This is a genomic window from Amycolatopsis sp. cg9 (assembly GCF_041346945.1).
Lineage (GTDB): Bacteria > Actinomycetota > Actinomycetes > Mycobacteriales > Pseudonocardiaceae > Amycolatopsis.
Map to the genome: position 1 here is coordinate 3917843 of NZ_CP166850.1, position 55698 is coordinate 3973540.

General features: G+C 71.5%; 51 protein-coding genes and 1 pseudogene (2 of these 52 only partly in view). 24 read left to right on the top strand and 28 right to left on the bottom strand.

Features of this window, described 5'->3' with window-relative positions; translation table 11 throughout:
• The 3 genes in view from AB5J73_RS18925 to AB5J73_RS18935 are tightly spaced (each overlapping or abutting the next) and all read right to left on the bottom strand, a layout consistent with a single transcriptional unit that may run on beyond the window.
• On the bottom strand, positions 1 to 202 hold the 5' end (the start) of the coding sequence (locus AB5J73_RS18925; RefSeq protein ID WP_370970991.1) for a dihydrofolate reductase family protein. Its footprint begins 398 nt before the window's first position; only the first 202 of its 600 coding nucleotides appear in the window; the start codon lies at positions 200 to 202; its stop codon lies off the left edge, out of view.
• Positions 199 to 654 carry an SRPBCC family protein gene (locus AB5J73_RS18930; RefSeq protein ID WP_370970992.1) on the bottom strand — a complete coding sequence of 152 codons (456 nt, stop codon included), beginning with the start codon at positions 652 to 654 and terminating at the stop codon, positions 199 to 201. Before AB5J73_RS18930 ends, AB5J73_RS18925 begins: the two co-directional genes overlap by 4 nt.
• Positions 651 to 986 carry an ArsR/SmtB family transcription factor gene (locus AB5J73_RS18935; protein WP_370970993.1) on the bottom strand — a complete coding sequence of 112 codons (336 nt, stop codon included), beginning with the start codon at positions 984 to 986 and terminating at the stop codon, positions 651 to 653. Before AB5J73_RS18935 ends, AB5J73_RS18930 begins: the two co-directional genes overlap by 4 nt.
• Positions 987 to 1129: 143 nt before the next feature.
• On the opposite strand from AB5J73_RS18935, the gene AB5J73_RS18940 reads away from it, so the two are divergent.
• Genes AB5J73_RS18940 through AB5J73_RS18950 form a run of 3 tightly spaced genes read left to right on the top strand, consistent with a single transcriptional unit; the run spans position 1130 to position 3617 of the window.
• On the top strand, positions 1130 to 2560 hold the full coding sequence (locus tag AB5J73_RS18940) for a serine hydrolase domain-containing protein (RefSeq protein ID WP_370970994.1): 1431 nt from the start codon (positions 1130 to 1132) through the stop codon (positions 2558 to 2560).
• Positions 2527 to 2949, top strand: a complete 423-nt coding sequence (locus tag AB5J73_RS18945) for a PGPGW domain-containing protein (protein ID WP_370970995.1) — start codon at positions 2527 to 2529, stop codon at positions 2947 to 2949. Before AB5J73_RS18940 ends, AB5J73_RS18945 begins: the two co-directional genes overlap by 34 nt.
• Positions 2950 to 2966: 17 nt before the next feature.
• Entirely contained in the window at positions 2967 to 3617 is a 651-nt protein-coding gene (locus tag AB5J73_RS18950; RefSeq protein ID WP_370970996.1) for a TetR family transcriptional regulator, read from the top strand.
• Here AB5J73_RS18950 and AB5J73_RS18955 read toward each other — a convergent pair.
• The 7 genes from AB5J73_RS18955 to AB5J73_RS18985 form a co-directional block, all read right to left on the bottom strand.
• Complete coding sequence (locus tag AB5J73_RS18955; RefSeq protein ID WP_370970997.1) at positions 3577 to 4239, bottom strand: epimerase; 663 nt, start codon at positions 4237 to 4239, stop codon at positions 3577 to 3579. The genes AB5J73_RS18950 and AB5J73_RS18955 overlap by 41 nt on opposite strands.
• 151 nt (positions 4240 to 4390) lie before the next feature.
• The gene (locus AB5J73_RS18960) at positions 4391 to 6775 is read right to left on the bottom strand and encodes a DNRLRE domain-containing protein (RefSeq protein ID WP_370970998.1); all 2385 of its coding nucleotides are present in this window, start codon (positions 6773 to 6775) and stop codon (positions 4391 to 4393) included.
• An 89-nt stretch (positions 6776 to 6864) separates the two neighbouring features.
• On the bottom strand, positions 6865 to 9366 hold the full coding sequence (locus tag AB5J73_RS18965) for a LamG-like jellyroll fold domain-containing protein (protein WP_370970999.1): 2502 nt from the start codon (positions 9364 to 9366) through the stop codon (positions 6865 to 6867).
• Positions 9367 to 9395: 29 nt separating this feature from the next.
• Entirely contained in the window at positions 9396 to 10370 is a 975-nt protein-coding gene (locus AB5J73_RS18970; RefSeq protein ID WP_370971000.1) for an ABC transporter permease, read from the bottom strand.
• Positions 10367 to 11329 (bottom strand): ABC transporter permease, encoded by a 963-nt coding sequence (locus tag AB5J73_RS18975; RefSeq protein ID WP_370971001.1) that lies wholly within the window; start codon positions 11327 to 11329, stop codon positions 10367 to 10369. The genes AB5J73_RS18970 and AB5J73_RS18975 overlap by 4 nt, the downstream gene beginning before the upstream one ends.
• On the bottom strand, positions 11322 to 12878 hold the full coding sequence (locus tag AB5J73_RS18980; RefSeq protein ID WP_370971002.1) for a sugar ABC transporter ATP-binding protein: 1557 nt from the start codon (positions 12876 to 12878) through the stop codon (positions 11322 to 11324). The genes AB5J73_RS18975 and AB5J73_RS18980 overlap by 8 nt, the downstream gene beginning before the upstream one ends.
• Positions 12878 to 13954, bottom strand: a complete 1077-nt coding sequence (locus AB5J73_RS18985) for an ABC transporter substrate-binding protein (RefSeq protein ID WP_370971003.1) — start codon at positions 13952 to 13954, stop codon at positions 12878 to 12880. The genes AB5J73_RS18980 and AB5J73_RS18985 overlap by 1 nt, the downstream gene beginning before the upstream one ends.
• Before the next feature lie 155 nt (positions 13955 to 14109).
• On the opposite strand from AB5J73_RS18985, the gene AB5J73_RS18990 reads away from it, so the two are divergent.
• Positions 14110 to 15111, top strand: a complete 1002-nt coding sequence (locus AB5J73_RS18990; RefSeq protein ID WP_370971004.1) for a LacI family DNA-binding transcriptional regulator — start codon at positions 14110 to 14112, stop codon at positions 15109 to 15111.
• A 175-nt stretch (positions 15112 to 15286) separates the two neighbouring features.
• Here the strand turns inward: AB5J73_RS18990 and AB5J73_RS18995 are convergent, their stop codons facing one another.
• Entirely contained in the window at positions 15287 to 16450 is a 1164-nt protein-coding gene (locus AB5J73_RS18995; RefSeq protein WP_370971005.1) for an AAA family ATPase, read from the bottom strand.
• 190 nt (positions 16451 to 16640) lie between these two features.
• Between AB5J73_RS18995 and AB5J73_RS19000 the strand changes: the two genes are divergently transcribed.
• The 7 genes from AB5J73_RS19000 to AB5J73_RS19030 all read left to right on the top strand — a co-directional run bounded on the left by AB5J73_RS19000 (position 16641) and on the right by AB5J73_RS19030 (position 25680).
• Positions 16641 to 18632 carry a CBM35 domain-containing protein gene (locus AB5J73_RS19000; RefSeq protein WP_370971006.1) on the top strand — a complete coding sequence of 664 codons (1992 nt, stop codon included), beginning with the start codon at positions 16641 to 16643 and terminating at the stop codon, positions 18630 to 18632.
• A 61-nt stretch (positions 18633 to 18693) separates the two neighbouring features.
• Positions 18694 to 19500, top strand: a complete 807-nt coding sequence (locus AB5J73_RS19005; RefSeq protein WP_370971007.1) for a carbohydrate ABC transporter permease — start codon at positions 18694 to 18696, stop codon at positions 19498 to 19500.
• 9 nt (positions 19501 to 19509) lie between these two features.
• Positions 19510 to 20388 carry a carbohydrate ABC transporter permease gene (locus AB5J73_RS19010; protein ID WP_370971008.1) on the top strand — a complete coding sequence of 293 codons (879 nt, stop codon included), beginning with the start codon at positions 19510 to 19512 and terminating at the stop codon, positions 20386 to 20388.
• On the top strand, positions 20385 to 22667 hold the full coding sequence (locus AB5J73_RS19015; protein WP_370971009.1) for a glycoside hydrolase N-terminal domain-containing protein: 2283 nt from the start codon (positions 20385 to 20387) through the stop codon (positions 22665 to 22667). The genes AB5J73_RS19010 and AB5J73_RS19015 overlap by 4 nt, the downstream gene beginning before the upstream one ends.
• Positions 22661 to 23623 carry an acetylxylan esterase gene (locus AB5J73_RS19020; RefSeq protein WP_370971010.1) on the top strand — a complete coding sequence of 321 codons (963 nt, stop codon included), beginning with the start codon at positions 22661 to 22663 and terminating at the stop codon, positions 23621 to 23623. Before AB5J73_RS19015 ends, AB5J73_RS19020 begins: the two co-directional genes overlap by 7 nt.
• A gap of 4 nt (positions 23624 to 23627) precedes the next feature.
• Positions 23628 to 24980, top strand: a complete 1353-nt coding sequence (locus AB5J73_RS19025; protein WP_370971011.1) for a sugar ABC transporter substrate-binding protein — start codon at positions 23628 to 23630, stop codon at positions 24978 to 24980.
• Between the two features lie 28 nt (positions 24981 to 25008).
• The gene (locus AB5J73_RS19030; RefSeq protein ID WP_370971012.1) at positions 25009 to 25680 is read left to right on the top strand and encodes a GntR family transcriptional regulator; all 672 of its coding nucleotides are present in this window, start codon (positions 25009 to 25011) and stop codon (positions 25678 to 25680) included.
• Positions 25681 to 25740: 60 nt separating this feature from the next.
• Here the strand turns inward: AB5J73_RS19030 and AB5J73_RS19035 are convergent, their stop codons facing one another.
• Positions 25741 to 26295 (bottom strand): snapalysin family zinc-dependent metalloprotease, encoded by a 555-nt coding sequence (locus AB5J73_RS19035; RefSeq protein ID WP_370971013.1) that lies wholly within the window; start codon positions 26293 to 26295, stop codon positions 25741 to 25743.
• Positions 26296 to 26470: 175 nt separating this feature from the next.
• Positions 26471 to 26962, bottom strand: coding sequence for a winged helix-turn-helix transcriptional regulator (locus AB5J73_RS19040; RefSeq protein WP_370971014.1), 492 nt, complete (start codon positions 26960 to 26962; stop codon positions 26471 to 26473).
• A 100-nt stretch (positions 26963 to 27062) separates the two neighbouring features.
• Here AB5J73_RS19040 and AB5J73_RS19045 point away from each other — a divergent pair, with 100 nt between their 5' ends.
• The 3 genes from AB5J73_RS19045 (at position 27063) to AB5J73_RS19055 (ending at position 29725) form a co-directional block, all read left to right on the top strand.
• Complete coding sequence (locus tag AB5J73_RS19045) at positions 27063 to 27767, top strand: SDR family oxidoreductase (protein WP_370971015.1); 705 nt, start codon at positions 27063 to 27065, stop codon at positions 27765 to 27767.
• A gap of 131 nt (positions 27768 to 27898) precedes the next feature.
• Entirely contained in the window at positions 27899 to 28462 is a 564-nt protein-coding gene (locus tag AB5J73_RS19050; protein WP_370973229.1) for a TetR/AcrR family transcriptional regulator, read from the top strand.
• 99 nt (positions 28463 to 28561) lie between these two features.
• Entirely contained in the window at positions 28562 to 29725 is a 1164-nt protein-coding gene (locus AB5J73_RS19055; protein WP_370973231.1) for a cytochrome P450, read from the top strand.
• A 6-nt stretch (positions 29726 to 29731) separates the two neighbouring features.
• Here the strand turns inward: AB5J73_RS19055 and AB5J73_RS19060 are convergent, their stop codons facing one another.
• Entirely contained in the window at positions 29732 to 30523 is a 792-nt protein-coding gene (locus AB5J73_RS19060) for a siderophore-interacting protein (RefSeq protein WP_370971016.1), read from the bottom strand.
• Entirely contained in the window at positions 30520 to 32793 is a 2274-nt protein-coding gene (locus AB5J73_RS19065) for an ATP-binding cassette domain-containing protein (protein WP_370971017.1), read from the bottom strand. The genes AB5J73_RS19060 and AB5J73_RS19065 overlap by 4 nt, the downstream gene beginning before the upstream one ends.
• Positions 32794 to 32869: 76 nt before the next feature.
• On the opposite strand from AB5J73_RS19065, the gene AB5J73_RS19070 reads away from it, so the two are divergent.
• On the top strand, positions 32870 to 33658 hold the full coding sequence (locus tag AB5J73_RS19070) for a TetR/AcrR family transcriptional regulator (RefSeq protein WP_370971018.1): 789 nt from the start codon (positions 32870 to 32872) through the stop codon (positions 33656 to 33658).
• Positions 33659 to 33720: 62 nt separating this feature from the next.
• Positions 33721 to 34278 (top strand): DinB family protein, encoded by a 558-nt coding sequence (locus AB5J73_RS19075; protein WP_370971019.1) that lies wholly within the window; start codon positions 33721 to 33723, stop codon positions 34276 to 34278.
• A gap of 222 nt (positions 34279 to 34500) precedes the next feature.
• On the opposite strand, the gene AB5J73_RS19080 is transcribed toward AB5J73_RS19075, so the two are convergent.
• The 9 genes and pseudogenes from AB5J73_RS19080 to AB5J73_RS19120 form a co-directional block, all read right to left on the bottom strand.
• Positions 34501 to 35685: a DUF222 domain-containing protein gene (locus AB5J73_RS19080; RefSeq protein WP_370971020.1), complete on the bottom strand. Its 1185-nt coding sequence runs from the start codon at positions 35683 to 35685 to the stop codon at positions 34501 to 34503.
• A 73-nt stretch (positions 35686 to 35758) separates the two neighbouring features.
• The gene (locus tag AB5J73_RS19085; RefSeq protein WP_370973232.1) at positions 35759 to 36514 is read right to left on the bottom strand and encodes a methyltransferase domain-containing protein; all 756 of its coding nucleotides are present in this window, start codon (positions 36512 to 36514) and stop codon (positions 35759 to 35761) included.
• Positions 36503 to 36706, bottom strand: a pseudogene (locus tag AB5J73_RS19090) (ferrous iron transport protein A); the annotation flags it as partial. The gene AB5J73_RS19085 and the pseudogene AB5J73_RS19090, both read right to left, overlap by 12 nt.
• The gene (locus AB5J73_RS19095; protein WP_370971021.1) at positions 36703 to 36933 is read right to left on the bottom strand and encodes a glutaredoxin domain-containing protein; all 231 of its coding nucleotides are present in this window, start codon (positions 36931 to 36933) and stop codon (positions 36703 to 36705) included. The gene AB5J73_RS19095 and the pseudogene AB5J73_RS19090, both read right to left, overlap by 4 nt.
• A complete protein-coding gene (locus AB5J73_RS19100) occupies positions 36930 to 39038 on the bottom strand; it encodes a phage holin family protein (RefSeq protein WP_370971022.1) in 2109 nt (702 codons plus the stop codon). The genes AB5J73_RS19095 and AB5J73_RS19100 overlap by 4 nt, the downstream gene beginning before the upstream one ends.
• A complete protein-coding gene (locus tag AB5J73_RS19105; protein ID WP_370971023.1) occupies positions 39035 to 39616 on the bottom strand; it encodes a DedA family protein in 582 nt (193 codons plus the stop codon). Before AB5J73_RS19105 ends, AB5J73_RS19100 begins: the two co-directional genes overlap by 4 nt.
• Positions 39613 to 40404, bottom strand: coding sequence for an MBL fold metallo-hydrolase (locus tag AB5J73_RS19110; RefSeq protein ID WP_370971024.1), 792 nt, complete (start codon positions 40402 to 40404; stop codon positions 39613 to 39615). The genes AB5J73_RS19105 and AB5J73_RS19110 overlap by 4 nt, the downstream gene beginning before the upstream one ends.
• A 76-nt stretch (positions 40405 to 40480) precedes the next feature.
• Positions 40481 to 40645, bottom strand: coding sequence for a hypothetical protein (locus AB5J73_RS19115; RefSeq protein WP_370971025.1), 165 nt, complete (start codon positions 40643 to 40645; stop codon positions 40481 to 40483).
• A gap of 1 nt (position 40646) precedes the next feature.
• On the bottom strand, positions 40647 to 42818 hold the full coding sequence (locus tag AB5J73_RS19120; RefSeq protein WP_370971026.1) for a germacradienol/geosmin synthase: 2172 nt from the start codon (positions 42816 to 42818) through the stop codon (positions 40647 to 40649).
• 166 nt (positions 42819 to 42984) lie between these two features.
• Here AB5J73_RS19120 and AB5J73_RS19125 point away from each other — a divergent pair, with 166 nt between their 5' ends.
• Together AB5J73_RS19125 and AB5J73_RS19130 are read left to right on the top strand one after the other, a co-directional pair.
• Positions 42985 to 43281 carry a GNAT family N-acetyltransferase gene (locus tag AB5J73_RS19125; RefSeq protein ID WP_370971027.1) on the top strand — a complete coding sequence of 99 codons (297 nt, stop codon included), beginning with the start codon at positions 42985 to 42987 and terminating at the stop codon, positions 43279 to 43281.
• Positions 43282 to 43487: 206 nt separating this feature from the next.
• Positions 43488 to 44504: a S1 family peptidase gene (locus AB5J73_RS19130; protein ID WP_370971028.1), complete on the top strand. Its 1017-nt coding sequence runs from the start codon at positions 43488 to 43490 to the stop codon at positions 44502 to 44504.
• 55 nt (positions 44505 to 44559) lie between these two features.
• Here AB5J73_RS19130 and AB5J73_RS19135 read toward each other — a convergent pair whose 3' ends face one another.
• A complete protein-coding gene (locus AB5J73_RS19135) occupies positions 44560 to 45189 on the bottom strand; it encodes a cyclopropane-fatty-acyl-phospholipid synthase family protein (RefSeq protein ID WP_370971029.1) in 630 nt (209 codons plus the stop codon).
• Between the two features lie 75 nt (positions 45190 to 45264).
• A complete protein-coding gene (locus tag AB5J73_RS19140; protein ID WP_370971030.1) occupies positions 45265 to 46833 on the bottom strand; it encodes a discoidin domain-containing protein in 1569 nt (522 codons plus the stop codon).
• A 173-nt stretch (positions 46834 to 47006) separates the two neighbouring features.
• Between AB5J73_RS19140 and AB5J73_RS19145 the strand changes: the two genes are divergently transcribed.
• The 4 genes from AB5J73_RS19145 to AB5J73_RS19160 all read left to right on the top strand — a co-directional run bounded on the left by AB5J73_RS19145 (position 47007) and on the right by AB5J73_RS19160 (position 51377).
• Positions 47007 to 47735, top strand: a complete 729-nt coding sequence (locus AB5J73_RS19145; protein WP_370971031.1) for an SDR family oxidoreductase — start codon at positions 47007 to 47009, stop codon at positions 47733 to 47735.
• 99 nt (positions 47736 to 47834) lie between these two features.
• Complete coding sequence (locus AB5J73_RS19150; protein ID WP_370971032.1) at positions 47835 to 49040, top strand: cytochrome P450; 1206 nt, start codon at positions 47835 to 47837, stop codon at positions 49038 to 49040.
• A 298-nt stretch (positions 49041 to 49338) separates the two neighbouring features.
• Positions 49339 to 50553, top strand: a complete 1215-nt coding sequence (aspS, locus tag AB5J73_RS19155; RefSeq protein ID WP_370971033.1) for an aspartate--tRNA(Asn) ligase — start codon at positions 49339 to 49341, stop codon at positions 50551 to 50553.
• Between the two features lie 8 nt (positions 50554 to 50561).
• The gene (locus AB5J73_RS19160; RefSeq protein ID WP_370971034.1) at positions 50562 to 51377 is read left to right on the top strand and encodes a hypothetical protein; all 816 of its coding nucleotides are present in this window, start codon (positions 50562 to 50564) and stop codon (positions 51375 to 51377) included.
• A gap of 308 nt (positions 51378 to 51685) precedes the next feature.
• Here AB5J73_RS19160 and AB5J73_RS19165 read toward each other — a convergent pair whose 3' ends face one another.
• On the bottom strand, positions 51686 to 52516 hold the full coding sequence (locus tag AB5J73_RS19165) for a hypothetical protein (protein ID WP_370971035.1): 831 nt from the start codon (positions 52514 to 52516) through the stop codon (positions 51686 to 51688).
• A gap of 20 nt (positions 52517 to 52536) precedes the next feature.
• Positions 52537 to 53697, bottom strand: a complete 1161-nt coding sequence (locus AB5J73_RS19170) for an OmpA family protein (RefSeq protein ID WP_370971036.1) — start codon at positions 53695 to 53697, stop codon at positions 52537 to 52539.
• A gap of 333 nt (positions 53698 to 54030) precedes the next feature.
• On the opposite strand from AB5J73_RS19170, the gene AB5J73_RS19175 reads away from it, so the two are divergent.
• Both AB5J73_RS19175 and AB5J73_RS19180 read left to right on the top strand, forming a co-directional pair.
• Positions 54031 to 55500 carry a PfkB family carbohydrate kinase gene (locus AB5J73_RS19175; RefSeq protein ID WP_370971037.1) on the top strand — a complete coding sequence of 490 codons (1470 nt, stop codon included), beginning with the start codon at positions 54031 to 54033 and terminating at the stop codon, positions 55498 to 55500.
• On the top strand, positions 55497 to 55698 hold the start of the coding sequence (locus AB5J73_RS19180) for a GTP cyclohydrolase II (RefSeq protein ID WP_370971038.1). It continues 389 nt past the right edge of the window; only the first 202 of its 591 coding nucleotides appear in the window; it begins with the start codon at positions 55497 to 55499; the stop codon falls past the right edge of the window. The genes AB5J73_RS19175 and AB5J73_RS19180 overlap by 4 nt, the downstream gene beginning before the upstream one ends.

Below are 55698 nucleotides of genomic sequence, written 5' to 3' on the forward strand. Positions count from 1 at the left end.
CGAACGCGCTGTGGCGCGCCGAATCCAGCAGTTCTCGCAGGTAGCCCGCGCTCGACGCCGCGACGCGGAACGTGATCGGGTAGCCGACCATCGGCAGCTCGACGTCACCGGCGGTGTACCAGTCGAAGAGCGGTCCGACGCTGTCGTCGGGCCGCGCCACGAAGCCGTCGAGCGACATGCAGAAGCTCGCCACCGTCGTCACGCGAGCACCTCGTCGAGGCGCTCGTACGACTGCGTGATCCCGTTTTCCATGCCGCTCGCCACCGCCGCGTCGCGGGCTTCGACCGACGGGAACACCGAGCGGCCCTCGATCCGCGTGCGGCCGCCGAGGTCGATCAGGGTCATCGACTCCAGGCAGACCTCGCCGGGCGCGCCCTCGAACTCGAAGGTCTGGATGATCCGGTCGGCGCTCACCGTGTGGTAGACGCCGCGGAAGCGGTATTCGCCTCGGTCGTCGCGGTGGACGTAGTGGTAGCCGCCGCCCGAGCGGGCGTCGAACTCGAGGAGCTCCATCTCCATGCCCCGCGGGCCGAGCCAGCGGACGACGAGCTCCGGGTCGGTGTGGGCGCGCAGGACCTTGTCCGGCGAGGCCGCGAACTCGCGGGTGATCTCGATGAACGGGGTGCCGGGCTGCGCGGTGATGGTGGTGCTCATTGCTCTTCCTCCAGGGTTTCCAGGACGGCGTCGAGCCGCCGGTAGGTGCGTTCGGTGGCCAGCCGGTAGGTGTCGATCCAGCCGGTGAGCGCTTCGAGGGCGGCGGGCACGAGGTGGCACGGCCGGCGCTGGCCGTCGCGGCTGCGCGTGATCAGCCCGGCCTGCTCCAGCACCTGGATGTGCCGCGAGATCGCCTGCTTGGTGATCTCGAAGGGCTCGGCCAGCTCGTTGACCGTCGCTTCGCCGCGGGAGAGCCGGGCGACGAGCGCCCGGCGCACCGGGTCGCCGAGCGCGGTGAACGCCCGGTCCAGTCCCTCCTCTTCAAGCGACATTTTTATCAACCAATCTGTTTATCAACCGATGTGTTGACTATGACACGGGGTGCCGCGGCGGTCAAGGACCTGCCGAAAGTAGGGGGTCTCCGACGTCGTCCGGCAGCGGTGGCGAAGGGCGTCCGCTCCTTAAGTTGACCCGCATGACCAGGCTTTTCCTCGTGCTCGCGGCTCTGCTGCTCGCCACCGCGACCCCGGCGGCAGCCGCTGCTCCGCCGCCGGACGTCGACGGCTACGTCCGCGCCCACCTCGACCACACCGGCCTGCCCGGTGCCGCGGTCGCCGTCACCCGGGGCGGTGACGTCGTCCGCGTCGCGGGCTACGGCCACGACGCCGCGGGGGCGCCGGTCACCGCGGCGACCCGGCTGCCGATCGCGTCGGTGAGCAAGTCGATGACGGCGTTCGCGGTGCTCCGGCTGGCCGAAGCCGGCCGCGTCGGGCTCGACGAGCCGGTCACCCGCTACCTCCCGGACTTCCGGCTCGCCGACCCGCGGGGCACCCGGATCACCGTCCGGATGCTGCTGGACCAGACGTCCGGGATGGCCGACTCCGCGTTCCCGGACCTGAAATTGGCGCAGCCGCACACCCTCGCCGAAGCGGTCACCCGGCTGCGTGACGCGCCACTGGCGGGTGAACCGGGAGCCGAGTTCCACTACCACAACCCGAACTACGAGGTGGCCGCCCGGATCGTCGAGGTGGTGGCCGGGCAGCCGTTCGCGGAGTACCTGCGCACCGGGGTGTTCGGGCCGCTCGGGATGACGGCGAGCACCACCGTGGACGCGCCGCCGGCCGGGACCACCGGGTACGTCCGGGCGTTCGGGATCGAGGTCCCGGTGTCCGAACCGGACTGGTTCACCGGCGGCAGCCACGGCGTCCTGACCACCGCGGCGGACCTGGCGAGGTGGCTGATCGCCCAGCGCGACGGCGGTGGCGTCGTCTCGCCGGCCTCGGCCGCGCTCGCGCACACCCCCGCCCCCGGCCGCGACTACGCGCTGGGCTGGGCGGTCCGGGACGGCCGGGTCTCCCACACCGGCGACTGGTTCTCCCACACGGCGGCGCAGGTGCTGCTGCCCGGCGGCTACGGCATCGCCGTCGTGGCGAACGCGGGCATGGCCGTGGACAACGAGGCGGAGCTGCTGGCCCAGGGGCTCGCCAGCCTGCTGTCGGGCGGTTCGCCGGAGGTCTCCCTGCCCGCCGGGGTGCTCGCCGACCGGGTGCTCGGCGCCGTGGCGCTGCTCGCGGTGGGACTCGCCGTGGCGGGGGTCCGGCGGGCCCGGCGGAAGCCCCGGTGGTGGCGGGTGGCACCGCCGTTGCTGCCGCTCGTCTTGCTCGCGTTCCTGCCGCGGCTGCTGGGCGTGGTGTTCGCGGGGCGGCAGGGGACCTTCGCCCAGGTGCTCTACGTCTGGCCCGGGCTGGTGATCGCGCTCGGGGTGATCGCCGCAGCCGGTGTTGCGGTGGCCGTCGCGCGGGTATCCGCCCTCGTGAGTGGCACGCGAGCCCGTAACCAGGAAGAATCGGGCGAAACGAGGGGAGAGCACCGGTGGGCATCGGCAAACAGGCCAAGCGCGTCCTGATCGCCTCGGCGGGCGCGGTCCTGCTGGTGGTCGGGGTGGTGCTGCTCGTCCTGCCCGGGCCGGGGCTGCTCCTGGTGCTCGCCGGGCTGCTGGTGCTCGCCTCGGAGTTCCCGGCGCTCGAGAAGTACGTCGACCCGGTCCGCGACCGCGCGATGAAGGCGGCCGAGGACAGCGTCTCCTCGCCGCTGCGGATCGCCGGCTCGGTGCTGGCCGGGCTGGCGCTGCTGGCGGCGGGGATCGTCTGGGGCACCGTGAAGTCGCTGCCGTTCAGCGGCTGGAGCACCGGGTCGAGCCTGATCCTGTCGTCGCTGATCCTGTTCGCGCTGCTGATCTGGAGCTACCGCCGGGTGAAGTCGCGCCGGGCGGAACCGGCCGCCCGCGCCGACTGAGCGGTACCGTCGGCGCCATGAGCGCCGGATTCCAGCGCGCCCGCCGTCCCGAGCAGATCGAGGCGCGCCGCACCGCGATCCTCGCCGCCGCCCGGGAGCTGCTCGCGCAGCGGCCGGTCGCCGAGGTCAGCCTGCGGGAGCTGGCGTGCCACGTCGGGCTCGCGAAGTCCAATGTGCTCCGCTACTTCGACAGCCGCGAGGCGATCTTCCTCGAGGTCCTCGACAGTTCGTGGACGGCGTGGCTCGACGACCTGACCTTCGGGCAGCCGCCGGGCCCGCCGTTCGCGCGAGAAGAGCGGATCGCCGGGACGATCGCCGCCACGCTGGCCGGGCGCCGCCTGCTGTGCGAGTTGATCAGCGCGATGGCCCCGGTGCTGGAACGCAACATCTCGGTGGACTTCGCCCGCGGCTTCAAGCACCGCGCGGCCGCGAACCTCGAACGGCTGGCGTCGCTGGTCCGCGCCGCGGTGCCGGACCTGTCGGCGGAGGCGGCCCGGGTGTTCGCCCGGTCCGTCGTGGTCGTGGTCTCGGGGGCGTGGCCCTACGCGAACCCGACGGAGGCGGTGGCGCTGGCGACGGCCGAGACCGGGGGCGCGCCGGGGTTCGAGGCCGTGGTGGCGGAGAACCTCACGAACCTGCTGGCCGGTCTCGTCGCGCGAGGGCGGTGATGTCGGCGTTCTCCAGGATCGGCTTCTCGTACCCCGACGAAGCCACCGCCAGCATCGCGAGCCCGATGTCCTCGGTGGTCGTGACCGCGCGCGGGAAGGCCCGCCGCAGCAGCGGGTACAGCGGCATCGCGACGCGGTAGAGCACGCGGTACAGCGGGGTCTTCGACGTAATGCCGTGCAGCGGCTGGATGTAGCCCGGGCGGAAGGCGAACGTCCGCAGCGGCAGCCGCGCCAGCGCGTTCTCCGTCGCGCCCTTGACGCGGGCCCAGCGCACGCGGCCGCGTTCGGTGCTGTCGGTGCTCGCGCCCGAGACGTACACGAAAGTGGTGTCGTCCGGGAGCTTGCGGGCCACCGAAAGGGTGAGCTGGTAGGTGATCCGCTCGTACTCCTCCGGCGCCACGCCCACCGACGACACCCCGAGGCAGAAGAAGCACGTGTCGTACCCGGTGATCGGGTCGAGGGCGAACAGGTCCTCCTCGACGACCTCGCGCAGCTTCGGGTGGCCGGTGCCGACCGGCGACCGGCCGACCGCCAGCACCGCCTCGACCCGCTCGTCGCGCAGGCATTCCCGCAGCACACCCTGGCCGACCATCCCGGTCGCGCCGAACAGGACGACCCTCATGCGCTCGTCACCGGCAGCCCCTCTCGGCGAAGACCTTCTCGGCCGTGAAGGTCGCGTTCGGCGCCCTCGGGAATCCACAGTAGACCGCCGGGTGCGGGACGCTCCAGGCCGACCGTGACGGCCACCACGGCGGGTGGCCGTCACGGTCGGCTCAGACGGCCCGTGCGGTCCGGGCCGACGTGCCGGTGTTCACGTAGACGTAGAAGCTGGTCCCGGTCTCCTCCGTGCGGGTGCCGGCGGTGTTCGTGCTCCACAGCCGCAGCTGCAGGTACGAGCCGCTCGGCTGGTCGGCGGGAACCTCGAAGCCGATCGTGGCCGAGCCGTCCGCACCCGGTGCGACCGTCGTCTCCGGTCCCGTGCCCAGCGCGTAGCCGTAGGAGGCGAGGTTCGCCTGCACCGGCGTCAGGGTGCACTGGATGTGCTGCCCCGGTGCCACCGACCAGCCGGGGACGTCGCAGGAGAACCGCGGCGCCGAGTAGCTGACGTAGAACCAGTAGCCGCCCTGTTCGGAGACCGTGCCGTCGGCGAACTTCGTGGTCACGAAGATGCCGTTGGTGTACGGCACCGTCGGCGTGAAGACGACGCTCGCGGTGCCGTCCGGTCCCGCGGCCACCGTGCCCGCGGGGCCGCCGCTGAACTCGTACGAATAGCTCACCGCACCCGGGACGGGTGAGGAGAACACGAACGTCCCCGGGACGCCGACCGCGCCGGACGTGCCGCCGTCTTCGGGGTACTCGGCGCTCGTCACCTTCGGCTTGTTCGACGCGACCGAAACGTCCAGGCCGCCCCAGCCGGAGTGCTGGCCCGCCTCGGTCGTCGTGTAGCCGTAGAACGAACCGAACGGCGACGTCGTCGGCGTGACCGTCACGGTCGCGGTGCCGTCCGCGTCGAGCGGCACCGTCACCAGCGGCTCGTCGTTCCAGTGGTAGGTCAGCGAAACGGACCCGGGCAGGACGGCGCGCACCCGGAACTGCGCGGGCAGGCTCTGGGCCGGGTTCTCGGTGAGCGACTCGACCTCGGGCTCACCGGGCTCGCTGACCACCTGGGTGGTGGTTTCCGCGGTCAGGTAGCCGGTGGCGAGCCGGGCCCGCACGGCGACGTTCAGCCGGGTGAACTGCGGATCGGACGGCGTGACCGTGACGGTGGCCTTGCCGTCCGCCCCGGCCGGCACGGTCTCCTCCGGCCGGTTGTCCAGGTGGTAGGTGTAGCCGGTCACCGGGGTGGCGCCGCGCGGCGAGAAGGTGCACGTCCGCGGCACCCCGACCCAGTCGTCGAACGGCGTGCAGGTCACCCCGGGCTGGTTGGACGCGACCCAGAAACGGTAACCGCCCGACGGGGAACGGTTGCCCGCCGCGTCGACGGACGTGGCACCGATGCCCACCGGCCCGTCGCTCGTCGGCGCGTAGCGGACCGTGGCCTTGCCGCCGCGCCGGTCGGCGGCCACGTAGCCGCCGTCCCACTCGAAGCCGACGACGTCGGTGTCACCCTTCGCGTCGAAGACGAACGTCCCGGGCACGCCGGTGCCCCCGGCTCCCGGCGGCGCCTGGGCGGCGTAGTCGGTGGAAGTGATCACCGGCGCCGCCGCGGGCGCGGTGAAGTCGGTGGTGAACTTGCAGACCGCGCTCCACGGTCCGGTGGACCCGCTGCCGTCCTTGCCCCGCACCTGCCAGGCGTAGGTGACGCCTTCGGTGACGAGCGAGCTCACCTCGGCCCACGGCTCACCGGCGCTGCCGCCGAGGTTGCCCACGGTCGTGCGCTGGTCCGGGTGGTCGGCGGGCCAGAAGGCGAACTCCGCGCTCAGGTACGCGTCGTCGGGGTCGGACACCTTGGCGCCCAGTACCACCTGCCTCGAGACGACGACGGGCTTCGACGTGCACGCCTGGTAGGTGACGCTCAGCCCGGCCGGTTTGCCCGGCGGCCGGTCGTAGCTGAAGGACAGCTTCGCCTTCGGGGCGTACTCGCGGCCGAACGCGGGGTCGTTCTGCTGCTCTTCGGGCAGCCGCAGGACGAACGTCGCCGTCGTCCGCCCGGCGTCGAGCGCGTTCTGGACCGCCGCGGTGGCCGTCCAGGTCAGCTGGTCCGAGGGGCACGACGAGTCGAGGTACGGGCCGTCCACCTTGAGCAGCTCCGCGGGCTGGCTGTTCCACGTCGGCTTCTTGGCCGGTGCGGTCAGCCACAGTTCCGTCGAACGCGGGTGGGAGCAGTCGGTGACCGCGGTTTCGCCGGTGCTGAGGTAGGCCGACTGCAGGCGGTTCCCCCGCAGCGCCGAGATGTCGAACGTGACGTAGGACTTGGCGACGTGGCCGGTGCCGCCGGCGTAGGTGTGCGCGCCGACCGGCGCGTTCCCGGCCGGGTCGACGAAACTCGCCTTCGGTACCGCCGAGTCGACGTAAGCCCACGACGACGCCGCGATCGTCGTGCTCGAGGTGGCGGCGGCCGGAGTCGCGGCGAGCACCGCGGTCCCGGCTGCGACCAGCGTCGTGCCGAGGACGAGAACGCCCGCTCTGGCGGGCAGGGACCATCTTCGAGAGCCCAAACGGCTCACCCCCTGGAAAACGTGTGGCCCGGGAAACCGCGATCGCGGTCTCCCGGGCCGAACACGCCCAGGCAGTGCTTCCGGTTGCCTTACTTCCCGCTGCTGTACAACGCGCTCACGTCCGCGTCGGACAGCGCCCGGTCGTAGACGTGGACCTGGTCCACGGCGCCGTTGAGGTAGTCGACCGGGTTGCCGCCGTACTTGCCGCGGCCGATCACCGTGTGGCCCGTCGAACTGTCGCCGAGGCAGACGCTCTTCGTGGCCGCCAGCTGACCGTCGACGTACAGCTTCAGCGTTCCAGCGGCGGCGTCACGGACGCCGACGACGTGGTACCAGCGGTTCGCTTCCGGGGCCGTGGGCGCCAGGGCCCGCGTGCCCACGAAGCTCATCGCGAGCCGGTGGTCCTGACCGGAGTACTGCAGGAAGAACGCGCTGGTGCTGTCGCCGTCCTGGCTCACCACGGTCTGGAAGCCGTCGCCGAGGGCGTTGAACTTCACCCACGCCGCCGCGCTGTAGCTGCCTTCGGTGTTCACCAGCGCGGCACCCGTGTCGGCGTACTGGCCCGACCCGTTCACCGCCAGCGCCGAACCGCTCTTGCCCGCCGTCCAGGACGCGCCGCCGACGAGCGTGGCGTCGTGGTCGCCGACCGAGTCCGCGGCCGTCGTGCCGGTGTTCTCGTCGAACCCGTAGGCCGCGATGCCGTCGATGCCCGGCGTGCCCGCGGGTACCGGAGGCCCGGACGTGACGGGCGCTCCCGTCGCACCCTTGATGACGGCCAGGTTCGCCGCGCGGACCGCCGCGAAGTCCATCTTCTTCACCTGCCGGTCGTAGGTGAAGAAGCCGTTGACCTCCTTCTCGACGTCGGTGGTCTGCGTGTAGACGCCGGCCGAAACGCCGCACCGCTGGGCGACCAGCAGCAGGCGCTGCTGGAGTTCGCCGTAGCGCCGGGTCAGCGTCGCGCTGTCGGGCTCCATCTCGTAGGCGAAGCTGCCCGCCGGGTCGAACTCGTGCCCGGCGACCTTGAGGCCGAGGCCGCCGTACTCGCCGTCGACCGCCGCGCGCGTCCCGGCCTGCATCGGCGTGCCGGGCCCGGTGTAGGTGTGGTCGTCGTAGATGTCGCCCTTGCCGCTGTCCGGTTCGGACCGGCAGCAGTTGACGCCGGACTCGGCGTTGACGAGCCGCGAGGGATCCCAGGACTTGACCTCGTCGGCGATCCGGCCGACTTCGTAGTCGCCCCAGCCCTCGTTGAACGGCACCCAGGTGACGATCGACGGGAAGCTGCGGTGCTGGTCGATCATCCGCTTCATCTCGGACTCGTAGTTGACGCGCGAAGCCGCGGTCGGCTCGACGTCGTCCTTCATCGCCGGCATGTCCTGCCACACCAGCAACCCGAGCTTGTCGGCGTAGTAGTACCAGCGGTCCGGCTCGACCTTGATGTGCTTGCGCACCATGTTGAAGCCGAGCGCCTTCTCCTGCTCCAGGTCGAACTTCAGCGCCGCGTCGGTCGGCGCGGTGTAGATGCCGTCCGGCCAGAAGCCCTGGTCGAGCGGGCCGACCTGCATGACGAACTTGCCGTTCAGCAGCATCCGCTGCTTGCCGTCGGCGGTCTTGCCGACGCCGATCGACCGGATGCCGAAGTACGAACCGACCTCGTCCCCGCCCGACAGCTTCACGCGCAGGTCGTAGAGGAACGGGTCGTCCGGCGACCACAGGTGCGGCCGGTCCACCTTGAGCTTCAACGGCTTGTTCGCGTCGCCGGACACCCGCCCGACCGGGCGGCCGTGGTCGTAGGCGACGGCCTCGACGCGCTGCTTCACCGGGCCGCCGACCACGGCGTTCACCGTGACCGACCCGCTCGCGACGTCGGGGGTGACGTCGAGCCGGTCGATCCGCGCGGACGCCACCGGCTCCAGCCACACGGTCTGCCAGATGCCGGACGACGGCGTGTAGAAGATGCCGTCGCCGGGCCGGCGCTGCTTGCCGATCGGCTGCCCGCCCTGGTCGTTCGGGTCGGCGACGCCGACGACGACTTCCTGGGACTTCGCCGTGGTCAGCGCGTCGGTGACGTCGACGGACCAGGCGTCGTAGCCGCCGGTGTGGCGGCCGACGGTCTTGCCGTTGACGATCACCGTGGCGTCGTAGTCGACGGCCTGGAAGTGCAGCAGGAGCCGCTGGCCGCCCTTGCCGACCTGCCAGGTCTTCGGGACCTCGAACGTGCGGCGGTACCACATGTTCGTTTCGTGGCGCATGATCCCGGACAGCGCGGACTCGACCGGGTACGGCACGAGGATCCGCTCGCCGAGCGTCTTGCCGACCGGGGCGGCCTCACCCGGGGTCGCCTTGGCGAACTCCCAGACGCCGTTGAGGTTCTGCCACTTGTCGCGCGTCAGCTGGGGTCGCGGGTAGTCGGGGAGGGCGTTCGTGGGCGAGACGTCCTTCGTCCAGGGCGTCGACAGCGGCGGGGTGAGCCGTTGCCACTGGGGTGCGTCGGCGGCGCTCGCCGCGGGTGCGGTGCCGAGGCCGGCGACCGCGACGGCGAACGCCGCGGCGGCGGTCAGCCATCTCCGGGATTTTCGGGCCGGGCGGAACATCGTTGAGACCTCCTGAGGGGGGACGGGGCTCAGCGGGTTCGGGAACGCGCCAGCAGGCGCTGGATCACCACGACGACGAGCAGGAAGGCCCCGCTCACCACCGTCTGGTAGTTGGAGTCGAGGGTGCCGATCTGGTTGATGACGTTCTGGATGAGCGTGCGCAGCAGCACGCCGACGAGCGTGCCGATGATGGTCCCGGCGCCGCCGGTGAGCAGCGTGCCGCCGATGACGACGACGGAGATCGCGTCCAGTTCGGTGCCGACGCCGATCACCGTGACGCCGGACTGCAGGTACGCGGCGGTGAGCACGCCCGCGAACCCGGCCAGCGCGCCGCTGAGCGTGTAGAGGCTGATCTTGGTGCGGGCCACCGGCAGGCCCATCAGCAGCGCGGACTGCTCGGCACCGCCGATGGCGAACACCGACTGGCCGAACCGGGTGCGGCGCAGCAGGAGCCCGCCGAGCGCGAACAGGATCAGCGTCAGGTACACCGGGACGCCGACGCCGAAGATCGTGCCCTGGCCCAGCCAGAGGAACGCCGAGCCGGGGTCCACTTTGTACGTCGTCGCGCCTTCGGACGTCAGTGCGAGCAGCAGCCCCCTGGCGAACAGGAGCGACGCCAGCGTCACGATGAACGGCGCCATCCCGGTGCGCGCGATGAGCAGGCCGTTGACCAGCCCGATCAGGGAACACACGGCCAGCGGCAGCAGGATCGCGACGAAGATGCCGTACTGCGCGCCCCACGCGGCCAGGACGCCGCCGAGCGCGTAGTTCGAGCCGACCGACAGGTCGATGCCGCCGGAGATGATCACGAACGTCATGCCCAGCGCGATCACCGCGAGGAACGACCCTTGCAGCACCAGGCTGCGCAGGTTGTCCGCGGTGCCGAAGTGCGGGAACGCGAACCACGACGCGGCGAGGCCGAGCACGAGCACGACGGCCGCGCCCTGGCGCTGCAGGACACCCGCGAACGCCGCGTTGCGGGCCTGGGTCTGGGTCGCGGTCATCGGCTGCTCCGCTCACGCGCGACGTAGACCGCGACGACGATGATGGCCGCCTGGACCATCTGCGCGGTGGAGTCGGGCAGGTTGTGCTTGATCAGGGTGGCCTGGACGAGCTGCATGAGCAGTGCGCCGAACACGGTGCCGAGCACGCGGACCCGGCCGCCGGTCAGCGGCGTGCCGCCGACGACGACCGCGGTGATCGCGGACAGCTCCATCAGCAGGCCGACGTCGCTCGGATCGCTCGCGCCCAGCCGCGACGTCGCCAGTACGCCGGCGATCGCCGCCAGTGCCCCGGAAATCACGTAGACGCTGATGAGCACGCGCTTGACCGGCAGCCCGGCCAGGGTGCTCGCGGCGCGGTTGCCGCCGGTCGCGACCAGGTGCCTGCCGAACGTCGTGCGCTGCACGACCAGCCCCGCCAGCACGGCGAGCACGCCCGCGACGATCACCATGATCGGCACGCCGAGGACGTCCCCGGTACCCAGCTCCAGGAAGTCCGGGTTGCGCACCTGCACGAGCTGGCCGTGGGCGATGACCAGCGCGAGCCCCCGCCCGCCGACGAGCAGCGCCAGGGTCGCGATGATCGGCTGGATCCCCAGGTACGCCACCAGGTACCCGCTGAACAGGCCGGACACGATCCCGGCGATGACGGCGACGATGATCGCCATCAGCGGGCCCGCGCCGAGGTAGAGCGGGATGAGCGCGGCGGCGATCGACATCACCGAGCCGACCGACAGGTCGATGCCCTCGGTGCCGATCACCAGCGCCATGCCGAGCGCGACGATGCAGACCGGCGCCGCCTGCACCAGCTGGGTGCGGAAGTTGGCCGCGGACAGGAAGTTCTCGGTGAAGGCCACGTTGAACAGCAGCAGCACGACGACGGCCAGGTAGACGCCGTAGTTCTGCAGCCACGCCGTGACTTTCGCGCGGTCGGGAGTCTTGGTCAGGGTGGCGCTAGACATCGTTGTCAGCCTCGGCTGCGATCGCGGTCAAGACGTTCTCCTCGGTGATGCGGTCGCCGGTCAGCTCGCCGACGACCGAGCCGTCGCGCAGCACGACCACGCGGTCGGAGCCGTCGATCAGCTCTTCCAGTTCGGACGAGATGAGCAGCACGCCGAGCCCTTCCTGCGCGAGTTCGTCGATCAGCGCCTGGACTTCGGCCTTGGCGCCGACGTCGATGCCGCGCGTCGGTTCGTCGAGGAGCAGGATCTTCGGGCCGGTGGCGAGCCAGCGGGCGAGCAGTACCTTCTGCTGGTTGCCGCCGGACAGCTCGGACACCTTCTGCTCCGGGCTCGCGGCCTTGATCCGCAGGCGGTCCATGAAGATCTTGACGACCTTGTCCTGCTTGGCCTTGCTGACGATGCCGAACGGCGAGAGCGTCGGCAGCGCGGCGAGCACGATGTTCTCGCGCACGGACAGGTTCGGGATGATCCCGTCGGACTTGCGGTCTTCGGCCAGCAGCGCGATCCCGGCCCGCATGGCGGCCTTGATCTTGCCCTTCTTGAGCGGTTTCCCGGCCAGCAGCACGGAACCGCCGTCGAGGGGGAACGCCCCGACGATGGCCCGCGCGGTCTCGCTGCGGCCGGAGCCGAGCAGGCCGGCGAGGCCGACGACCTCGCCGGGCCGGATGCTCACCGAAACGTCGTGCAGCTTGCGCAGGCCGGACAGGTGCTCCGCCTTGAGCAGCGGTTCGCGCTCGACGTCGTGCTCCTCGCCGAACGCCGTGACGCCCTCTTCGCGGATCTGCTTGATCTCCCGGCCGAGCATCTTGGACACGAGCTCGATGCGCGGCAGGTCCTTGAGCGGTCCACTGTGGACGACTCGGCCGTCGCGCAGCACGGTGACGCTTTCGCAGACCCGGTACAGCTCGTCCATCCGGTGGCTGACGTAGACGATCGCGATGCCTTCGGCGTGCAACCGGTGCAGCACCTCGAAGAGCGTCTCGACCTCGCGCGGCTCGAGCGACGACGTCGGTTCGTCCATGATGACGACCTTGGCGTCGGTCGAGACCGCGCGGGCGAGCGCGACCATCTGCTGCGCGCCGACGCCCAGGGTGTGCAGCGGGCGCTTGACGTCGTCGTCGATGCCGTAGCCCTTGAGCAGCTCGCGGGCGTCGGCGTACATCTTCGACCAGTCGACGAGCCCCGCCTTGGTGCGCGGCTCGCGGCCGAGGAAGACGTTGCCGGCGATGCTCATCAGCGGGACGAGGTTGACCTCCTGGTAGATCGTGGAGATCCCGGCGCGTTGCGCGTCGATCGGGCGCTTGAACGCCACCGGCTCGCCGAGGTGGCGCACCTCGCCCTCGTCGGGCTGGTAGACGCCGGTGAGCACCTTGATCAGCGTGGACTTGCCGGCGCCGTTCTCGCCGACCAGCGCGTGCACCTCGCCCGGCCGCAGCGCGAAGCTGACGTCGTCGAGCGCGAGGGTGCCGGGGAACCGCTTGGTCACCCCGGCCACCTCGAGCACCGGTGCGGTCGTCATGGCGACGTCCTCTTCGGTGGCTGCCGTCATCAGTACGCGTTCCCGACCTTCTGCGACGCGTTGGTCTCGTCGTACTGGTCGTCGGTGATCACGATGCTGGCCGGGATCGCCTCGCCGCTCTCGAACTTCTGCAGCGTCTGGAAGGCCAGCGGGCCGAAGCGCGGGTTGGACTCGATCACGGCGTTGTAGCTGCCGTCGGCGATGAGCTGCACGGCGTTGCGGGTGCCGTCGATCGAGACGACCTTGACGTCCTTGCCCGGCGTCTTGCCCGCGGTCTTGAGCGCGTTGACCGCGCCGACGCCCATCTCGTCGTTCTCGGCGTACACCGCGGTGATGTCCGGGTGGCTCTGGATGAGCTGCTCCATCACGGCCTGGCCCTTGGAGCGGTCGAACTCGCCGGTCTGCTCGGCGACCACGGACAGCCCGGCCGTCTTGGCCAACTCGTCCTTGAAGCCGGAGGTGCGGTCGGTGGTGACGTTGTTGCCGGACGCGCCGAGCAGGATCGCGACCTTGCCGGTGCCGCCGGTGACCCGCGCCATCTCCTGCGCGGCGCGCTTGCCCTGCTCGACGAAGTTGGAGCCGATGAAGGTCAGGTAGTCCGTGCACGGCTGCGACGTCACCTTGCGGTCGATGGTGACGACCGGGACCTTCTTGGCCTTGGCGGCGTCGAGCGCCGGCTGGAGGCCGTCGGAGTTCAGCGGCGCGACGACGAGCAGCTGGGCGCCGCGGTCGAGCATCGACTTGATGTCGCTGATCTGCTTGTTGAGGTCGCTCTGGGCGTTGGTGACGAGCAGCTTGTCGCTCGCGATGCCGAGCTTGGCGGCTTCGTCCTTGATGGACTGCGTCTCGGCGATCCGGAACGGGTTGGCTTCCTTTTCGGACTGGGAGAAACCCACGACCGCGGTCTTGAGGTCGACCTTGGGGTAGCCGGTCTTTTCGAGCGTGCAGCCGTCGGCGCTCGGCGCGACGGACTGGGCGCTCGCGGCGGGGCCGCCGCCGCTGGCGGGGGCGGCCGGGGTCTCTTCCCGGCTGGTGCAGGAGGTGAGCGTGAGCGCGGCGGCGGCCGCGGTGGCGACGACCAGGAGGGGACGGGTGGACAGCGGCACGGTGACTCCTCGGGCAGCGACGGTGGTGGCCCGCTCACCGGGGTGATCGGAGTCACCGCGGGAGCCTTGAGGTACTTTTTACATCGTTGGAACAACGTTGTAAACCGGCAAATTATCGCTATGCTGCGTGCTCACCACCTGAGAAGGAGCCGCCCGTGACCGTGACGCTCAAAGACGTCGCCACGCTCGCCGGAGTGTCGGTGAAGACGGTGTCGAACGTGGTGAACGGCTACGCCTTCGTCAAGCCGGAAAACCGGCGGCGGGTGGAGGAAGCACTGGCGGCGACGGGGTACCGGCCCAACGTCGGGGCGCGGAACCTGCGCCGCGGCCGCACGGGGTTCCTGGCGCTGATGGTGCCGGAGCTGTCCATCCCGTACTTCGGCGAGCTGGCCGGCCTGGTCATCACGGCCGCCCAGAAGCGCGGGTGGAGCGTCCTGATCGAACAGACGCAGGGCACGCGGTCCCGCGAGCGCGAGACGCTGGCGTCACTGGGCCCGCACCTGGTCGACGGCGCGCTGGTGCACCCGGAAGCCCTGGAGGCGGCGGACTTCCCGTCCCCGGGCGAGATCCCGCTGGTGATGCTGGGCGAGCACGCGGTGGACGTACCGATCGACCACGTGGCGATCGACAACGTCCTGGCCGCCCGCACGGCGGTGTCCCACCTGACTTCCCTGGGCCGGACGCGGATCGCGGCGATCGGGCGCAATCCCGCGCGTGGGACGTCTTCGCAGCGTCTGGCGGGCTACCGGGAGGCGCTGTCCGCCGCCGGTCTGTCCTATTCGGACACCTTGGTGGCGCCCGCCGAGAAGTGGCACCGCTCGGTGGGATCGGCGGCGATGAAGGCGCTGCTGGGCTTGCCGTCGCCGCCCGACGCGGTGTTCTGCTTCAACGACCTGCTGGCGATCGGCGCGATGCGCGCGGTGGCGGAGCTGGGGCTGCGGGTACCGGAGGACGTGGCCATCGTGGGCTTCGACAACAATGAGGAGAGCGCGTTTTCCCTCCCGTCGTTGACGACGATCGCCCCGGACAAGACGGCACTGGCCGAGGCGGCGATCGACCTGGTGCACCGGCGGATCACGGGGGACAAGGCGCAGCCGGCGCAGGACATCCAGACACCGTTCGCGCTGGAGATCCGGGAAAGCACCCGCGGCCGCTGACGTGGTGCCGGTGCCGCCGGCGGGCGGTTGGGCCGTTGGGCCCGTCTCGACCCGGCGGGTTCCGCACTCGCTTGCGGCGGAACCCGCTGTCTTGAATGAGTCATTCAGGACCTCCGGTGACCTGAATGACTCATTCAAGACCTTTGCCGGGCGCGGAACGCATCGGCGTGCGCCGTCAGCGGGCCGGCCAGTGCCATGAAGGGCGGTCCAGCCGGCCCTGTCCCACCAGTTTCGTCTCCCCGCACTCCTTCTCCAGCTCCACCGTCCCCACCTCCGCCACCTCGGACAAGGCCCGGATCAGGGAGGCCGCGTGGGAAACCACCACCACCTGGGTCTCCTTCGCCGCGGTGGCGATCAACACCGCCAACGCCGGGAGGAGGTCCGGGTGGAGGCTCGTCTCCGGTTCGTTCAGCACCAGCAGCTCCGGTGGCCGCGGGGTCAGCAGGGCCGCCACCCACAGCAGGTAGCGCAGCGTTCCGTCCGAAAGCTCCGCCGCCGACAGGGGGCGCAGCAACCCGTGCTGGTGGAAGCGGAGCGACAACGTGCCGTCGGCCTGGGCCACCGAGAGGCGTGAGCCCGGGAAGGCCGCGTCCACGACGGACTCCAGGTCCGCGGCGTGGCCCACCTCGATGATCGTCTGCAACGCCGCCGCCAGGTCGGCGCCGTCGTGGGACAGGACGAACGTGCGGGTGCCGATGCGGGATTGGCGGGCCGGGGCCGCGGCGTCCGTGCGGAAGTGGTCGTAGAAGCGCCATGATCGGATGCGCTCGCGCAGGACCAGCAGTTCCGGGCACGCACGCGGGTCCGCGAACTCGCTCAGCATGCTGTCGGACGGCCGGATCTCGAACCGGTCCTCGCCCCACGCGCCGGACGCCACGCGGGTGCGGACAGACGGGCCCGCGCGGTCGGCGAGCAGGGCGGCCGGCCGGAGGACGGGGCCGGACCAGACCGCTTCGCGCTTGAACTCCGGGTCCAGGTTGAACACCGACTCGGCCGGCACCGGCAGGCCGAGGTCGAGCGCGTAGCCGAACTCGTCGCCCGCGAAGCCCAGGCGGAGGCCGACCGCCTTCGAACGGACCGTGCCCTGGACCGGGGTACGGCCTTCGCGCACCGCGCGGCCGACCGTCTCCGGGCCGGCCCACAGCGTCGACGGCAGGCCGCCTTCGCGGGCCAGTGCCGCCACCGCGCCGTTGCGGGACGCGTCCGCCAGCAGGCGCAGGGCGCGGTAGAGGCTCGACTTGCCGCTGCCGTTCGGGCCGGTGACGACGGTCAGGCCGGACAGCGGCAGCACCAGGTCGCGCAGCGAACGGTAGTTCTCGACGGCCAGCGTGGTCAGCATGCCCCGAACCTAACCGCCACCCCCGACAAAACAGATTCGTCCGATCTTTGTCCTGGCCGGGCGTTGACACCGGCGATTCCCAGCAGCCAGAATCGGCAACCGTCGATCCTATAGGATCTATGGTTCGGGTAACTCGCGCCGTGGTCCTCCGATGTCTGACGAAGTCCCCACCGACCTCGAAGGAGTGGTCATGGCAGCACGCGGCAGACGGGCCCTGGGTGCCCTCGCCGGACTGACGGTGATCGCCGGCCTGCTCACGGCCCCCGCGGCGCAAGCCGGACCGGAAGCGCAGCAGCCCCTCGCCCAGAAGCCCTACCTGGGCTGGAGCAGCTGGAGCCTCGAGTCGACGAACTACCCGGGCGTCAACCCGACCGGCCCGGCCAGCTGGCTCACCGAGGCCCACGTCCTCCAGCAGGCCGACGTCCTCGCCGCGAAGTTCAAGCAGCACGGCTACACCTACGTCAACATCGACGCCGGCTGGTCGAACGGCTTCGACGAGTACGCCCGCCCGGTCGTCAACCCCACGACCTTCCCGGACGGCATGAAGTACGTCGCCGACTACGTCCACCGCAAGGGCCTCAAGCTCGGCTCGTACCTGGCCGTCGGCCTGGACCTCAAGGCCTACCACGACGGCATCTCGCCGATCGCGGGCACCACGGGCTGCCACACCGGCGACCTCGTCTACCCGGACCTGCGCAAGACCAACGGCTGGGACTCCGCCTACAAGATCGACTTCACGAACCCGTGCGCGCAGTCCTACGTGGACTCCGTGGCGAAGCTGCTGGCCGATTGGGGCGTCGACTTCCTCAAGCTCGACGGCGTCGGCCCCGGCTCCTTCAAAGGCGGCGAGAACTACACGAACACCACCGACGTCGAGGCGTGGCACAAGGCGATCGCCAAGACCGGCCGCCCGATGGAGTTCGTCGTCTCCTGGGCGCTCAGCCACCGCCAGGCCGACGTCTGGACGGCCAACACGAACGGGTGGCGCGTCGACACCGACGTCGAGTGCTACTGCGACACGCTGGTGACTTGGGACAACTCGGTCAAGCAGCGCTGGAACGACGTCGTGCAGTGGATCCCCGACGCCGGCCCCGGGCACTGGAACAACCTCGACTCCCTCGACGTCGGCAGCGGCAAGATGGACGGGCTCACCGAAGCCGAGCGTCAGAGTTACCTGACGCTGTGGGCGATCGAAGCCGCGCCGCTCTACCTCGGCGACGACCTGACCCAGCTCGACGACTACGGCGTCAAGCTGCTGACCAACGACGAGGTCATCGCGGTCGACCAGGCCGGGATCCCGGCCAAGCCGGTGAGCCGGACGACCGAGCAGCAGGTCTGGTACAACCGCAACGCCGACGGCAGCTACACGGTGGCGCTGTTCAACCTGGCCGCCACGCCCGCCCGTGTCGCCGCGGACTTCGCGCAGCTCGGCATCGCCGGCCCGGTCGAGATCCGCGACCTCTGGGCGCACCGCACCGTCGGCGGCGCCTCGGCCGACCTGCCGGCCCACGGTTCCCGGCTGTTCAAGGTCACCCCGCGAGACCGCTCCGCGCTCCAGGCGCCCGCGGTCGTGCACGGCACGGCGGCCACCGGCACCAGCGTCTCCCTGGCCTGGGACGCCTCGAAGGGCGCGCAGAACTACGACGTCTTCGTGAACGGCCGGAAGGCCACCACGGTGACCGGCCCGGGCGCCACCGTCACCGGTCTCCGGCCGTCGACCGCGTACGACTTCACGGTGGTGGCGAACCCGCGGTACGGCAGGCCGTCGGCGCCCAGCGAGCGGATCGGCCTGACCACGCCCGCCGCCGGCGGCCCCACGGCCTACGAGGCGGAAAACGGCAGCCCGCAAGGCGGAGCGACCGTCTACGACTGCTCGTGCAGCAACGGGAAGAAGGTCGGCTACCTCGGCGGCAGCGGGTACGTCGTGCTGCCGGCGGTGACCGTCGCCAAGGCGGGCACCTACCTGCTGCAGCTGTCCTACGTGGACGGTGACTCCAGCCGCACCGGGATCGTCACGGTGAACGGCACCTCGTTCCCGCTGCCGGTCGACGGGAGCAACGATAGCGACTGGAACACGCCGCAGACGACGACCCTTCCGGTGTACCTGCGGGCCGGGGCCAACACCATCCAGATCGGCAACCAGGCAGGCTATGTCTACGACGTCGACAAGATCACCGTCTAGGGTCCGGCGGGACACGCCGGTCGCGTGGCTGCTCATCAGCCCCGCGCTCGCCGGGTTCGCGGTGTTCTTCGCCTACCCGACCCTGCGCGGGCTCTACCTCAGCTTCACCGAGTTCCACGTCCTCACCGCGCCGCGCTGGATCGGGCTCGGGAACTTCCGGCAGCTGTTCGCCGACGGCACGTTCTGGCACTCGCTGCTCGTCACGCTCTACTTCGTCGGGCTGTCGGTGGTGCTGGGCGTGCTGGTTTCGCTGGTGACGGCGGTGATCCTGCACCGGCTGGCGGTGCCGGCCACCGTCCGCGGGCTGCTGATCCTGCCGTTCCTCATCTCCGGCGTGGTCACCGCGCTGGTCTGGTCGTGGATGCTCGACCCGCAGCTCGGCATCGTCAACGTCGTGCTCACGAAGCTCACCGGGCAGCCGGTGCTGTTCTTCGGCGACGGGGACTGGGCGGTGCCGGCGCTCGCCGGGCTCAACGTCTGGAAGTCCATGGGCTACAACGCGGTGCTGATCTTCGCCGGACTGCAGACCATTCCATCCACTGTGTACGAAGCCGGCCGGATCGACGGCGCGAGCGAGCTCCAGATGTTCCGGCGGCTCACCGTGCCGCTGCTGCGGCCGATCCTGGTGATGGTCGTGGTGCTGACCGTGATCAGCTCGTTCCAGGTCTTCGACATCGTGCAGGTCACCACCAAGGGCGGCCCCGCGGACGCGTCGAAGGTGCTGCAGATGTACATCTACGACAAGGCGTTCGGCCAGTTCGACTTCGGCTACGCCGCCACCATGTCCCTCGCCCTGTTCGTGCTGCTGGCCGCGATCACCTTCGCCCAGCTGCGGATGGCTCGCGCGGGCGAGCCGGACACCGACTAGGAGCACCCCGTGCGTCGGATTTCCCCCGGCCGGGTCGTCGCCTGGGCGTACCTCGCGGTCGTCCTGGTGGGCACGATCTTCCCGTTCTACTGGATCGTCCGTACCGCGTTGTCGAACAACTACGCGATGGCGACGGACCCGTCGTCGCTGCTGCCGGTCGGCACGACGGCCGGCGCGTTCGAACGCGCGCTCGGCCTCGCGACCCCGGCGGAAGCCGCGGCGCAAGGCGGTTCGGCGGCGTCGCTCGACCTGCTGCTCGCGCTGCGGAACTCGGTGGTCTACGCGGTCCTGCTCACCGTCTGCGCGGTGTTCTTCTCCGCGCTCGCCGCGTACGCGTTCTCGCGGCTGCGGTGGAAGGGCCGCAACGGCGTGTTCGCCGTGCTGCTGACCGCGCTGATGGTGCCGCAGGTGCTGACGCTGCTGCCGAACTTCGTCCTGATCAAGGACCTGGGCCTGCTCAACAGCTTCGGCGGGATGGTCCTGCCGACGGCGTTCTTCTCCGCGTTCAACATCTTCTTCCTGCGCCAGTTCATGCTCGGGCTCAGCAACGAGGTCGAGGAGGCCGCGATCGTCGACGGCGCCGGGCCGCTGCGCGTCTGCTTCCGGATCGTGCTGCCGATGAGCGCGGCGCCGATCGCGACGCTGTCCCTGCTGACGTTCATCACCACCTGGAACGACTACCTGTGGCCGCTGCTGGTCACCAGCGACGACACCGTCCGCCCGCTCACCCTGGCGCTCGCGGTGTTCAAGCAGTCCTCGCCGCAGGCGGCGCTGGACTGGGCCGGCCTGATGGCCGCCACGCTCGTCGCCGCGCTGCCGATGCTGCTGCTGTTCGTGGTGTTCGGCCGCCGGCTCGTCGATTCCATCGGCTTCACGGGGTTGAAATGACCGATCTCCTGCTCTCCTGGCCGCACCCGGCCGCCGACTGGACCGAGGCGATGCCCCTCGGCAACGGCCGGCTCGGCGCGATGGTCTTCGGCGGCGCGGGCCGCACGCGGATCCAGGTCAACGACGCCACCGTGTGGTCCGGCACCCCGGACGGCCCGGCCGCCGCGCTGGCCGCCGTCGACGCCGGACCGGACAAGCTCGCCGAAGTGCGGGAAGCCGTGTCCGCGCGGGACTTCCGGCGCGCCGAGAAACTCCTGATGGCGTTCGAAGGCCGGTACAGCCAGGAGTTCCTGCCCTATGTGGACCTCTGGCTGACGCTGCCCGACGGGATTTCGCACGGCCGCACCCTCGACCTGGACAGCGGCGTCGCCACCGAAAAGCTCACCATCGGCGGCCACGACGTCGAGCGCACGACGTGGGTGAGCCGGCCGGCGCAGGTCCTGTGCGTCGCGCTGTCCGGCCCGATCGACGTCGGTGTCGAGGTGTCGACACCGCTGCGGGAGGTGTCGCGCGCTGGGCTGGACCTGGGCATCGAGATCCCGGTCGACGGGGCGCCGCGGCACGAGCCGCAGGTCGAGGAGCCGCTGCGGTACGGGACCGCCGAGGGCTACGACCCGTTCGGCGCGGTTTCCGTCCGGATCGCCCGGACCGGGTCCGGCGTCTTGATCGTCCTGGCCAGCTCCACCAGTGCGTACGACGCCTGGATCGGCGACCGCCGGCACACCCGGGACGAGCACCGGCGCCGCGCGGCCGTCCTCGCCGAGCGCGCCGCCGCGACCGGGGCGGCCGAACTGCGCCGGGCGCACGAAGCCGACCTCCGGCCGTTGCTCGCCGCCTCCTCGCTCAGGATCGGCGAGCGCCGCGGCGGCACCCACGACGTCGCCGGACTGCTTTCGGGCGCGGACGAACAGCTCACCGCGACCGTGCTCTTCCAGTACGGGCGCTACCTCCTGGCGAGCGCGTCCCGGCCCGGCGCGCCACCCGCGAACCTGCAGGGCATCTGGAACGACGAGCTCCGCCCGGCCTGGTCGTCGAACTACACGATCAACATCAACACCCAGATGAACTACTGGGCCGCGGAGACGACCGGGCTCGGCGAGTGCCACCAGCCGCTGTTCGACCTGCTCGGCAAGCTCGCGGTGACCGGCGCCGCCGTCGCGCGTGAGCTGTACGGCGCCCGCGGCTGGGTCGCCCACCACAACACCGACCCGTGGGGCTGGGCGCTGCCGGCGGGCATGGGGCACGGCAACCCGTCCTGGGCGCTGTGGCAGATGGGCGGTGCCTGGCTCGTCCAGCACGCCTGGGACCACTACGACTTCACCCGCGACCGGGCCTTCCTCGAGCGCACGGCGTGGCCGCTGCTGCGCGGCTGCGCCGAGTTCTGCCTGGACTGGCTGGTCGAGCACGACGGCTTCCTCGGCACCTGCCCGTCGACCTCGCCGGAGAACCTGTTCCTCTCCGAGGCCGGGACGAAGGAGTCGCTGACGCATTCGGCGACCATGGACCTCGTCCTGATCCGCGCGGTGTTCGAGCGGAGCCTCGCCGCCGCGGAGACGCTCGGGGTGTACGACCCGGTGTGCACCGAGATCGAGGCCGCGCTGCCGAGGCTGCGCCCGCTGCCCGTGCTGCCGGACGGGCGGCTGGGGGAGTGGGCCGAAGACCGGCCCGAAGAAGATCCGGCGCACCGGCACCTGTCCCACCTCGTCGCGCTGTACCCGCTGGGGCAGCTCGACACCCCGGGACTGGTGGAAGCGGCCCGGCGGGTCCTGGACCGGCGGGGACCGGGCGCGATGGGCTGGTCCTGGGCCTGGAAGATCGCGCTGCGCGCCCGGCTCGGCGACGGCGAGACCGCGCGGAAACTCCTCGGCGAGGCGACCCAGCCGTTCACCGGCGACCGCCACCGCGACGCCCCGGTCGACGGCTCCGAGTGGGGCGGGCTGCTGCCCAACCTGTTCAGCACGCACCCGCCGTTCCAGATCGACGGCAACTACGGCTTCCCGGCCGGGCTCGCGGAACTGGTGGTGCAGAGCCAGAACGGCGTGCTCGCGCTGCTGCCCGCGCTGCCGGCGGACTGGCCGTCCGGGGAGGCCCGCGGCCTGCGCTGCCGCGGCGGGCTCGCCGCCGACGTCGAGTGGCGCGACGGCGAACTGCGCTACGCGGTCGTCCGGCGCCTGTCCGGCGACCCGGCCGAGCCGGTCCGGGTGCGCTACCGCGGCCGGGAAACCACGCTGTCGCTGCGGACCGGCGAGTCGACCGTCCTGAAAGGACTTCGATGCTGACCGACCTCGGCCGCGACGCGCTGTGGGCGTACCGCAGCGACTACCGGGCACCGCCGGACTTCGACGCCTTCTGGGCCTCGACGCTGACCGAAGCGCGCGGGCACGACATCGGGGTGCGCGTGCTCCCGGTCGAGACGCCGCTGCGGACCCTCGACGTCTTCGACGTGACCTTCGCCGGGTTCGGCGGCCACCCGATCCGCGCCTGGCTGCGGCTGCCCCGCGGCGCCGTCGAGCCGCTGCCCGCGATCGTCCAGTTCCACGGCTACGGCGGCAGCCGGGGAAGCGCTCTCCAGGAGCTGCTGTGGGCGTCCGCCGGGTACGCGCACCTGCAGGTCGACGTGCGCGGCCAAGGCGGGGTGACGCCGGACCCGGCCGGCAGCGGGCCCGCCTACCCCGGGTACCTGACCCGCGGGATCGAGAGCCGCGAAACCTACGTCTACCGGCGGGTCTTCACCGACGCGGCCCGGGCGGTCGACGCCGTGCGCGCGCTCCCGCAGGTCGATCCGGCGCGGGTCGCGGTGCTCGGCAACAGCCAGGGCGGCGGCATCGCGCTGGCCGCCGCGGGGCTGGTGCCGGACGTCGCGGCGCTGCACGCGCAAGCCCCGTTCCTGTGCGACTTCCGGCGCGCGAGCCTGATCGCGGGGGAGCGGCCGTACGTCGAGCTGTCGCGGTACCTGGCCGACCACCGCGACGCCGTCGAGCGGGTCTTCGCGGTGCTGGCCTACTTCGACGGGGTCGGGTTCGCCGCGCGCGCCGAGGCGCCCGCCTGGTTCAGCGCCGGGCTGATGGACGGCATCGTGCCGCCCTCGACGGTGTTCGGCGCCTACCACGCCTACCGGGGGCCGAAGGAGATCGACGTCTGGGACTACAACGGCCACGAAGCCGGGGGAGCCGACGACCTGCGTGCGGTGCTCGACGCGTTCGGCCCGCTGCTCAAACCATCCACAGTGGAGTGATGACATGAGGATCCGCTTTTGGGCCACCGGACTGGTGGCGACGATGGGAGCGCTGCTGGCCGCCTGCGGTGGCGGTTCGGCGAGCGGCAGCGGGACCACCGTGAACTGGTGGACCTGGGACGACAAGCAGGCGGCCGCCTACCAGCAGTGCGCTTCGGCGTTCGAGAAGGCCAACCCGGGCACGACGGTGAAGATCACGCAGTACAACGTGGACGACTACTTCACCAAGCTGACCGCCGGGTTCGTCGCGGGCACCGCGCCCGACGCGTTCCAGAACAGCGTCCAGTACTTCCAGGCCTACGCCTCGCAGCACCAGCTGCTGCCGCTGGACGACCTGATCGCCCGCGACGGGTTCGACCTCGGGAAGTACTCGGTCGGCGTCGACTCGTGGAAGTTCACCGACGGCAAGCAGTACGCGCTGCCGCTCGACTGGGCCACGGCCGGGCTGTACTACAGCACCGACGCGATCACGAAGGCCGGCTACACCCCGGCCGACGTCGCGAAGCTGACCTGGAACCCCGACGACGGCGGCACGTTCGGCGCCATGGCCGCGCACCTGACCGTCGACAGGAACGGCGTCCGCGGCGACCAGCCGGGGTTCGACAAGGACGCCGTCGCCACCTACGGCGTCGGGCAGCTCGCGAGCCGCGACTTCATCGGGCAGACCACGTGGAGCTCGTTCGCCCCGACCACCGGCTGGCGGTTCGGGGACAAGCAGCAGTGGCCCACGAAGGTCAACTACGACGACCCGCGGTTCGTCAAGACGGCGGCGTGGATCCGGTCGCTGACCGACCGCGGCTTCTCGCCGAAGATCGGCACCTTCACCACCGGCGGCCAGGCGACGATCAGCGACACCGACCTGCTCGGCTCGGGCAAGGTGGCGATGGAGACGGCGGGCTCCTGGTCGGCGGCCACGTTCGCGAAGCTGCCCGGCGTGCAGGTCGGGCTCGCGCCGACCGTGCTCGGGCCGTCCGGCAAGCGCGCGGCGCTGTCCAATTCGAACGGCGACACGATCTGGGCGGGTACGAAGAACCCGGACCTGACCTGGAAGTGGGTCTCCTACCTGGGGTCGGCGGAGTGCCAGACCGCGGCGTCGGCGTCCGGCTCGTTCTTCCCGTCGATCCCGGCGGCGATGGACTCGGCCGCGTCGGCGATGCGGGGACAGGGCGTCGACCTGTCGGTGTTCACCACGATGCTGAAGGACGGCACGCTCTACCCGGCGGCGGTCTACGGCAACGGCGCGGCGCTGGAGGAAGCCGAGCGGCCGCTGTTCGAGGCGTACTTCGGGCACCAGCGCGACGACGACGTGTTCGCCGAAATGGCGGAGAAGAGCGAGCAGGTGCTGGCCAAGCAGTAACCTGGACCGACACTTCGAGAGGGGACCGATGGCGGGCGAACGGCGGCTCGAGGCCCTGCCGAGCAGGCAGGTGCTGGCCGACGGCGTCTACGAGCAGATCCGGGCGCTGATCATGAACGACGGCATCGAGCCGGGGGCCCGGGTCAACATCGACGAGATCGCCCGCGAGCTCGGCGTCTCGGGCACCCCGGTGCGCGAGGCGCTGGCCCGGCTCGAGTCGGAGGAGCTCGTCAGCAGGCTCCCGTTGCGCGGCTACCGCGTCACGGAACTGCTGAACCGCAAGGAAGTCGACGACATGTACGCGCTGCGCCTGCTGCTGGAGCCGCCGTCGGCGGCACTGGCGGCGGCCGCGATGTCGGACGCGAACGTGGCCCTGCTGGAAGCGGAGCTGGCGACGTGCCCGGCGGCCCCGGCGGAAGACGCGTACAAGGACTACAAGGCGTTGACCGCGCACGACCAGCGGCTGCACGAGCTGATCCTGCGCCTGGCGGGCAACGCGGCGGTCGAGCAGGCGTTCGCGCGGACCCACTGCCACCTGCACTTCTTCCGGCTGAACTACAACCAGCCGTTCGGCGAGCAGACGATCTCGGAGCACCGGGTGATCGTGGACGCGCTGGTGGCGGGCAACGCGGCGGCGGCACGCAAGGCGATGGCGGACCACCTCGAAGTGGCGCGGGACAGGCTGCTGTCGCGCCTCTGACGCACGAAGGCCGCACCGGGCGTACCCGGTGCGGCCTCCCCCGACGACGTCAGACGCTGGTCACTTGACCGGCATCGTCACTTCGTAGACGCGGGTCGGCGCCTTGCGCGCGCCGGCGAAGCCGTTGGCCCACAGGGATTCCACCTGCGAGGACTCCTCGGCGTTCGGGTTCGCGTTGGTGCAGGACGGGCCGGGGCCACCGCCCGACATCAGCTCCGAGCACGGGCCCTCGTAGTGGTCCGGCAGGCCCAGCGCGTGCCCGGTTTCGTGGGCCGCGATGCGGGTCTGGTTGTACTGCTCGGCCTGGGTGTAGTCGATGAAGATCGTGCCGCTGCCGTGGCCGTCGGTCTGGGCGTACGAGCCGCGCGGGTCGTTGCCCTCCGTGTAGTGCAGCGTCGCGCCCGAAGAGCTCTCCTCGAGCTTGACGTTGGACACCGCCGCGTTCCAGTTCGCCGCGCCCGCGTTGATCACGTCGCGGAAGGTGGGGGCGTCCGAGGTGTCGTAGTAGACGATCGTGGCCGCTTCCGGGGCCGCGAAGGCCGGGCCGGCCGTCAGCGGGGTCGCGATCATCGCCAGTGCGACGGCGGCACCGGGCAGCAGGTACTTCCTGGACATCGGGACGACTCCTTGCCGTGGGGAATTTGCCGGGTTTGCGCGCGCTGGGTGTCGAACTTACGGAATCGTCCGGCTCTTGTGACCCGACTTTCGTACTGCGCTGCGAACGGTGAATTACCAACCATGGCGGAGTCTTGACATGCGTGATGACGCATACGAAGATGCGCCGTTCGGCTCAGCCGACCGGGTCGGCCAGCGGGATCTCGCCCCGGCTGAGCCAGGAACCGCGCCAGGCAAGATCGTCCCTGACCAGGGATTTCCCGCAGTTGTCGCACTTCTCGCCCGGCCGGGTGAGCTGCCCGCACCCGGTGTGGACCAGCTGCATCGGCCCGTACGGGGTTTCGGCCGAAGTGTGCGCGTCACCCCACGCGCCGAGGGCGTGCAGCACCGGCAGCGCGTCCGAGCCGGCCCGGGTCAGGCGGTACTCGTGCCGGGTGCGGCCGCCGTCGCGGTAGGGGAGCTTCGTCAGCAGGCCGCGCTCGACGAGCTTGGCCAGCCGGGTCGTCAGCACGTTGTCGGCGATGCCCAGCTGGGCGCGGAAGTCCTCGAACCGGGTGGTGCCCGCGGTGGCGTTGCGGAGGATCAGCAAGGTCCACGGCTCGCCGAGGACGTCGGCGGCGCGGGCGATCGGGCAGGAGTTGTCCTCCCAGCTGGTCCGGCGGCTCATCTGTGATCCCTCCTACCTGGCTTGCTCCGAGCAAGTCTACGCCGTACAGTCGGCCTCAGCTAGCTTGCAATAAGCAAGCCAGGTGCGAGAGGAGCTCGTCATGGACATCAAGGGTGCGGTCGCGCTGGTCACCGGAGCGAACCGCGGGCTCGGCAGGCAGTTCGCCGCCGCCTTGCTGGAGCGGGGTGCGGCCAAGGTCTACGCCGCCGCGCGGAACCCGGAGTCGGTCGACCTGCCGGGCGTGGTGCCGCTGCGCCTCGACGTGACCGACCCGGCGTCGATCCGGGAAGCCGTCGCGGCCGCCGGCGACGTCACGCTGCTGGTCAACAACGCCGGCTCGTCGACCGGCGCGTCGCTGCTCGGCGGGTCCCTGGACGACATCCGGCTGGAGATGGACACGCACTACTTCGGCACGCTGGCCGTGACGCGCGAGTTCGCGCCGGTGCTGGAGCGCAACGGCGGCGGTGCGGTCCTCAACGTCCTGTCGGTGCTTTCGTGGTTCACCGCACCGCAGGTCGCGGCGTACTCCGCGGCGAAGTCGGCGGCCTGGTCGCTGACCAACGCGTTGCGGCTGGAGCTGGCGCCGCAGAAGACGCAGGTGACCGCGCTGCACGTCGGCTACATGGACACCGACATGGCCAAGCACGTCGACGGCCCGAAGGTCGACCCGGCACTGGTGGCCGGGCTCGCGCTCGACGGCGTCGCGGCGGGCCGGTTCGAGGTGCTCGCCGACGACGTCAGCCGGAACGTGCGCGCCGGGCTGTCCGGCGAACTCCCGGGGCTGTACCCGGCGCTGGTTTCCTGACCGTTCGGAATGCGGTTTCCGGCACCCCGGAATACGGGGGTGATCGACCCGGGCGTATGAATGTGCGGGTGCCGGAGAACGTCGCGGCCGGAATCGGCCGAACGAGGAACCGCTGGGGCGAAGGCGAACGGCTGCGCGGGGAAATCCTCGAAGCGGCCGGCCGGTTGCTCGCCGAGCTCGGCGGCGAGGACGGGCTGACGATCCGCGGCGTGGCGCGGGCCGTCGGCATCGCCCCGGCGAGCATCTACCAGCATTTCTCCGATCGTGCGGAATTGGTGCGCGGGCTCCTCGACCACGAATACGCGCGGCTGGCCGAATCGATGCGCGTCGCCGAGGAGTCGCTCGGGGAAACCGACGTCGTCGGCCGCATCCGCGCACAGATTCACGCCTACTGCGCCTTCGCGATGCGGAATCCGGGGCACTACCGCTTGATGCTGGCGAACGGCGCGTCCGAACTGGAGGCGGGGTCGCGTCCGAAAGGTCCGCTCCTCGACGTGATCGACCGGCTGACGGCGGGGTTCGAGCGCTGCGTCGAGGCCGGGCACGAGCTCCGCGTCACCCCGGGCCGCGCGGCGGCGGTGGTGTTCGTCGGCGCGCACGGGCGGGTCGCGTTGTTCCACAGCGCGTTGAACCGGACCGGGGCCGAGCTGGTGGAGCCGTTCGTGGACGAGCTGGTGTCCCTCGTGTTCGCCTGATCGGCGGGGTGGCGGGCCGGCCGGAAGATGCTTAGCATAGCTATGTAAATTTCCGGCAGCTTCGGGAGGTATCCGGTGGACGGTGTGCCCGCGTTTCCGATGACCCGGCGGTGTCCCTTCGACCCGCCCGCCGAACTCGGTGAGCTGCCGCCGGTTTCCCGCGTGCGCCTGTGGAACGGCGAGACGCCGTGGCTGGTCACACGCTACGACGACGTCCGCGCGCTGCTGCGCGACGCGCGGGTCAGCGCCGACTCGGACCGGCCCGGCTACCCGCACCAGAGCGCGGCTTCGGCGGCCCGCCGCCGGCGCGCGAAGTCGTTCATCACCATGGACGGCGCCGAGCACGCGGCCCAGCGCAAGCTGCTGACCGGCGACTTCCTGGTCAAGAAGATGGAGGCGCTGCGCCCGGCGATCCAGCGCATCGTCGACGACCTCGTCGACGGGCTGCTGGCCGGGCCGAAGCCGGTCGACCTGGTGCCGGCGTTCGCGTTGCCGGTGCCGTCGCTGGTGATCTGCGAGCTGCTCGGCGTGCCGTACGAGGACCGGGAACTGTTCCAGGACATCACGAAGGTGATGGTGTCGCGGACGGCGACCCCGGCGGAAGCGGTGCAGGCCACCGAGGAGTTGCTGGCCTACCTCGGCGGGCTGGTCGAGCGGAAGGCGGCCGCCCCGGGCGACGACGTGCTGAGCAAGCTGGCGGTGACGCAGTACACGACCGGCCGCATGACCGCCGAAGAGGTCGGGTCGATGGGCCAGCTCCTGCTCGTGGCGGGCCACGAGACGACGGCGAACATGATCGCGCTCGGCACGGTCGCGCTCCTGGAACACCCCGCGCAGCTGGAGCTGGTGCGCGCGGGGGACGCCGACCTGCTACGCCGCGCGGTCGAAGAGTTGTTGCGCTACTTGAACATCACGCACACCGGACGCCGCCGCGTCGCGACCGAAGACATCGAAGTCGGCGGCGAGGTGATCCGCGCGGGCGAAGGCATCATCGCGGCCGGCGACGTGGCGAACCGCGACGAAGCGGTGTTCGAGGACGCGGACCGCCTCGACGTGACGCGAGAGGCCCGCCACCACGTGGCTTTCGGCTACGGCGTGCACCAGTGCCTCGGGCAGACGCTGGCGCGGGTGGAGCTGCAGGTGGTCTACGGGACGCTGTACCGCCGGATCCCGGAGCTGCGGCTCGCCGTGCCGGTGGACGAGCTGGCGTTCAAGGACGACATGCTCGTGTACGGCGTGCACAGCCTGCCGGTCACGTGGTGAAGCGACTCAGCCACCGAGCTTTTCCCGCGCGTCGGCCAGGTCTTCGGGGGTCGGGGCGTCGTCCTGGGTCAGCTTGCGCCGCCAGTAGCCCGTGAACTCGATGGCGCTCTTGTCCACGCCGCGTTCGACGAGGTGCCGTCGCAGGGCGCGGACGGTCGAAGCCTCGCCGCCCAGCCACGCCGCCGCCCGGCCTGCCGGCCAGTCCGTTTCGCGCACCGCCGCCACCAGCCTGGCCCCGTGCTCGGCGCCGTCGCGGTGCACCCACCGGACCTGCGGCAGCGCCTGCTCCTCGGCCGCGTCCGCCACCTCGACGAACACCACCGCGTTGTCCACTTCGGACAGCAGGGTGGCGATCGCGGGCAGGGCCGTCTCGTCCCCGGCGAGCAGCACCGTGTCCGCCGCCGGGACCGGACGGCGGTAGGCCGCGTCCGGGCCGTAGCGGCCGACGACCTGGCCCGGCGCCGCCGACCGGGCCCACGTAGTGGCCGGGCCCGGCGCGCCGGCGTGCAGCACGAAGTCCACGTCGATCGTGTCCTTGCCGCGGTCCCGCACGGTGTAGCTGCGCATCAGCGGACGCTCGTCTTCGGGGATCGCCAGGTACGCCTGGTACCAGCGCATCACGTCGCCGTCGGCCTCGGGCAGCCGCACCGGACGGCCGGGTGGCGGGAACAGCAGCTTGAGCTGCTGGTCCGGCCACGCCGCCAGCGCGTCGAGGCCCTCGCCGGTGAAGGTGACGCGGGCGGTGCGCGGGGTCACGCGCCGCACCGCGGTCACTTCGAGCAGCCCGGTTGTGTTCACGGCTTTCCCAGGTATTCGCGCAGGTGGCGGGCGGTGAGGGTGGACGCGTCCGCCACGAGCGCGGCCGGGGTCCCTTCGAACACCACGCGCCCGCCGTCGTGCCCGGCGCCCGGGCCGAGGTCGATCAGCCAGTCGGCGTGGGCCATCACGGCCTGGTGGTGCTCGATCACGATCACCGTGTTGCCCGCGTCGACGATCCGGTCCAGCAGCGCGAGCAGCTGGTCGACGTCGGCGAGGTGCAGGCCGGTCGTCGGCTCGTCGAGGATGTAGGTCGAGCCCTTTTCGGCCATCCGGATCGCCAGCTTGAGCCGCTGCCGCTCGCCGCCGGAGAGCGTGGTGAGCGGCTGGCCGAGCGTCAGGTAGCCGAGGCCGACGTCGGCGAGCCGGTCGAGCACCGTCCGCGCGGTGCCGGTCGCGAAGAACTCGCGCGCCTCGGCGACGGACATCCCGAAGACCTCGCTGATGTTCTTGCCCCGCAGCTCGTACGTCAGCACCTCCGGCGTGAACCGGCGGCCCTCGCACTCTTCGCAGACCGACGCGACCCCGGCCATCATCGCCAGGTCCGTGTAGATCACGCCGAGGCCCTTGCACTTCGGGCAGGCGCCTTCGGAGTTGGCGCTGAACAGGCTCGCCTTGACGCCGTTGGCCTTGGCGAAGGCGGCGCGGATCGGGTCGAGCAGGCCGGTGTAGGTGGCCGGGTTCGACCGGCGGGACCCGCGGATCGCGGACTGGTCGACCACGACGACGTCGTCGCGGTGCGCCAGCGAGCCGTGGATCAGCGACGACTTCCCGGAGCCGGCCACGCCGGTCACGACGGTCAGCACGCCGAGCGGGACGTCGACGTTGACGTCCCGGAGGTTGTGCAGCTTCGCGCCGGTGATCTTCAGGTGGCCCGCGGGTTCGCGGACCTGCTCCCGCAGCGTGACGCGGTGGTCGAGGTGGCGCCCGGTGAGCGTGCCGGACGCGCGCAGGCCGTCGACGTCCCCGGTGTAGCAGAGCCGCCCGCCGTCGGTGCCCGCGCCGGGCCCGAGGTCGACGACGTGGTCGGCGATCCGGATCGTCTCCGGCTTGTGCTCGACGACCAGGATCGTGTTCCCCTTGTCCCGCAGGCAGAGCAGGAGGTTGTTCATCCGCTCGATGTCGTGCGGGTGCAGCCCGACGGTCGGCTCGTCGAAGACGTACGTCACGTCGGTGAGGCTGGAACCGAGGTGGCGCACCATCTTCACGCGCTGCGCCTCACCGCCCGACAGCGTCGCGGACTCGCGGTCGAGCGAGAGGTAGCCGAGGCCGATCTCGACCAGCGAGTCGAGGGTGTCGCGCAGGTTGCCCAGCAGCGGCCGGATCGACGGCGCGTCGAGGGACCGGACGAAGTCGGCGAGGTCGCTGATCTGCAGCGCGGCGCAGTCGGCGATGTTCTTGCCGTCGATCTTCGCCGAGAGCGCGGCCTGGTTCAGCCGGGCGCCGCCGCACTCGCCGCAGGTCTTGAAGGTGGCGGCCTTCTCGATGAAGGCGCGCAGCTTCGGCTGCAGCGACTCGACGTCCTTGTGCAGGTAGAGCCGCCGGACCTTCACCGCGAGGCCCTCGTAGGTGACGTTGGTCTTGCCGACCTTCACCTTGCAGGAGTCCTTGTGCAGCAGGGCGTCCAGCTGCTCCGGCGTGAAGTCGCGGAGCTTGGCGTCGGGGTCGTAGAAGCCGGAGGAGAGGTAGGTCTGCACGTACCACGTGTCCGGCGTGAAGCCCGGCACCTGGATCGCGCCTTCGTTGAGGGAAAGGTCGAAGTCGAGCAGGGCGCCGACGTCGAGGTCGGACACCCGGCCGAGGCCCTCGCAGGCCGGGCACATGCCTTCGGGCAGGTTGAAGCTGAAGGCGCCGGACGTGCCGACGTACGGCTCGCCGAGCCGCGAGAACGCGATCCGCAGCATCGCGTAGGCGTCGGTCGCGGTGCCGACGGTGGAGCGCGAGTTCGCGCCCATCCGTTCCTGGTCGACGACGATGGCCGCGCTGAGGTTCTCCAGCAGGTCGACGTCCGGGCGCGACAGGCTCGGCATGAACGACTGGAGGAAGGCGCTGTAGGTCTCGTTGATCAGCCGCTGGGACTCGGCCGCGATGGTGCCGAAGACCAGGGACGACTTGCCGGAGCCGGACACGCCCGTGAACACCGTGAGCCGGCGTTTCGGGATGTCCAGGTCGATGCCGGTCAGGTTGTTCTCCCGGGCCCCCCGGACCTCGATCACGTCGTGGGTGTCGGCGGCCCGCCTGGGTGAAGTCATACCGTCCTTCTTAATGCTTTAGGCTGTAAAGTGATTCTTCAGGTTACATTACTTTAGGGTGTAAGGAGTCGGCAAGGTGGTCGTCTTCGCGGGTCAGGGCGACGCCCGCCGGTCCATGGAGCTGCTGTGGGGTCCGCGGGTGGGTGCCCCGCGCACGGGCCCGGGCCCCAAACCGGGCCTGTCCGTCGAGGCGATCGTGTCGGCGGCGATCGAGATCGCCGACGCCGACGGCATGCCGGCCCTGTCGATGCGCTCGGTCGGCGAGCGCCTCGGCCGCACGGCGATGGCGCTCTACACCTACGTCCCGGGCAAGACCGAGCTGGTCGACCTGATGTACGACCGGACACTGGCGGAGCTGCCCTCGTCGTATTCGCCGGCTTCGGGGTGGCGTCCGGCCGCGTTGGCGCTGGCCGATGCGCTGTGGGACCTGCACTTGCGGCACCCGTGGCTGTTGCAGGTGTCCCCGGCACGCCCGGTGCTGGGCCCGGGCGAATTCCACGTCCAGGAGACACTGCTTTCCGTGCTGGCCTCGACGGGCCTGCCACTGTCCCGGGTCCGCTGGGTGGTCGCGGCCCTGTTCAACATCGTCCGCGGCTCGGTCCAGGCGGCGGCGGAGTCCAGGCAGGCCGCGACCGAGACCGGACAGTCCGAAGAGGACTGGTGGTACGCGCGCTCGGCGCTGCTGGGCGAGCTGGCGCCGGACCTGACGGCACGCTTCCCGACGGTGGCCCGCCTGGGCGAGGAGGGCGCGTATGAGCCGGCCGCGGAGGGGGCGTACCTGGAGCGCGAGGCCCGGCTGTCGTTCGAGGCGGGCCTGGAGCTGCTGCTGGACGGCGTCGAGGCGGCGATCGCCAAGGCGCGTTAATCGCTGGCGGCGGACCGGCCGGAACGCCGACAATCGCGGTCATGGCGAGCCGGAGAGCGGACATGTTCACCGAGGACGGCAGGCCCTCGCCCGACGACCCCCGCGAGAACGGGCCGAGACTCGGCGACGAGCGCGCGACGCTGCTCGAGTTCCTGCGCAAGTGCCGCCTCACCCTGGAGCTGAAGTGCGCAGGGCTTGACGCGGACGCCATGGCCCGGCGGTCGGTCGAGCCGTCGACGATGTCACTCCTCGGCCTGGTGCGGCACTTGGCCGAGATCGAGCGGGCCACTTTTCGCGGCACCATGGCGGGGCGAGTTGTGTCTCGGCTTTACTGCTCGCCTGAGGAGCCCGATGGTGACTTCGACGGAGCTGTGGCGGACGAGCGGGTGGTCGCTGAGGCGTGGGAGGCGTGGCACGCGGAGGCTGCGTTCACCACGGCGTTTTTGGCTGGGGCCGCCAGTCTTGACGTCACCGGGGAGGATCCGGACAACCAGCACGGCACTGGCGGCGGGGCGATCTCCTTGCGTGAGGCGGCTTTGGAGTTGATCCATGAGTACGCCCGTCATCTTGGGCATGCGGATTTGCTGCGGGAACGGATCGATGGGCGTGTCGGTCAGTGAGGTGGGGCGTGCTGGGCGGATCGAGTGCGCCTGGTGCTTTGGGTTTGCGGGGGCGGATCGGGCCGCGCGGCGGGGTGCCTGGACGGGTCGTCGGTGTGGGGCTGTAGTCGGGTGCGGGGTCGAGGGGGTGTCGGTCGGTGAGGTTGGGAGTGCGGGGCGGATCGTGGGCGTGGGTGTAGGCCCGGAGCCGGTGGCTGCGGGCCTTTCCCGTGTTCGGTTGCCTCAGGCTGCGAATGGCAGCGGCTGATGCAGGTTGTTGCGCCGGGGTTTTCGGCGTTTGTCCAGGAACCGTGGCGGCAGGAACTCGGGGTGGCCGTCGGTGGCGATGCGGACCTGCCAGCCGGAGCGGTGCAGCAGCCGGTGATGGTGTCCGCAGAGCAGGACGAGGTTGGTCAGGTCGGTGGGGCCGCCCTCGGCCCAGTGCCGGATGTGGTGACCTTGGCAATGTCGGGGTGGGCGGTGGCAGCCCGGGAACGCACAACCCCGGTCGCGCAGGAACAGTGCCCGGCGCAACCCGGGTGAGATCAGGCGGCGGGCCCGGCCGAGGTCGAGGGGTTCGCTGGTGCTGCCGAGGACGGCGGGGATGAGTTTGCAGTCGCAGGCGTGGATGCGGGCTTCGGCGGCGGAGAGCAGGCCGGTGTCGCCGAGGGTCGCGGTGCCGAGGCCGGACTGTAGGTCGGTGAGGGAGACCGCGACCATGACGTGGGCGCGTTCCCCGGCCTGGGTCGGCAGCTCTGGGGAGTCGAGGGCCAGGTCGAGAGCGTCGGAGAACGCGTCGCCGTAGCGTTCCTGCGGGGAACGCAGGTCGGGGCCGTCGTCGGCGTGGCGGCGTTCGGCCAGGGCGTCGAGTAGCGCGCTGGCGCGGGTGCCGGTCTCGTCGTCGAAGCGGCCGGACAGTTCCCAGGTTCCGGTGCGTTTGCGGCGCAGCGATAGTTCGCGGGTGGGGGTGGCGGGCTCGGTGTCCGCAGGCTCGGGTCCGTCGGGGTCGAGGTGGGCCATGATCCGGGCGCCGAGGGCGGCGACTTGTTTGTGGCCGTTGTCGGCGGCGAAGGCCAGTAGGTCTGCTTCGGCGGTGTCGCGGTGTTCAGGAGGGATTGCGGTGAGGGCGGTGATGATGGTGTCGATCATCGGGGTGCTCAGCCCTCCGGTGAGGGCGGCGACACCGGTGGCGGGAGCGAGAGCGGGCGCGGCGTCGAGAGAGCGGCTGGGGTGCAGGGCGTGGGCACGGGCGACGGTCCGCACGGCGGCAGCACGGGGGAGGTCGGCGAGGTGTTCCAGCAATCGGGCGGTGGAGCGGTATCCGAACAGTTCCTGCACCCCGCGGGACTCGATTTCCACGAGCACCGCACCAATCTCCGCCTCAGCAGACCGAACAACAGTGAGCAGGGTACGGAGGCGGTCGGCCAAGGCCCCCGCGTCCGCTCTCCACACTGTTTCTCTGTCCACGCACCAAGATTACCGACGATCGATCACCTGTTCATCACTCGATCAGGTGGGCTTCGATCAGGAACCGCGTCGTGTGGGCGACGAACGGTCCGTCCCGCTCGATCAGCTCGTGCAGCTCCCGCAACTTCGGCAGGTACTGCTCCACCGTGAACCCCGGCACCATCCAGATCACCTTGCGCAGGAAGTAAACCACCGCGCCGATGTCGAAGAACTCGGTGCGCAGGGACTCCGAACGCAGGTCGACGACCTCGAACCCCGCCGCCGACGCCGCCGCGACCGCGTGGGACGGGTCGCGGCTCGAACGGGCCGAAAGTGGTTGTGGGCCGAGGAAGAACTCCACCAGCTCGAACACGCTCGCCGGGCCGACCTGCTGGGAGAAGAACGTGCCGCCCGGGCGCAGGACGCGGGCGATCTCCGGCCACGGTGTCGTCACCGGGTGGCGGCTGGCGACCAGGTCGAACACGTTGCCGGCGAACGGGAAGTCCGATGTGGACACCACGGTGACCCCGCGCGGGCGCAGGCGGGCCGCGGCTCGGGCGACGTTCGGGGGCCACGACTCGGTCGCCACCGTCAGGGGTGGCAGTGTGGGGCAGCCGTCGAGGACTTCGCCGCCGCCGGTTTCGAGGTCGAGGGCCGACTCGACGCCGGCCAGGCGTTCGCCCAGCAGGCGCTGGTAACCCCACGACGGGCGGGCCTCCGTGGCGCGGCCGTCGAGCCACGAGAAGTCCCAGCCGTCGACGGACACCGCGTCGGCTTCGGCCACCAGCGCCTCGAACCGCGATCGGCGCACCGGGGGCGGCGGCACGGGCTTGGCGAGCGTGACCGCGGAGAACTCCACCACGACCGGGCCGCGTCGGGTCTCGACCGTGCACGTCGTGGCGTCGCGCGCCACCAGGTCGCCGAGCGCGTCGGTGAACCCGCCTTCGATCCGGTAGCGGACCACGACCCGCGTGCCGAGCGGCAGTTCGCGCAGCAGCTTCACAGCCGCGCGCTCAGCTCGTCGTCGGACGGCTCGACCAGGAACGTGCCGTCGTCCCAGACGATCGTGGGAATGCGGCGCGCGCCGTCCTGCAGCTCGCGGACGCGGGCCTCGGCGGCCGCGTCGGCCTCGACGTCCACATAGGAGTACTCGACGCCGCGCCGGTCGAGCAGCGCGCAGCTGCGCTTGACGTCCGGGCACCAGGAAGCGCCGTACACCGTCAAACTCACGAAACGACCTCCGAAACAGCGGGGGATACCGGCGCGGGGTGACCCAGCTCGGTGAGCCACCCCCGGAACACCCGGTGCAGGGCCTCCGCCCCGACGACCTCACCGGGAAAACCGAACGAACGCGGGTACACGACGAAGCCGCGCTGCTGCGGCCCGCCGAGCCCGCCGTGCGAGCCCACGTGCGTCTCGAACGGGGACGCCTGGTCCGAGTCCGGGTCGTAGCGGCTGTTGATCATGACGTCCGCGCAGTGCGGGAACGTGTCGACCCGCCGGATCAGGTCCGCCGCGTGCGGACCGTACGGCAGCAGCGGGTCCTCGCCGATGACGACGCCGGTCGCGAGCCGGTGCAGGCCGTCGCGGCCCAGCACCACCGGGCCGAACTCGCGGCTGCGCACAAGCAGGAACCCGACGCCCGGGTGGTCCACCAGCGACGGCAGCAGGTCGGGGAACTCGCGCTCGATCGTCTCCAGCTCGACGCGGCCTTCGTGCTCGGTGAACGACACCATCGCGACGTGCCCGGACACGACCGCGACCACGCCCGGCGCGACCCGCGTGACCGCGCCGGGGGAGCCGGACGTCGTGCGCGGCCGGTCTTCGGCGCACTCCGCGTCCTCGACGCGGGCCCGCAGCCGGCGCGCGATCAGGCCGCCGCTCTTCGTCGCCTCCGCCAGCGCCGCGTTGATCTGCCAGCTCTCGGCCTGGCGTCGGTTGCCGGCGAGAGCGGACGGCGAACCGCCGCACAGCCGTCCGACGTACGCCTCGATCGTCTCGCCGAACCGCTGCGAGAACGCCTGGCCCTGCGTCTGGCCGTGGTCCGACAACGCGACGACGTGGTAACGGCGCGGGGCGAGCCGCGAAGCCCGGTGCAGCCGCGCGATCTGCTGGTCGATCGAGCGCAGCACGGAGAGGGTGTCGAAGCGCTCGATGCCGGAGTGGTGCGCGACCTCGTCGTAGCCGAGGAAGTCCGCGTACACCACCGGACGGCCGGCGAGCATGTCGCCGAGGATCGCCGACACGACGACGTCGCGCGCGATCACCGTCGTGCCCGGGCGGGCCAGCGGGTACCAGCCGCCGCGCGGGACCCGCGGCACGACCCCGGCGCGGCGCTGGCGGACCGCGGCGGTGATCTCGCGGAAGACGTCGGCCAGCGCGACGACGAACGTGCGCAACGCGTTGACCGGGTTCGCGAAGTAGGCGTAGTAGCCCGCGCCGAGCCGGTCGCGGTGGCGGCGCAGCAGCTTCTTCGGCACCAGCACCGGGATCGAGCTCATGGTGAGGCTGACGTGGTCGGCGTCGCCGGAGAACAGGTTGCCGCGGCTCGCGCCGTCGCCGGAGAGCAGGCCGCGGCCGTCGGAGTGGCGCCGCTCGATCTCGGCCGCGTCGGTCGGGTGCGCGCACGCCATCACGTGGTCGCGGTCCTTTTCGTACCAGCGGAAGCCGAGGATGTCGTGGTTGGAGCCGTGCAGGATGCCACAGACGCTCGCGCCGGTCTGCGAGCTCCAGTCGGTGTGCCACGGCGTCAGCGCGTGGCTGCCCTCGGCGAGCCACGCGGCGAACGTCGGCATGTCGCCGTCGCGGATCGCGCGGCGGACGGTGTCGAACCCGAGGCCGTCGATCTGCAGGAAGACCACGCCCGGCGGCTGGTCGGCGGCCCCGGGCGCGGCGCCGTGTCGACGGCGGCGGCGGTTCGCGCGGCGGAAGAAGATCTCGTCCTCGTCGATCGCGAGGAGGCTGGAGATCAGGGCTCCGACGCCGGCCATGGCGACCGTGACGAGCACCGCCGTCCGGAAGCCGACGATCTCGACGCCCGGCACGGTCTTGAACACCGCCAGCGTGCCCGCGCCGAGCAGCAGGAACCCGAAGAGGCCGAAGGTGAAGAACGCCAGCGGGTAGGCGATCCGCATGACGAGCGGCCAGACCACGCCGGCGAGCAGGCCGAGCAGGAGTGCGCACACCGTCGGCTGCCACCAGTGCGTCATCCGGAAGCCGGGCAGGAGGACGTCGAGCAGGCGCAGCGCGCCGGTCACGGCGGCCCAGACCAGCAGGATCCGGGCGACGGCGCGGCCGCCGCGCAGCAGCCTGCCCTTCGGCGCGGTCGTCGTCACACTCGCTCCTTGGTCTTGCGCCGCCACCGGGCGATCAGGTTCAGGGCCACGGTGACCAGCAGGACCAGCACCGTGGCGAGCAGCGTCGCGATGAGCGGCGAGTCGAAGATGCCCCCGCTGAGGATGCCGAGCAGGCTGTACGCGGTCGCCCAGAGCACGCACGCGACGAGCGCGGCGGGCAGCAGGCGCCGCCACGGGTAGCTCAGCGCGGCCGCCGCGAGCAGCACCGGGATCCGGCCGGCCGGGACGAGCCTGCCGATCACGATCAGCTGCCAGCCCCGGCGGGTGAACTGGTCGCGGGCCTTTTCCAGCCGCTCGGCGGGCTGGCGGCGGCTGATCCAGCGGAACGCGGCTTCGCTGCCCAGGCGCGGGATCCCGAACGTCACGACGTCCCCGAGGTACGCCCCGAGTACGGAAAGGACGATCACCAGCGGGAGCGAAAGGTGGTCGGTGGTGGTGGCGACGGCGGCCGCGGCGCCGACCACGGCCCCGGTGGGCACGATCGGGATGATCGAGCCGAGCAGCACGCCGCCGAACACCGCCGGGTACCCGATGGCGGCCGGGTCGGTCCAGTTCACGCGCGGTCCTCGCGTGCCGGGAGCGCGACTTCGGCGCCGGGCTCGGTGAACAGGACGTCGGTGGCGACGCCCTGCTTGCGCACTTCGGCGGCGAACACCCGCGGGGGGTCGGCGAGCAGCCGCCGCATCCGGGCGGTCCGCCGCAGCCCCGGCACGGCGAGGGTGCCCCAGTGCACCGGCACGGCGGCGCGGGCCCGCACGCGCGCGGCGGCCTGCGCGGCGCGGGCCGGGTCCAGGTGGCCGGGCCCGAGGTTCGGGCCCCAGCCCCAGACCGGCAGCAGGGCGACGTCCACCGGGCCGAGGTCCGCCATCCCGGCGAAGAGGTCGGTGTCGCCCGCGTTGTAGACCGTGGTGTCCCCGGTCCTGACCAGGTGCCCGATCGCGGGGCTCTGCGGCCCGTGCGTGAGCCGCGGCCCCCACCGGTGCCCGGAGTGGACGGCCTCGGTGGCCGTGACGGTCAGCCCGCCTTCGGTCAGGGTCTCGCCGGGCGCGATCTCTTCGACTCGCTCGAAGCCCTTCTTGGCGAGCCAGGACCCGGCCCCGCGCGGGACGACGATCCGGGTGCCCCGCCCGAGCAGCTTGAGGGAGGGCACGTGCAGGTGGTCGCCGTGCAGGTGGGAGAGCAGCACGAGGTCGGCGTCGGCGTAGCTTTCCGGCGAAGGCGGCGGGACGACCCGCGTGAGCCCGCCGACGCGGGCGGTGAGCACGGGATCGGTCAGCACGACCCGGCCACCGAGTTCCAGCCGGACGGTCGAATGGCCGAGGAAACGCAGGTTGACGCCGCTCACGCTGTCGAGTATCGCCTTCGGGCCGCGCGAACGCCCGGCGGAGTGGCGCGGACAACGCTGCCCGGTGACGGCTCCGCTAGCGCAAGGCGCGCTGCCGGCGCCGGGACCACCGCAGGCGGAGGCGCCGTCGCGTCCGGCGCCACCGCGCCCGGAGATCGGTGCGGAGCGCTTGCTCGGCCTCGCGGTGCATGCCGATCTCGTGCAGCAGCTCGGCCACCCTGACCTGTTTGTCGGTCGGCACGTCAGCGGCCCGCGGGGAGCAGGGACGAGATGCGCAGCGCCGAGGTCCCGAGCCCGGTCGGCTGCCCGAGCCGGGGGTGGTGGCCGAGCTCGGTGTCGGTGTACCGGCCGACGTTCTCGTGCCAGTGCGCGATCCCGGCCATCCAGTTCTCGAGGCGCTCGACGAACCCGCCGAGGGCGTCCGGGGCGAGGCCGCGGCCGGCGAGCAGCACGGGCAGTTCGACGTCCGCCGCGTGGCGGAACTCGGCGAGCCGGGCCCGGGCCAGGTCGCCGACCACGGCGAACGCGCGGTCCTCGGCGCAGTCCAGGAAGTTCCGGACCACCAGGACGCCGTTGTGCAGCTCGCCCTCGAACCGGATCTCCTTCCGGTAGGAGTACAGGTCGTTCAGCAGGGCGGCGTAGTCGCCGGCGCTGTTTTCGAGCGTCCGCACCGGCCGGGTCCCGGCCAGCTCGGCCGGTACGGCGCCCCGGCGCGCGAGGGCCGTCGTGAGGTCCGAGCCGAAGGTCCGGCGCCGCATCTCGATGTAGTCGATCGGGTCCGGGATGCGGTTGTGCGCCTGGTTCGCCAGCTCCCAGAGCCAGCTCGACGTCATCGTGTCGACCGCGCGCCGCACCGGGAGCCGCTCGGCCGGTGCCGTTCGCGCCCAGAGGTCGGCCAGCCCCGACTCCAGCGCGTTCAGCGGCGCGGGCGCCGGTGAGCCGTCCAGCGGCATGCACGCCGACAGGCGCAGGTTGGCCGCCTTCGCCGCCGCGAGGTCGCGGGCCGGGCCGAACACCGCCGGGTAGTAGTCGTCGGCGTAGGTGCCCCAGGTGAGCCAGTCGCTGGTGACGTCCAGTTCGTCCGCCGTCGCGTCCGGGTGGAGGCCCGCCGCGCACAGCGGCAGGTCCGCGGCGCGCAGCTTCCGCTCGTCCCAGACGACGCCGTCGAGGAAGCCCGTCCGCCGCGCCCAGTCGACGTTGCGGCGGCGGCAGGACTCCAGGTGCGGGCTGAGCCGCAGCGGGAACGGCACTTCGAACGACGGCCGCGGCGTCGAAACCTCGCCGAACGGGGTGTGCGAGTAGGCGCGCAGGCGTTGCGGCGCGGTCGCCAGCACGGACGCGAAGACGCGCGCCGCCGACGTCCCGAGGCCGGCCGCGGCGCCCAGCTCGGGACCGCCGCGGCCGGCGAGGGCCCCCTCGTTCATGTACCGGCTGGACCGCAGGTGCCACTCGTGCCCGCCGGCCTGCCAGTCCTGCAGCCCCTTGACATAAGCGAACGTCGCGGCGCGGGCGGCCGGGTCGACGCCGTGCTCGTCGAACAGCGCGGGCACCTCGGTGAACGCGGTGTGCTCGAACTGGTGCAGCCGCGAGGTGATCAGGTCGTTGACCGCGTCGGCCGCCCGCTGGGTCGGGATGCCGAGGAACTCCTCGAACACGAGCACGCCGTTGGACAGCTCGCCTTCGTCCTGCACCTCGCGCTGGTAGGAGAAGAGGTCGTTGCGCAGGTGGACGCTGTCGGCGAAGCAGTCGCGCAGGACTTCCAGCGGCCGCGACGCGGCGATCTCGTCGGGCACCTCGGCGTGCACCGAGTGCTCGATCAGGTTCGCCGACCAGGGTGCGCCGCCGACCTTCCGCCGCATCTCGACGTACTCGATCGGGTTGGCCAGCCGGCCCTCGTTGATGTTGGCGAGCTCCCACAGCGACTCGTCCAGCAGCGCCTTCGTGCTCGCGATGAAGCGCTTCCGCCAGCCGGTCGACCGGTGCGGCACGGTCCGGGCCCACAGATCGGCGAGCCCGCGCTCGACGGGGTTCTCCGGCTTCGCGGTGATCTCGCCGTCCGCGGGCATGAACAGCTCGAGCCGGCCGAGGTACGTGCGCGCGCTTTCGATGTCGCCGGTGCGCTTGTAGAGCTCGAGGAAGTGGTCGTCGAAGTAGAAGACCCAGACGTACCAGTCGGTGATCAGGTCGAGCTCTTCGGCGCCGGCGTCCGGGTGAGTGTAGGCGCAGAGCAGGGCGTAGTCGTGGGAATCGAGGTCGTGCTCGGTCCAGATGACGGTGCCGTGCTGCGGCACGTCGATCATGTCGAGGCGGGTGGCCCACGCTTTGCTGTGCACCCGCGCGCCTTCGAGGTGCGGGTTCAGCCGGGCGGGGTGGGGGAGGTAGAACTCGGGGAGGACGAACGGCTGCTCAGGCACCCTGTGAGGCAACCAAAAACGCGGGTGCCCGCCAAGGCCGGCGGGCGGGTTGCACACGAACGGGCCGGACGCGTCCCCCGGCCGGCCCAGCGGGCATCACGACCCGGTCAGCGCCCGCCGGACGGGCATCGCACGATGGGGGACGTACCCGAGCGAGGAGAACCTGATGACCGAGGAAACCCGAGTGACCGACAACCCGGCCGAAAGCCGGTACGAGGTGTGGGTGGGGGAGAAGCTGGCCGGGATGGCGTTCTACGACCGGCGGGGCGAGCTGACGGTGTTCACGCACACGGAGATCGACGACGCGTTCGCCGGGCGCGGGCTGGGGAAGGTGCTGGCGGCGGGCGCGTTGGACGACGTCGTGGCGGCGGGGCGGACGATCGTGCCGGTCTGCCCGTTCATCGCGGGGTACCTGCGGAAGAACCCGGGGTACGAGGACCACGTGCGGTGGCCGAAGGGCTGAGCGCCGGTCGTGTGGCGCGACCAGCCACCTCCCGCGACCGCCGCCGGCTGGGCCGAAAGCGTGAGCGGCACTGGGCCGTACGGGTCCAGATCGAGAGGTATGTCCGGTTCCATTGGTTATTAACCAACCTTCGTCGGTGTTGCGTTGGTTGCTCGGCAACGAAAGTGACCGGCGCAGGCTTCGAACCGGCAAACTGGAGGAAGTTGATGACTCCCCGGAAGACCGCTCTCAAGACCTTCGCCGTCTTGTCGGCAGCGGCGCTGACGAGCGGCGTGTGCGCGTCGGCGGCCACCGCGTCCCCACTGGCCTTCGCCGAGATGCAGGCCCACGCCATCACCAGTGCCACCCAGGTCGCGCAGTCGCTGGGCGCCGCTTCCGGCGGCGTCTACCTGGAGAACGGCAAGGCCGTCGTGAACGTCGTCGACGACGCCGCGCTGCAGAAGGTGCAGGCCGCCGGGCTCAGCGCCAAGAAGGTCAAGCACACCTTCGCCGCGCTCACCGGTGTCAAGAACCAGCTGGACGCGGTGAAGAACGTGCCGCAGACCGCGTGGGGCATCGACACCAAGACCAACCAGGTCGTGGTGAAGGTCTACGACGCGGCCAGCAAGGAGACCGCCGACAAGGTGAGCGCGGCCGCCGCGAAGTACGGCGACAGCGTCCGCGTCGAGCACCGGACCGGCAAGCTCGAACTGCACATCCAGGATGGCGACGCCATCCAGAACAGCCAGGGCCGCTGCTCGCTCGGCTTCAACGTGACCAGGGGCGGCGAGCCGTTCCTGCTCACCGCCGGCCACTGCACCAACCTCGGCGGCACCTGGTCCGGCGGCGACGTCTCCGGGGCCGAGGTCGTCGAGAGCGACTGCCCCGGCGCCGACTCCGGCCTGCTGACCCGGCCGAACGGCACCGGGCCCGGCGAGATCAACACCGGCCAGGAGATCACCTCCGCGGCCGAGCCGACCGTCGGTGAGCAGATCCAGAAGCAGGGCTCGACCACCGGCGGCGGCAGCGGCGAGGTCACCTCGGTCGACGAGTCGGTCAACTTCGACGTCGGTGTGCTCAACCACGAGTTCGGCACCACTGCGCACACCGACCACGGTGACTCCGGCGGCCCGGCCTACGACGGCTCGAAGGGCCTCGGCACGCTGTCCGGCGGCGACACCGTGACCAGCTACTTCTACCCGCTCACCCTGGAGCTGCAGGCGTACGGCCTCGAGCTCGCCTGACAGCCGGAAAGGGCCCCTTTCACACGCGTCGAGGGCGCGTGAAAGGGGCCCTTTCTCATGCCTCCAGCCGCTTCGCGCGGTAGACGGCGTCGGTGTGGTGGCCCTCGCCGCGCGTCTCGCACGTCTCGACGACCCACTGCCACGGGTCGCCGAGGAACGTCGTGATCTCCTCCGGCTCGAAGTACAGCTCCTCCGGCGGCTTCTGGCCGTCGAACTCGCGCATGGCCTTCGGCGAGTGCCCGACGACCAGCAGCGACCCGCCGGGCTTGATCGCCGCCGCGGCCGCGGTGAAGACGTCGCGGCGCAGGGCCGGCGGCAGGTGCATGTACTGCGCGGAAATCAGGTCGTACTGCTCCTCGGGCCGCCACTTCAGGATGTCGCGGTGCAGCCAGCGGACGGTCACCCCCGCCTCCTCGGCCGCTTCTTCCGCGCGGGCGAGCGCGACGGTCGAGATGTCGGCGCCGTCGACCGTCCAGCCCGCCTTGGCCAGCCAGATCGCGTCGCCGCCCTCGCCGCAGCCGAGGTCGAGGGCGTGCCCGGGCTTCAGCCCGACGACCTCTGAGCTGAGGTTCGCGTTGACGTTCCCGCTCCAGATCCGGTGCTCGTCGCGCTGGTACATCTCCTCCCAGAACTCCTGCTTGAGCATGTTCTCGACGATCATCGGCTGGTCGTGCGCGTGGGGCATGGTTCCTCCTCGGTGACGTCCCCAGCATGCGGAGGACGTCACCGAAGAGGCAAATCGTGTTGCCGATCCGGCAACTCAGGCCGTGCCGTAGACCTGCATCTCGAACAGCGAGTAGCCGTACGACGTGCCGCGCGTGACGCCGTTCATCCGCGCGTACCGGCCGGTGCCCGAGAGCCCGGTGAGGTCGTCCGCGCCGCCGTTGCCGGTGGTCGTGCGGTAGATCGTCGTCCAAGTGGTTCCGTCGGCCGAGGTCTGGATGCTGTACGCCTTCCCGTACGCGGCTTCCCAGCTCAGCTTGACGTGCGAGATCGCCTTCGCGGCGCCGAGGTCGACGCGCAGCCACTCGCTCGCCGAGCCTTCCTTGGACGCCCAGCGCGTGCTCGTCAGGTTGCCGTCGAAGGCCGCGCTCGCCGGGTAGGACGACGACTCCGTCGAGGACGCCGTGGCCGGCTTGCCTTGGGAGAGCAGGGTTTCCGCGCCACCGGTGACCGTGACGCCCAGCGGAGCGGTCTTCCCGCCGCCGGTGATCGTGACCGTCGCCGAGCCGGGTGCGGCGTTCGCGGCGGCGGCCACCGTGACCGTCGAGGACCCGCCGGCCGGGACCGACGCCGGGGCGAAGGACACGGTGACACCGGCAGGGGCGCCGCTCGCGGACAGCGAGACGGCGTCCGTGGCCGTGACGGTGGCCGTCGCCGACGCGCCCGGCGCGACCGACACCGACGACGGCGCCACGGTCAGGCCCGAGCTGCTGCCGGCCGCGGTGAACGTCCAGCGCGCCTGCGTCCCGGAGCAGCTGCCCGCGGTGAGCGTCGTGCCCGAAGCGCGGAAGCACTTCGTGCTCGTCTGGATGTCGGAAATGGTGCCGTCGGGGTTGATCGACCACTGCTGGGCCGGTCCGCCGGTGCAGGTCTGCAGCACGATCGAACTGCCGGAGATGCCCGCGCACTTGTCGTTGATGACGAGGAACGCGCCGTGGAAGGTGAACCGCTGGGCGGCGCTTCCGGTGCAGGCGGCCACCTTCAGCGTGGTGCCGCTGCTCGGTGCTTCGAGGCAGGTGCCGGTGGAGTTGTTGCGGTACTGGCCGACCGTGGTGTTCGGCTGGGCGCCGCCCCAGCACTCACCGGTGCTGGTGTCGAAGATCGGCGTCGCGTCGTAGGGCTCGTCCGACGGCGGGTCGACGACCACCGGCTCCATGACCGGCGTGTTGTCGGGGTTGTAGTGCGTGAGCGCGTCCTCGCAGTCGATCGCGTCGAAGGCGCTGCCGCCCTGGCCGCCGAGCCAGAGGTCGATGTGGCGCAGCCCGGGTCCGCCGTTCGGGCCCTGGCTGTTCCAGTCGTCGGAACACTCGTCGCAGCCGTCCTCCATGATGAAGTACTTCTTGACCCGCGGTACCCAGACCTTGGTGCCGGGCTTCAGCTCGTCGCTGCTGGTGGCGAAGGTGATCGGGTCGGCGTAGCTGCCCTTGCCGCCCGCGGTGTCGTGGATCCGCGGGTAGGAGATGTCGCCGCCGGGCGGCGTGTTGTCCCACCAGCCGTAGAAGGTGAGGAAGGTCGGTTGCGTGGTGGCCGCGTTCGCCGTGCCACTGGTGGCGGTGAGCATGGCGAGGAACAGGGTTACGACGAACACGAGCGCGCGCCGGGTCATACTGCCTCCGGAAGGGGACTGGGCGGACGATGACTGCGGCGTGGCTCCCAGGTTCGCCGGGCGGGGGCGGCCCGTCAACCCATTCGTAAACTTTCCTGACAAATGCGGGATCCGTGTCCCGGTCGATGGGAACCCGGTGGTGGGTAAGCGCTTTCCTCGGTGAAGATGGCGGCATGAGCGAACAGCGGGAAATCGTGGTCACCGGCGGCGGCACCGGCATCGGGCTGGCGATCGCCGCCCGGTTCGCGGCGGCGGGCGAGCGGGTGACCGTCACCGGGCGGCGCAAGGACGTGCTCGAAGCCGCGGCGGAGCGGATCGGCGCGCGGGCGGTGGCCTTCGACGCGAGCGACCCGGCCGCGGTGCAGGCCGCACTGGCCGAGCTGCCGGAGCGGGTCGACGTCCTGGTCAACAACGCCGGCGGCAACACCGACCGGGTCCGCGAGGCGCCCGCGCCCGGCGACCTGGCGGGGCTGGCCGACGCGTGGCGCGCGAACTTCGAGGCCAACGTCGTCTCCGCGGTCCTCGTGACGACCGCGCTGAAGCCGCGCTTCGCGGATGGCGTGCGCGTGGTGACCCTCGGTTCCATCGCGGCGAAGCAGGGCTCCGGCTCGTACGGCGCGGCGAAGGCCGCGATCGAGGCGTGGAACACCGACCTCGCGCGGCAGCTCGGCGCCGCCGGCTCGGCCAACGTCGTGGCGCCGGGCGTCACCCTCGACACGGAGTTCTTCCACGGCACGGTTTCCGAAGAATGGGTGACCGCGCGCGTCTCGGTCGCGTTCGACAAGCGGGCCGGCACCCCGGACGAAGTCGCCGAAACGGTGGTGTTCCTGGCCGCGCCGGGCGCGGGGCACGTCACCGGGCAGGTCGTGCACGTGAACGGGGGCGCGTACGGGGCCCGCTAGGCCATCCGGGTCGCAAGCCGGCCGGAACGCCCACGGGGGTGCCGGTTCTCTCCATGGTGGAAGGGAGACCAGTCCACCGGCAGAGAGGTGTGATCCGCCGTGACGGCAGCATCCGCAACCCCGGCCCTCCCGACGACGCGACCGGCCGGATGCCCGTTCGACCCGCCCGAGAGCTACGCCGAGCTGCGGGAAACCGAGCCGACGTCGCAGGTCCGCTGCCCGGCGGGCATGGACGCCTGGCTGGTGACGCGCTACCAGGACGTCCGCGCGGTGCTCGCCGACCGCGCGCTGAGCTCCCGCGGCGCGTCCTCGGTGCACGTCAACCCGAACGCCGACCTCGACGAGGAGGTCAGCCCGGGTTCGATCATCCAGCTCGACGGCGCCGCGCATTCGCGGCTGCGCAAGAAGGTGATCGCGGAGTTCACCGTGCGGCGCGTGGAGGCGCTGCGCGGCTACGTCCAGGAGCTGGTGGAGAGCCACCTCGACGCGATGCTCGCGAAGCCGGGCCGCGCGGACCTGGTGGCGGACTTCGCGCTGCCGATACCGTCGCTGGTGATCTGCGAGCTGCTCGGCGTGCCGTACGCGGACCGCTCGCGGTTCCAGCGGCAGAGCGGCTTGCTGGTCAGCACCGACGCCACCCCCGAGGAGGGGAAGCAGGCGTACGACGAGCTTTCCACCTTCCTGGCCGAGCTGTTCACCGACAAGCGGCGGAATCCGCAGGACGACCTGTTCAGCCGGCTGATTTCCCGCGGCGAGTCGGACGGCGACCCGCTGTCGATGGAGGAGCTCGTCGTGCTCGGGCTCAGCCTGCTGGTGGCGGGGCACGAGACGACGGCGAACATGATCGCGCTCAGCGCGCTGGTGCTCATGGAGCAGCCCGCGCAGCGGGACGTCGTGCTGGCGAAGCCGGAGCGCGCGGTCGAGGAGCTGCTGCGGTACCTGTCGGTCGTGCAGTTCGGGGTGCTGCGGTACGCGACTTCGGACGTCGAAGTCGGCGGGCGTTCGGTGAAGGCGGGGGAGTGGCTGGTCGCCGCGTTGAACTCGGCGAACCGGGACGAGGAGCTGTTCCCGGCCGGGGACAAGCTGGACTTCGACCGCGAGTCGCCGCGCACGCACGTCGCCTTCGGGTTCGGGGCGCACCAGTGCATCGGCCAGCAGCTGGCGCGGGTCGAGCTGCAGGAGGCGTTGACGCGGTTGTTCGGCCGGGTGCCCGATCTGCGGCTCGCGGTGCCGCGGGAGTCGTTGGCGTTCAAGCACAACACGCTGGTGTACGGGGTCCGGGAGCTGCCGGTGGCCTGGGGCTGAAAAATCGGGGGCGGTCGTCGGGCGGGCGGGTTACCGTTTCCGGCAACGCGCTGATGGAGCCGAGTAGCCCCGGGAGCGCACGGGTCCAGAGAGCCGCCGGCAGCTGGGAAGGCGGTCCCGTGTCCCGGGGTGAAGACCCTCCGGAGTGCGGGGAGGAACGGCGCCCGCGCGCCTCATGCCCCGCCGGCCGGCCCCCGTCACCGGGCCGCGACGAGGCCGCCGCCCGGCGGTGAAAGTGCGGTGGCACCGCGAGTTCCCTTCTCGCCCGCGCTCCCAAGGGGTCCGCGTTGGGAGGGTGATGAGTACTCGTGTTTTGACCGCCGAACTGCCGCGGCACGTCGGCGACCGCGTCCGCGTCGCCGGGTGGGTGCACCGGCGGCGCCGGCTGAAGTCCGTCACGTTCGTCGTGGTCCGCGACCGTTCCGGGACCGCGCAAGTCGTCCTGCGGGGTGCCGCGCCACCGGAGGAAACCGTGGTGGAGGTGCACGCCACCGTGACGGCGAACCCGCGCGCGCCCGGCGGCGTCGAGCTGACCTCGCCGGAGCTCCACACGCTGGGGGAAGCCGGGGAGCCGCCGCCGTTCGACCTCTACCGGCCGGTGGTCACGGCTTCGCTCCCGACGATCCTCGACCACTCGCCGGTCGCGTTGCGGCACCCGGCGCTGAAAGCGCGCTTCGCCGCGTCCGCCGCCGCCGTGCGCGGGTTTCGGTCCACATTGGACGCTCTGGGGTTCACCGAGGTGCACACGCCGAAGATCGTGGCGTCGGCGACCGAATCCGGCGCGAACGTCTTCGGCATCGACTACTTCGGCCGGCCCGCCTACCTCGCGCAGTCGCCGCAGTTCTTCAAGCAGGCGCTCGTCGGCGTGTTCGAGCGGGTGTACGAGGTCGGGCCGGTGTTCCGCGCCGAACCGCACGACACCGCCCGGCACCTCGCGCAGTACACCAGCCTCGACGTCGAGCTGGGCTTCATCTCCGACCACCGCGACGTCATGGCGGTGCTGCGGGAGGTGCTCGCGGGGATGGCGGGCGACCTCGTCACGGTCCCCGTGGAAATCCCGGAGATCCACTTCGCCGAGGCGCTGGACTTCTTGGGCGTCCCGGCCGGCGAGCCGGACCTCGCGCCCGCGCACGAGCGCGCGTTGTCCGAATGGGCGGTGCGGGAGCACGGCTCGGAATTCCTGTTCGTCACCGGCTACCCGATGGCGAAACGGCCGTTCTACACGCACCCGGACCCGGCGCGGCCCGGCTACTCGAACAGCTTCGACCTGCTCTTCCGCGGCCTGGAACTGGTGACCGGCGGCCAGCGCCTGCACCGGCACGCCGACTACCTCGCGGTGCTCGGGGACGACGCGCCCGCGTATGCCGACTACCTGCAGGCGTTCGCGCACGGGATGCCGCCCCACGGCGGCTTCGCGATCGGTCTGGAACGCTGGACCGCGCGCCTGTTCGGTGCCGCGAACGTCCGGGAGGTCACGCTGTTCCCGCGCGACCTGCACCGGCTGACCCCGTGAGGAGCAGCATGACCGCACGCCGGCTCTGGGCGGCCGTCGAACCGTTGCACGCCGTCGTCTACTTCGCGCCCGAGACCGCGGCGGCGGCCAAGGCGGTGGGGCTGCGGGGCTACTGGATGGGCTACTTCGCGGGCCGGCTGGCGCCACTGGGCCCGATCGGCCCGGAGCCGGCGGCCGCGGTGCTGTTCGGCTTCGCCCCGGCGATGGTGGCGCGGGCCCTGCCGGACGCGTGGTCGTTCGCCGCACCCGCGGCCGTTCTCGAGTCCCGGATCGAGGCGGTGTCGGCGGCGGTGCCCGCGGTGCCGGAACTGGCCTCACTGCTGTGGCGCGCGGTCGGCGCGTGCGATTTCGGCGGCCGCCCGCTGGCGGCGGCGTGGGCGGCGGTCCCGAAGCCCGCGGACCCGGCGGCCGCGCTGTGGCTGGCGGCGACGATCCTGCGCGAGCACCGCGGCGACGGCCACGTCCTGGCGGCGGTCCACGCGGGCTTGAGCGGCCTGGAGACGACACTCACCCACATCGGCGACGACGTGATCGGCCGGGCGGACGTCCAGCCCCACCGGGGCTGGTCGGACGAGCAGTGGGACGCGGCAGCGGACCGCCTGCGGTCCCGCGGGGTGCTCGACGCGGCGGGCCGGCTGACCGAGGCGGGCCGGGACCTGCGCCGCCGTGTCGAGGCCGACACGGATCGGCTGGCCGCGGCGCCGGTGTCGGAGCTGGGTGATGACTTCGAACGGGTGCTGGAGCTGGCGGTCCCCTTGAGCCGAGCGGTGATCGATCGCGGCTTGGTCCCGGTGCCGAACCCGATGGGCGTGCCCCGGCCTTGAGGCGGGCCGCGGGGCGGACCCGCGCCTGCCGCAGCGACTGGCCCGGCGAAGTCGCGCGCATGGCCGCGGCGGTGTCGCGAATGAGTCATTCGGGACCACGGAGGCCGCGAATGAGTCATTCGGGACCACGGAGGCCGCGAATGAGTCATTCGGGACCACGGAGGCCGCGAATGAGTCATTCGGGACCACGGAGGCCGCGAATGAGTCATTCGCGACCCCCGGCGGCGGCCACGGGCCTGGCTTTCGACGTCACCCGGGCCGGCGGGCAGCCCCTTCCCGCCGGCCCGGGTCCCCGGGTTCCCCCGAGGTCATTCCTCCGCGCGGCTCGCCTGGCGCCGCAGGAGGTCGTACTGGCAGCTCAGCTCGTGGGCCTGGTCCTCGTACTCGCGCTTCGCCGCGAGGAACGGCCGCACGCTGTCGCTGTAGTGGCGCAGGTCGTCCTGCTCCAGGGAGCCGTCGCGGAAGGCCGTCCAGAACACGAGCGTCGCCGACACCACCATCACCAGGGCGACCAGCACCGCCATCAGCACGGCGAGGTCGTTCATGCCGGACAGCACGCCCTCCGTGTACACCCGGACGAACATCACCACGCCCATCAGCCCGACCAGCAGCCCCACCGTGACCAGGCTGAGCTTCGACCCCGCCGACAGCTTCGGCCAGTCCAGCTGCCGCTTGGCGTTCTTGTGCTGGCGCTGGTTGTGGCCTAGGTGGTGCAACGCCGTCGCCGCGCCGCCGGTGGCCAGCACCGAGATCACGATGCTGATCGCCAGCGGCAGGCCGAGCGGGTCGCTCCAGTCGACGTTGAACACGGAACTGGCCAGCCACAACATGATCGGCAGGTCGACCACCGTCACCGTGAGCAGCGTCAGCACTCGCGTCACGCGGCCGACGCGGCGGTGGCGCAGGCTGCCGCGCAGCTGCTCCAGCTCGATCAGCCGGTCGATCAGCTCGGCGCGGGCCTGCGCCTCGCCGACGGTCAGGTTCTGGCCGTGCGGGCCCACGACGTGGCCGTCCATCGCGCGGGTGGAGCGGTAGGTCAGCTCCTGCACGCGCGCGAGGAGCAGATCGCCGGCGGGCGCCTCGGCGCGCGGCCGCGGCTGGGGCAGTGGCAGGTTTCTCGTCTGGTCGGTGCTGGTCATGGCCGTGCCTCCTGGTCTGGCTACGAACTCGGGCCGGTGCCCTGGTACGTGATCTCCACCCGCCTCATCCGGGCCGCCGCCGCTTCGTCGAACCGCCCGCCGGTCATCGCGGTGACCCCGGGTTCGGTGCCGGTGCCGGTGGCGTCGACCCGCTGGGTCACGCCGGCCCCGGTGAGCGCGCCGGCGACGGCACGCGCTCGTTGTTCCGCCAGTTCCCGCCGCCCCGCGTCGGTCGACCCGGGCGGGTCGGCCGCGAAGCCGCGGACGGTGACCGGCGCGTTCGACCGGCCGGCCGTGATGCTGCCCGCCAGCGACCGCAGCAGGTCGCTGGCGGATTCGGAGAGCACCGCGGAGTCCCCGGCGAAGCCGAGCGCGGCGTCCGAAACCGTGGTGGTGACCTCGCCCCGCGGGCCGGTCACCGACGTCACCCCCGGCACGGGCACGACCGGCGTCGCCGCGGTGGCCCGCGACGGCTCGGCCGGCACCCGGCTCTGGTCGACGTCGCAGGCGGCCGCCCCGGCCGCCCGGCAGATCGCCTGCCAGTACGCGCCCAGCCGGTCGCGCGCCGGCGCGGGCAGCGGCGGCTGCGGCCCGGCGACCGACCCGAGCCCGGCGAAGACGACGTGCCAGCCGTCCAGCCGCGGCAATTGCCGGGCCGCGGTCAGCTGCCCGGCGACGGCCGCCGGGTCCGCCGCCCAGCCGACCTGCCGAAGGTCGAAGGCCCCGCCGGTGCTCAGGCCGCTGCTGTCCACGACCAGGGTCCCGGCGGGCACGCCGCGGACGGCGTCGGCGATGCCGGCGAGCAGGTCGAGCCCGCTCTTGCGCGCCACCGTGGCACCGATCGCGTCGACGGCGCTCGCCACGTTCCGGTCGATCAGCGACGGCCGGGAAAGGCCGTGTTCCAGGGAACCGTCGGCCCGCCGCGGAGTGAGCACGACCGAGCGCCGGTCCCCGCCGTCCGCGGCCGAGATCAGCACGACGCTGCTCTTGCCCGAGCCCTGCTGCGAGACGTTCCCGCTGTTCGCGGCGTCGCGCAGCACGGCGAGAACGGCATCGGTGACGGCGGCCCGCGGCTCGTTCGCCGTCCCGCTGACGACCACGACCACCCGGTCCCCACCGGTGGGGACGATGTTCCGCGCGGGCACCGCGCAGCCGCCCACGACGGCGCCGAGGACCATCATCCCGGCAAATGCCGTCCGAGTGACACGTACCGGCCGCGATGTCGCCTTCCGCAGGCTGAGCGGGGTGTTCTTGAGCTGCATGACGACCTCCCGACGGTCGATGACGCAAACTCAGGTTGGCATTTGCCCTGTAACAATGTCAATTGACAATGCGATGACAAGTGGAAGCGGTCCCTGGTCGACGCCCTTTGTGTGATCAGAGAGCGCTGAACGCCGGAGTCAAACGGGCCGAATGGAGCAACTTCGCGGCCCCGTTGCGACGGGTGGCGGGATCGCGACGCGCAAGTGCCATGCGGAGAAGGGCAAGTGACATCCGAGGGGTAGGCTGAGGCGATGGCGAGATACGACGCCACCGTCGAGGGCGTCCGGAGCGTCTTCCTCAAGCTGAGGACGCGCAGCGGGCTCACTGTCGAGCGCCTCGACGCCACCGAGGTCGACGTCCGCCTGCTCGCCGAGCTGCCCGCCGTCCGCCGCCGCGTCCGGGAGACCGGCGCGTCCGAGGGCGAAGCGATCGTCCACGTCGTGACCGCGGCCGTCGCCGCGCTCGACCCGGCCGACCTCCTGATCGCGGACGCCGCGCTGGCCCTCGGTGTCCTCCGCGCGCGCGTGGGCACGCACCCCGAGGTCGAGCGCCTCTACGCCGACGACCTCGGCGAGCGCCGCCGCGCGCTGGCGGAGGGGTGGGACGCCCTGCACGCGCTGGTCGGCGTCTCGAGCGAGTACCCGCCGCCGACGGTCCGCAGCCTCCGCGGCTCGATCGAGACCCGGACGCTGGGCGTGCTGGCCGAACGCTGCGTCCACGACGTCGAGCCCGTGGTGGCCGAGCCCGCCGGCGACACCGTGGGTGCCGTCGTGGTGGTCGGCAGCGCCGTGACCGACCACGTCGTGGTTTCCGACGAGCTGCCCGACGTCGGCGAGGCCGTCCAGGCGCAGTCGTTCGACGTGCACCCGGGCGGGAAGGGCCTCCTCCTCGCGGTTGCCGGTCGCCGCCTCGGCCTCGACGCGCGGCTCGTCACCGCGATCGGCGGCGACTCCCAGGCCCGGGACCTGCTGCAGTTCATGCGCAAGGAAGGCCTGTCGACCGCGCTGGTCAAGGAAACCCCCGGCGTCGCCAACCCGCGTGCCCTGGTGCTCGTGAGCCAGACCGGCGAGACCCGGTACCTCGGCTGGATGAACAAGGACGAAGTTTCGCTGTCCAGAGAGGACCTTCGCGCGTCGCGTGTCCGGGACGCGATGGCCGAGGCGGACGCCGTGCTGGTCACCCTCGAACCGCCGATGGACACGATCAAGTGGGCGCTGTCGGCCTCGGCCGCGCAGGCGCGGAAACCCCTGGTGCTGTTGCAGGCTTCGCCGCCCCGCACCGCTCCGCAGCAGCTCTACCGGCTCCTGCGCGGGGTCGACTACCTCGTCGGCCGCGAAGGCGAGCTGCGCCGGCTGCTGTCCGATCCGGACAGTCCACAAACGATCGACGAGCTGGCCCGCTCGCTGCTCGCCCTCGGGGTGGGCGCGGTCTGTGTTGTCGAGAACTTTGGTTGTAGTATCCGCTCGAGCGTGATCTCCCGCGACATCGAGGGCCCGCCGGTCCCGCTCGACGACGCTCCAGGCGTGCGCGAAGCTTTTTCCGCGGCGCTGATCCAAAAACTCATTCAAGAGGGTGCCGGCCGGAGCCGCGAGGAAGCCCTGCACTGGGCGATCGCGGCGATGGCGACGAACCCGACCCTCGACGAGATCGCCGACTCGATGCCGGGTCTCGAGGAGGTCGAGCGAACCCTCGAGACCGAACAGACCATGGAGACACCGTGACCGGATCAGTGGTGCACCAGCTGGAGGGAGCGGAGGGGGCGTTCCGCGCGATCGTCCTCGACGGCGGGCCCGGGTGGATGAACCCGCCGAGCGCGGCGGTGTACGGCACGCCGTCGAACGGCTGCCCCGTCCGCATCCACTCCCGGTGCCTCTACGGCGAAATCTTCGAGTCGACGAACTGCGACTGCCGGTGGCAGC

What these genes read in the sequence shown, in the direction of transcription:
- AB5J73_RS18930 (WP_370970992.1), bottom strand. Translation starts at nt 654, where the DNA reads ATGAGCACCACCATCACCGCGCAGCCCGGCACCCCGTTCATCGAGATC.
- AB5J73_RS18935 (WP_370970993.1), bottom strand. Translation starts at nt 986, where the DNA reads ATGTCGCTTGAAGAGGAGGGACTGGACCGGGCGTTCACCGCGCTCGGC.
- AB5J73_RS18940 (WP_370970994.1), top strand. Translation starts at nt 1,130, where the DNA reads ATGACCAGGCTTTTCCTCGTGCTCGCGGCTCTGCTGCTCGCCACCGCG.
- AB5J73_RS18950 (WP_370970996.1), top strand. Translation starts at nt 2,967, where the DNA reads ATGAGCGCCGGATTCCAGCGCGCCCGCCGTCCCGAGCAGATCGAGGCG.
- AB5J73_RS18955 (WP_370970997.1), bottom strand. Translation starts at nt 4,239, where the DNA reads ATGAGGGTCGTCCTGTTCGGCGCGACCGGGATGGTCGGCCAGGGTGTG.
- AB5J73_RS18965 (WP_370970999.1), bottom strand. Translation starts at nt 9,366, where the DNA reads ATGTTCCGCCCGGCCCGAAAATCCCGGAGATGGCTGACCGCCGCCGCG.
- AB5J73_RS18970 (WP_370971000.1), bottom strand. Translation starts at nt 10,370, where the DNA reads ATGACCGCGACCCAGACCCAGGCCCGCAACGCGGCGTTCGCGGGTGTC.
- AB5J73_RS18975 (WP_370971001.1), bottom strand. Translation starts at nt 11,329, where the DNA reads ATGTCTAGCGCCACCCTGACCAAGACTCCCGACCGCGCGAAAGTCACG.
- AB5J73_RS18980 (WP_370971002.1), bottom strand. Translation starts at nt 12,878, where the DNA reads ATGACGGCAGCCACCGAAGAGGACGTCGCCATGACGACCGCACCGGTG.
- AB5J73_RS18995 (WP_370971005.1), bottom strand. Translation starts at nt 16,450, where the DNA reads ATGCTGACCACGCTGGCCGTCGAGAACTACCGTTCGCTGCGCGACCTG.
- AB5J73_RS19000 (WP_370971006.1), top strand. Translation starts at nt 16,641, where the DNA reads ATGGCAGCACGCGGCAGACGGGCCCTGGGTGCCCTCGCCGGACTGACG.
- AB5J73_RS19015 (WP_370971009.1), top strand. Translation starts at nt 20,385, where the DNA reads ATGACCGATCTCCTGCTCTCCTGGCCGCACCCGGCCGCCGACTGGACC.
- AB5J73_RS19020 (WP_370971010.1), top strand. Translation starts at nt 22,661, where the DNA reads ATGCTGACCGACCTCGGCCGCGACGCGCTGTGGGCGTACCGCAGCGAC.
- AB5J73_RS19025 (WP_370971011.1), top strand. Translation starts at nt 23,628, where the DNA reads ATGAGGATCCGCTTTTGGGCCACCGGACTGGTGGCGACGATGGGAGCG.
- AB5J73_RS19030 (WP_370971012.1), top strand. Translation starts at nt 25,009, where the DNA reads ATGGCGGGCGAACGGCGGCTCGAGGCCCTGCCGAGCAGGCAGGTGCTG.
- AB5J73_RS19035 (WP_370971013.1), bottom strand. Translation starts at nt 26,295, where the DNA reads ATGTCCAGGAAGTACCTGCTGCCCGGTGCCGCCGTCGCACTGGCGATG.
- AB5J73_RS19040 (WP_370971014.1), bottom strand. Translation starts at nt 26,962, where the DNA reads ATGAGCCGCCGGACCAGCTGGGAGGACAACTCCTGCCCGATCGCCCGC.
- AB5J73_RS19045 (WP_370971015.1), top strand. Translation starts at nt 27,063, where the DNA reads ATGGACATCAAGGGTGCGGTCGCGCTGGTCACCGGAGCGAACCGCGGG.
- AB5J73_RS19055 (WP_370973231.1), top strand. Translation starts at nt 28,562, where the DNA reads ATGACCCGGCGGTGTCCCTTCGACCCGCCCGCCGAACTCGGTGAGCTG.
- AB5J73_RS19065 (WP_370971017.1), bottom strand. Translation starts at nt 32,793, where the DNA reads ATGACTTCACCCAGGCGGGCCGCCGACACCCACGACGTGATCGAGGTC.
- AB5J73_RS19075 (WP_370971019.1), top strand. Translation starts at nt 33,721, where the DNA reads ATGTTCACCGAGGACGGCAGGCCCTCGCCCGACGACCCCCGCGAGAAC.
- AB5J73_RS19125 (WP_370971027.1), top strand. Translation starts at nt 42,985, where the DNA reads ATGACCGAGGAAACCCGAGTGACCGACAACCCGGCCGAAAGCCGGTAC.
- AB5J73_RS19130 (WP_370971028.1), top strand. Translation starts at nt 43,488, where the DNA reads ATGACTCCCCGGAAGACCGCTCTCAAGACCTTCGCCGTCTTGTCGGCA.
- AB5J73_RS19135 (WP_370971029.1), bottom strand. Translation starts at nt 45,189, where the DNA reads ATGCCCCACGCGCACGACCAGCCGATGATCGTCGAGAACATGCTCAAG.
- AB5J73_RS19140 (WP_370971030.1), bottom strand. Translation starts at nt 46,833, where the DNA reads ATGACCCGGCGCGCGCTCGTGTTCGTCGTAACCCTGTTCCTCGCCATG.
- AB5J73_RS19145 (WP_370971031.1), top strand. Translation starts at nt 47,007, where the DNA reads ATGAGCGAACAGCGGGAAATCGTGGTCACCGGCGGCGGCACCGGCATC.
- aspS (WP_370971033.1), top strand. Translation starts at nt 49,339, where the DNA reads ATGAGTACTCGTGTTTTGACCGCCGAACTGCCGCGGCACGTCGGCGAC.
- AB5J73_RS19160 (WP_370971034.1), top strand. Translation starts at nt 50,562, where the DNA reads ATGACCGCACGCCGGCTCTGGGCGGCCGTCGAACCGTTGCACGCCGTC.
- AB5J73_RS19165 (WP_370971035.1), bottom strand. Translation starts at nt 52,516, where the DNA reads ATGACCAGCACCGACCAGACGAGAAACCTGCCACTGCCCCAGCCGCGG.
- AB5J73_RS19170 (WP_370971036.1), bottom strand. Translation starts at nt 53,697, where the DNA reads ATGATGGTCCTCGGCGCCGTCGTGGGCGGCTGCGCGGTGCCCGCGCGG.
- AB5J73_RS19175 (WP_370971037.1), top strand. Translation starts at nt 54,031, where the DNA reads ATGGCGAGATACGACGCCACCGTCGAGGGCGTCCGGAGCGTCTTCCTC.